54 protein-coding genes, 1 tRNA gene and 1 pseudogene (2 of these 56 running past the window's edge) are annotated in these 57,001 nt (G+C 59.9%); 27 read left to right on the top strand and 29 right to left on the bottom strand.

Features of this window, described 5'->3' with window-relative positions:
• From NQ490_RS08935 to NQ490_RS08925, 3 genes are all read right to left on the bottom strand, one after another.
• On the bottom strand, positions 1-1,063 hold the 5' portion of the coding sequence (locus NQ490_RS08935) for a ubiquitin-like protein (protein ID WP_242655015.1). The gene continues 965 nt to the left of window position 1, outside the view; the window shows 1,063 of its 2,028 coding nt (coding positions 1-1,063); it begins with the start codon at positions 1,061-1,063; its stop codon lies beyond the left edge, outside the window.
• Between the two features lie 249 nt (positions 1,064-1,312).
• Complete coding sequence (locus NQ490_RS08930; protein WP_007048183.1) at positions 1,313-2,428, bottom strand: 5-methyltetrahydropteroyltriglutamate--homocysteine S-methyltransferase; 1,116 nt, start codon at positions 2,426-2,428, stop codon at positions 1,313-1,315.
• 158 nt (positions 2,429-2,586) lie between these two features.
• Positions 2,587-3,504: a LysR family transcriptional regulator gene (locus tag NQ490_RS08925; RefSeq protein WP_007048185.1), complete on the bottom strand. Its 918-nt coding sequence runs from the start codon at positions 3,502-3,504 to the stop codon at positions 2,587-2,589.
• 248 nt (positions 3,505-3,752) lie between these two features.
• Between NQ490_RS08925 and NQ490_RS08920 the strand changes: the two genes are divergently transcribed.
• A complete protein-coding gene (locus tag NQ490_RS08920; protein ID WP_007048187.1) occupies positions 3,753-4,625 on the top strand; it encodes a phosphatase PAP2 family protein in 873 nt (290 codons plus the stop codon).
• Between the two features lie 58 nt (positions 4,626-4,683).
• Here NQ490_RS08920 and NQ490_RS08915 read toward each other — a convergent pair whose 3' ends face one another.
• The 7 genes and pseudogenes from NQ490_RS08915 to NQ490_RS08885 all read right to left on the bottom strand — a co-directional run bounded on the left by NQ490_RS08915 (position 4,684) and on the right by NQ490_RS08885 (position 10,962).
• Positions 4,684-4,902, bottom strand: a complete 219-nt coding sequence (locus NQ490_RS08915) for a heavy-metal-associated domain-containing protein (protein WP_040918463.1) — start codon at positions 4,900-4,902, stop codon at positions 4,684-4,686.
• Between the two features lie 81 nt (positions 4,903-4,983).
• On the bottom strand, positions 4,984-7,536 hold the full coding sequence (locus tag NQ490_RS08910) for a heavy metal translocating P-type ATPase (protein ID WP_040918466.1): 2,553 nt from the start codon (positions 7,534-7,536) through the stop codon (positions 4,984-4,986).
• A 42-nt stretch (positions 7,537-7,578) separates the two neighbouring features.
• Complete coding sequence (locus NQ490_RS08905) at positions 7,579-7,899, bottom strand: metal-sensing transcriptional repressor (RefSeq protein WP_040918468.1); 321 nt, start codon at positions 7,897-7,899, stop codon at positions 7,579-7,581.
• 181 nt (positions 7,900-8,080) lie between these two features.
• On the bottom strand, positions 8,081-8,899 hold the full coding sequence (locus NQ490_RS08900) for a DNA-3-methyladenine glycosylase family protein (RefSeq protein ID WP_007048192.1): 819 nt from the start codon (positions 8,897-8,899) through the stop codon (positions 8,081-8,083).
• An 84-nt stretch (positions 8,900-8,983) separates the two neighbouring features.
• Positions 8,984-9,502: pseudogene (locus NQ490_RS08895) on the bottom strand (O-acetyl-ADP-ribose deacetylase); the annotation flags it as partial.
• Between the two features lie 217 nt (positions 9,503-9,719).
• Positions 9,720-10,382: a hypothetical protein gene (locus NQ490_RS08890; protein ID WP_007048194.1), complete on the bottom strand. Its 663-nt coding sequence runs from the start codon at positions 10,380-10,382 to the stop codon at positions 9,720-9,722.
• 85 nt (positions 10,383-10,467) lie between these two features.
• Positions 10,468-10,962 (bottom strand): hypothetical protein, encoded by a 495-nt coding sequence (locus tag NQ490_RS08885; RefSeq protein ID WP_007048195.1) that lies wholly within the window; start codon positions 10,960-10,962, stop codon positions 10,468-10,470.
• A gap of 231 nt (positions 10,963-11,193) precedes the next feature.
• On the opposite strand from NQ490_RS08885, the gene NQ490_RS08880 reads away from it, so the two are divergent.
• The 9 genes from NQ490_RS08880 (at position 11,194) to NQ490_RS15495 (ending at position 16,888) form a co-directional block, all read left to right on the top strand.
• Positions 11,194-11,574, top strand: a complete 381-nt coding sequence (locus NQ490_RS08880) for a hypothetical protein (RefSeq protein WP_007048196.1) — start codon at positions 11,194-11,196, stop codon at positions 11,572-11,574.
• A 128-nt stretch (positions 11,575-11,702) separates the two neighbouring features.
• Positions 11,703-12,167: a hypothetical protein gene (locus tag NQ490_RS08875; RefSeq protein WP_007048197.1), complete on the top strand. Its 465-nt coding sequence runs from the start codon at positions 11,703-11,705 to the stop codon at positions 12,165-12,167.
• A gap of 146 nt (positions 12,168-12,313) precedes the next feature.
• Positions 12,314-12,802 carry a hypothetical protein gene (locus NQ490_RS08870; RefSeq protein WP_007048198.1) on the top strand — a complete coding sequence of 163 codons (489 nt, stop codon included), beginning with the start codon at positions 12,314-12,316 and terminating at the stop codon, positions 12,800-12,802.
• Between the two features lie 203 nt (positions 12,803-13,005).
• Positions 13,006-13,530 (top strand): hypothetical protein, encoded by a 525-nt coding sequence (locus NQ490_RS08865; protein ID WP_007048200.1) that lies wholly within the window; start codon positions 13,006-13,008, stop codon positions 13,528-13,530.
• 173 nt (positions 13,531-13,703) lie between these two features.
• Positions 13,704-14,864 (top strand): hypothetical protein, encoded by a 1,161-nt coding sequence (locus NQ490_RS08860; RefSeq protein ID WP_147644611.1) that lies wholly within the window; start codon positions 13,704-13,706, stop codon positions 14,862-14,864.
• A gap of 74 nt (positions 14,865-14,938) precedes the next feature.
• Entirely contained in the window at positions 14,939-15,520 is a 582-nt protein-coding gene (locus tag NQ490_RS08855; protein WP_007048202.1) for a hypothetical protein, read from the top strand.
• Between the two features lie 67 nt (positions 15,521-15,587).
• Positions 15,588-16,043: a hypothetical protein gene (locus tag NQ490_RS08850; protein WP_147644612.1), complete on the top strand. Its 456-nt coding sequence runs from the start codon at positions 15,588-15,590 to the stop codon at positions 16,041-16,043.
• Between the two features lie 107 nt (positions 16,044-16,150).
• Positions 16,151-16,552, top strand: coding sequence for a hypothetical protein (locus NQ490_RS08845; protein WP_007048204.1), 402 nt, complete (start codon positions 16,151-16,153; stop codon positions 16,550-16,552).
• A gap of 114 nt (positions 16,553-16,666) precedes the next feature.
• Positions 16,667-16,888: a DUF7336 domain-containing protein gene (locus NQ490_RS15495; RefSeq protein WP_007048205.1), complete on the top strand. Its 222-nt coding sequence runs from the start codon at positions 16,667-16,669 to the stop codon at positions 16,886-16,888.
• A gap of 113 nt (positions 16,889-17,001) precedes the next feature.
• Here NQ490_RS15495 and NQ490_RS08840 read toward each other — a convergent pair whose 3' ends face one another.
• Entirely contained in the window at positions 17,002-17,823 is an 822-nt protein-coding gene (locus NQ490_RS08840) for a hypothetical protein (protein ID WP_007048207.1), read from the bottom strand.
• Between the two features lie 337 nt (positions 17,824-18,160).
• On the opposite strand from NQ490_RS08840, the gene NQ490_RS08835 reads away from it, so the two are divergent.
• The 4 genes from NQ490_RS08835 (at position 18,161) to NQ490_RS08820 (ending at position 21,290) form a co-directional block, all read left to right on the top strand.
• The gene (locus NQ490_RS08835) at positions 18,161-18,805 is read left to right on the top strand and encodes a hypothetical protein (RefSeq protein WP_007048209.1); all 645 of its coding nucleotides are present in this window, start codon (positions 18,161-18,163) and stop codon (positions 18,803-18,805) included.
• Positions 18,806-18,951: 146 nt separating this feature from the next.
• A complete protein-coding gene (locus NQ490_RS08830) occupies positions 18,952-19,758 on the top strand; it encodes a hypothetical protein (RefSeq protein ID WP_007048210.1) in 807 nt (268 codons plus the stop codon).
• Positions 19,759-20,141: 383 nt separating this feature from the next.
• Positions 20,142-20,603, top strand: a complete 462-nt coding sequence (locus tag NQ490_RS08825) for a putative ABC transporter permease (protein ID WP_007048212.1) — start codon at positions 20,142-20,144, stop codon at positions 20,601-20,603.
• Between the two features lie 162 nt (positions 20,604-20,765).
• Positions 20,766-21,290 (top strand): hypothetical protein, encoded by a 525-nt coding sequence (locus tag NQ490_RS08820; RefSeq protein ID WP_007048214.1) that lies wholly within the window; start codon positions 20,766-20,768, stop codon positions 21,288-21,290.
• A gap of 203 nt (positions 21,291-21,493) precedes the next feature.
• On the opposite strand, the gene NQ490_RS08815 is transcribed toward NQ490_RS08820, so the two are convergent.
• The gene (locus tag NQ490_RS08815) at positions 21,494-21,835 is read right to left on the bottom strand and encodes a hypothetical protein (RefSeq protein WP_187118489.1); all 342 of its coding nucleotides are present in this window, start codon (positions 21,833-21,835) and stop codon (positions 21,494-21,496) included.
• Between the two features lie 52 nt (positions 21,836-21,887).
• On the opposite strand from NQ490_RS08815, the gene NQ490_RS08810 reads away from it, so the two are divergent.
• Entirely contained in the window at positions 21,888-22,565 is a 678-nt protein-coding gene (locus tag NQ490_RS08810; protein WP_050764741.1) for a helix-turn-helix domain-containing protein, read from the top strand.
• An 82-nt stretch (positions 22,566-22,647) separates the two neighbouring features.
• Here NQ490_RS08810 and NQ490_RS08805 read toward each other — a convergent pair whose 3' ends face one another.
• A complete protein-coding gene (locus NQ490_RS08805) occupies positions 22,648-23,316 on the bottom strand; it encodes a lysoplasmalogenase family protein (protein ID WP_147644613.1) in 669 nt (222 codons plus the stop codon).
• Between the two features lie 591 nt (positions 23,317-23,907).
• Between NQ490_RS08805 and NQ490_RS08800 the strand changes: the two genes are divergently transcribed.
• Positions 23,908-24,123, top strand: coding sequence for a hypothetical protein (locus NQ490_RS08800; protein ID WP_147644614.1), 216 nt, complete (start codon positions 23,908-23,910; stop codon positions 24,121-24,123).
• A gap of 85 nt (positions 24,124-24,208) precedes the next feature.
• On the opposite strand, the gene NQ490_RS08795 is transcribed toward NQ490_RS08800, so the two are convergent.
• Entirely contained in the window at positions 24,209-25,975 is a 1,767-nt protein-coding gene (locus NQ490_RS08795) for a hypothetical protein (RefSeq protein ID WP_147644615.1), read from the bottom strand.
• 13 nt (positions 25,976-25,988) lie between these two features.
• Complete coding sequence (locus NQ490_RS08790; RefSeq protein WP_007048221.1) at positions 25,989-26,741, bottom strand: hypothetical protein; 753 nt, start codon at positions 26,739-26,741, stop codon at positions 25,989-25,991.
• A gap of 185 nt (positions 26,742-26,926) precedes the next feature.
• Here NQ490_RS08790 and NQ490_RS08785 point away from each other — a divergent pair, with 185 nt between their 5' ends.
• Both NQ490_RS08785 and NQ490_RS08780 read left to right on the top strand, forming a co-directional pair.
• Positions 26,927-27,577 (top strand): IS3 family transposase, encoded by a 651-nt coding sequence (locus NQ490_RS08785; RefSeq protein WP_040918480.1) that lies wholly within the window; start codon positions 26,927-26,929, stop codon positions 27,575-27,577.
• The gene (locus NQ490_RS08780) at positions 27,561-28,745 is read left to right on the top strand and encodes an IS3 family transposase (RefSeq protein ID WP_007048223.1); all 1,185 of its coding nucleotides are present in this window, start codon (positions 27,561-27,563) and stop codon (positions 28,743-28,745) included. The genes NQ490_RS08785 and NQ490_RS08780 overlap by 17 nt, the downstream gene beginning before the upstream one ends.
• Positions 28,746-28,806: 61 nt before the next feature.
• Here the strand turns inward: NQ490_RS08780 and NQ490_RS08775 are convergent.
• The 8 genes from NQ490_RS08775 to NQ490_RS08740 form a co-directional block, all read right to left on the bottom strand.
• Positions 28,807-28,882, bottom strand: a tRNA-Met gene (locus tag NQ490_RS08775).
• An 80-nt stretch (positions 28,883-28,962) separates the two neighbouring features.
• Positions 28,963-30,825, bottom strand: coding sequence for an ABC transporter ATP-binding protein (locus NQ490_RS08770; protein ID WP_007048224.1), 1,863 nt, complete (start codon positions 30,823-30,825; stop codon positions 28,963-28,965).
• Positions 30,822-32,555 (bottom strand): ABC transporter ATP-binding protein, encoded by a 1,734-nt coding sequence (locus NQ490_RS08765; protein WP_007048225.1) that lies wholly within the window; start codon positions 32,553-32,555, stop codon positions 30,822-30,824. Before NQ490_RS08765 ends, NQ490_RS08770 begins: the two co-directional genes overlap by 4 nt.
• A gap of 49 nt (positions 32,556-32,604) precedes the next feature.
• A complete protein-coding gene (locus NQ490_RS08760; protein WP_007048226.1) occupies positions 32,605-33,510 on the bottom strand; it encodes a DMT family transporter in 906 nt (301 codons plus the stop codon).
• Positions 33,511-33,602: 92 nt separating this feature from the next.
• The gene (locus NQ490_RS08755) at positions 33,603-34,217 is read right to left on the bottom strand and encodes a hypothetical protein (protein WP_007048227.1); all 615 of its coding nucleotides are present in this window, start codon (positions 34,215-34,217) and stop codon (positions 33,603-33,605) included.
• A 138-nt stretch (positions 34,218-34,355) separates the two neighbouring features.
• Positions 34,356-35,444 carry a sugar kinase gene (locus tag NQ490_RS08750; protein ID WP_007048229.1) on the bottom strand — a complete coding sequence of 363 codons (1,089 nt, stop codon included), beginning with the start codon at positions 35,442-35,444 and terminating at the stop codon, positions 34,356-34,358.
• Between the two features lie 120 nt (positions 35,445-35,564).
• On the bottom strand, positions 35,565-36,236 hold the full coding sequence (locus NQ490_RS08745) for a potassium channel family protein (protein WP_007048230.1): 672 nt from the start codon (positions 36,234-36,236) through the stop codon (positions 35,565-35,567).
• Between the two features lie 22 nt (positions 36,237-36,258).
• Entirely contained in the window at positions 36,259-37,566 is a 1,308-nt protein-coding gene (locus NQ490_RS08740; RefSeq protein ID WP_007048231.1) for a TrkH family potassium uptake protein, read from the bottom strand.
• Positions 37,567-37,843: 277 nt separating this feature from the next.
• On the opposite strand from NQ490_RS08740, the gene NQ490_RS08735 reads away from it, so the two are divergent.
• From NQ490_RS08735 to gltX, 7 genes are all read left to right on the top strand, one after another.
• Positions 37,844-39,328: an MBOAT family O-acyltransferase gene (locus NQ490_RS08735; RefSeq protein WP_007048232.1), complete on the top strand. Its 1,485-nt coding sequence runs from the start codon at positions 37,844-37,846 to the stop codon at positions 39,326-39,328.
• 234 nt (positions 39,329-39,562) lie between these two features.
• Complete coding sequence (locus NQ490_RS08730; protein WP_007048233.1) at positions 39,563-40,507, top strand: hypothetical protein; 945 nt, start codon at positions 39,563-39,565, stop codon at positions 40,505-40,507.
• Between the two features lie 18 nt (positions 40,508-40,525).
• Positions 40,526-41,839 carry a surface carbohydrate biosynthesis protein gene (locus NQ490_RS08725; RefSeq protein WP_007048234.1) on the top strand — a complete coding sequence of 438 codons (1,314 nt, stop codon included), beginning with the start codon at positions 40,526-40,528 and terminating at the stop codon, positions 41,837-41,839.
• A 12-nt stretch (positions 41,840-41,851) separates the two neighbouring features.
• Positions 41,852-43,303: a lipopolysaccharide biosynthesis protein gene (locus NQ490_RS08720; protein ID WP_007048235.1), complete on the top strand. Its 1,452-nt coding sequence runs from the start codon at positions 41,852-41,854 to the stop codon at positions 43,301-43,303.
• 11 nt (positions 43,304-43,314) lie between these two features.
• Positions 43,315-43,893 (top strand): GNAT family N-acetyltransferase, encoded by a 579-nt coding sequence (locus NQ490_RS08715; RefSeq protein ID WP_040918483.1) that lies wholly within the window; start codon positions 43,315-43,317, stop codon positions 43,891-43,893.
• Positions 43,890-45,173 (top strand): GTPase HflX, encoded by a 1,284-nt coding sequence (gene hflX / locus NQ490_RS08710; protein WP_007048237.1) that lies wholly within the window; start codon positions 43,890-43,892, stop codon positions 45,171-45,173. The genes NQ490_RS08715 and hflX overlap by 4 nt, the downstream gene beginning before the upstream one ends.
• Before the next feature lie 112 nt (positions 45,174-45,285).
• Positions 45,286-46,683, top strand: coding sequence for a glutamate--tRNA ligase (gene gltX / locus NQ490_RS08705; protein ID WP_007048238.1), 1,398 nt, complete (start codon positions 45,286-45,288; stop codon positions 46,681-46,683).
• 177 nt (positions 46,684-46,860) lie between these two features.
• Here gltX and NQ490_RS08700 read toward each other — a convergent pair whose 3' ends face one another.
• The 3 genes from NQ490_RS08700 to NQ490_RS08690 form a co-directional block, all read right to left on the bottom strand.
• A complete protein-coding gene (locus NQ490_RS08700) occupies positions 46,861-48,936 on the bottom strand; it encodes an elongation factor G (protein ID WP_007048239.1) in 2,076 nt (691 codons plus the stop codon).
• Between the two features lie 243 nt (positions 48,937-49,179).
• Entirely contained in the window at positions 49,180-51,468 is a 2,289-nt protein-coding gene (locus tag NQ490_RS08695; protein ID WP_259951118.1) for a SpoIIE family protein phosphatase, read from the bottom strand.
• A 239-nt stretch (positions 51,469-51,707) separates the two neighbouring features.
• Positions 51,708-52,634 carry an N-acetylmuramoyl-L-alanine amidase family protein gene (locus NQ490_RS08690; RefSeq protein ID WP_007048243.1) on the bottom strand — a complete coding sequence of 309 codons (927 nt, stop codon included), beginning with the start codon at positions 52,632-52,634 and terminating at the stop codon, positions 51,708-51,710.
• A gap of 340 nt (positions 52,635-52,974) precedes the next feature.
• On the opposite strand from NQ490_RS08690, the gene NQ490_RS08685 reads away from it, so the two are divergent.
• A complete protein-coding gene (locus tag NQ490_RS08685; RefSeq protein WP_007048245.1) occupies positions 52,975-53,226 on the top strand; it encodes an AbrB/MazE/SpoVT family DNA-binding domain-containing protein in 252 nt (83 codons plus the stop codon).
• 41 nt (positions 53,227-53,267) lie between these two features.
• On the opposite strand, the gene NQ490_RS08680 is transcribed toward NQ490_RS08685, so the two are convergent.
• Positions 53,268-53,966, bottom strand: coding sequence for a helix-turn-helix domain-containing protein (locus NQ490_RS08680; RefSeq protein ID WP_007048246.1), 699 nt, complete (start codon positions 53,964-53,966; stop codon positions 53,268-53,270).
• 344 nt (positions 53,967-54,310) lie between these two features.
• Here NQ490_RS08680 and NQ490_RS08675 point away from each other — a divergent pair, with 344 nt between their 5' ends.
• Positions 54,311-54,952 carry a histidine phosphatase family protein gene (locus NQ490_RS08675; protein WP_007048248.1) on the top strand — a complete coding sequence of 214 codons (642 nt, stop codon included), beginning with the start codon at positions 54,311-54,313 and terminating at the stop codon, positions 54,950-54,952.
• Positions 54,953-55,011: 59 nt separating this feature from the next.
• On the opposite strand, the gene NQ490_RS08670 is transcribed toward NQ490_RS08675, so the two are convergent.
• Positions 55,012-56,451 (bottom strand): DUF3048 C-terminal domain-containing protein, encoded by a 1,440-nt coding sequence (locus NQ490_RS08670; RefSeq protein WP_007048249.1) that lies wholly within the window; start codon positions 56,449-56,451, stop codon positions 55,012-55,014.
• An 86-nt stretch (positions 56,452-56,537) separates the two neighbouring features.
• Positions 56,538-57,001, bottom strand: partial view of a DUF3048 domain-containing protein gene (locus NQ490_RS08665; RefSeq protein WP_007048250.1) — the 3' end only. It continues 955 nt past the right edge of the window; the window shows 464 of its 1,419 coding nt (coding positions 956-1,419); its start codon lies off the right edge, out of view; it ends in the stop codon at positions 56,538-56,540.

The raw sequence follows: 57,001 nt of genomic DNA, 5'->3' as shown, positions 1-57,001 counted from the left end.
GCACAGCGGTTTTTCCTCCCGCCTCGTCTTCCTGTTCCGCCAGGTAAAAGCAGCTGTCCGCCTGCACAACGGTATCATAACTGACATTGCCGGCACAGCATGCAATGCCGTGGACAGCATCCGGAGCGGAAAGGGCGCCGGTATTGTAGCAATCGGAAATCCGGACGGCATCCGCCGTAACGGAGCCGCAGATGCCGCCGGCCGTACCGGAGCCGGTGACGGTGACGGAGCCGGTGTTGTAGCAGTTTTTGAGGACCGCACTTCCCTCGGCCGTACCGCAGATACCGCCTGCGGAGCCGGTTTCTCCTGTGACGGTACAGGTGCTGTAGCAATTTTCAATGGTCCCGCTGCTGCGCCCGGCAATGGCGCCCACACAATTCCCGGCGCCGCCGGTAAAGGTTCCTTCGGTCAGGCCGAGATTCTTTACGGTGCCGTTCGCACCCACAGCCCAGAACAGGCCGCCCTCCTGCCCGGCGGTGACAAGGCCCCGAATCGTGTGTCCCTGCCCGTCAAAGGTGCCGGTGTAGGCCTTGTTTTTGCCGTCTTTCTCCAGTCCTATGGGCGTCCAGGTCCGGTCCGCCGGGATGGTGATGTCCTCTGTCAGCAAGACGTTGACTCCCTGGTTTTCCTCGCATTCGTTTACCCACTGTGCCAACCAGAAGAGGTTGCCGGCATTTTTGACCTGATAGACTCCGTCCACCAACTCCGGAGGCTGGTACCCGGCCCCCGTGATCTCAAACCCATTTTCGTCGTAGGTCCCCAGCGGCACAAGATAAATCGTGCTGTCTTTCCTAATGGAATAATCCTGCAGGGTGTTGCCATCCTCCAGGATTTTCCCCGCAAAAATCAACCTCTGCCGTTCGGGGGGGATGCCTTCTTTGTCCTGGATTTTTTGTTTCACGTCTTCAATGCGATCGGTAGGTTCCACTTCCAGGGTGATATGCTTCCCTGCCAGTCTTTTCACAAAGACCTGCATGGCAAACGCCGTTGTGGGCATGATAAAGGCTGCCAACATCAGCGAAATAAAAACCGTCAGCAGCCGTCCGATTCTTTTATGTTTCATTCTGTCGACCTCTCCCGTGCCTCTTGGATAATCCCGGATAGTTTCCTGTATGCAATCGGTTTTATCATAACACTTTTTTATGTTCGGCACAACCGGTTTCCGGAAGCGTTTCGGCCAAAAGAAAAGAACGGCCACCATACGGTGCACCGTTCTTGGGACAGGACAGATCCCCTGCGAGAGGGAACCGCCCGTATGGCGGGAGAAGTCTGCCGTTTTTGCGGGGGGCACTGTTTACAGCCTGCCCCGGACTCAGCCCCAGACTTCCTCGGCGATCTCCTTGACCAGGGCCAGCTTGGCCCACTGCTCTTCCTCGGTGAGTTTGTTGCCGATCTCGCAGGAGGCAAAACCGCACTGGGGGCTCAGGCAGAGGCGGTCCAGGGGAATATACTTTGCCGCCTCGCGGATCCGGGCGATGACGGTGGCCTTGTCCTCCAGCCGGGGGCTCTTGGTGGTGATGAGGCCCAGCACCACCTTCTTGTCCGGGGAGACCTTGGACAGGCACTCAAAGCTGCCGGAACGCTCATCGTCAAATTCCAGGTAGAGGGCGTTCACCTTTTCCCGTCCGAAGACCTGGCCGGCGATGCGGTCATACCCGCCGCTGCAGGCCCAGGTGGAGTGGAAGTTGCCCCGGCAGATGTGGGTGTTGACGACGAGGTCCTCCGGTTTGCCCTCCATGGCCAGATTGTTCACCAGCAGGAATTCCTCCTGCAGCTTTTCCAGCCCCGCCTCGTCGGTGCCAAAGAAGAGGGTGGCCTTGGGGTCCACAAAGCAGCCCCAGGTGCAGTCGTCAAACTGGAGATTCCGGCAGCCCGCCGCGTAGAGGTCGGCGATGACCTTCTTGTAGCCCGCCACCAGGTCGGCGATGAGTTCCTCATCGGTGGGATAGAACTTGCGGGTGTCCGGCAGGTTCATGGGCATGACAAGCTGCTCCAGGAACTGCGCGGGAGCCGGGATGGTCTGCTTGGCCACGGTGTTCCCGTCTTCCAGCGCCTTCACGAACTGGAAGTGCTCCACAAAGGGATGCACCCCCACCGACAGCTTGCCGGTGAGATAGGTATCGTCGATCTTGGCGGCCTCCCCGTGGAAGGGCAGGCCCGCCTCGGTGGCGCTGTGGCCGATGCCGTTGAACCCCCACATGAAATCCAGGTGCCAGGTGGCCCGGCGGAACTCGCCGTCGGTGATGACGTGGTAGCCCGCCGCTTTCTGTTTGGCCACCAGCTGGGTGATGCACTGGTCCTCCACCTCTTTCAGCTGCCAGGTGGTGATGGCGCCCGCTTCAAAATCGGCGCGGGCCTTTTTCAGCCGCTCGGGGCGCAGAAAGCTGCCCACATAGTCATACCGGAAAGGTGTAGCTGCCTTGTTCATCTTCACAATCTCCTTTATATACTGCGGGAGCCGCCGGGTACCGGCGGTGTTTTTCCTCTTTGCAAGAACTGTGTTTCAGTATACCGGCGGGAAGACGATCTGTAAAATACGGAAAAACAGCGGTTTGCCATAGACACAGCCTATAGCAAACCGCTGCTTTATTCCGGTTCATCCTGTCCGACGGCATACCGCTTCAGCGCCTCGATATAGCGCATTCCGAAGGGCCCCGGCCCCACCTTGCTGTGGGTGATGTACCCGATTTCCATATAGTCCTCCACCGCCAGGGGGACGGCCACGATGTTTTTGCCGTTCAGGTCCTCGTTGATCACACCGCTGCAGATGGTATAGCCGTTCAGCCCGATGAGCAGATTGAAGAGGGTGGCCCGGTCGGAGACGAGGATATCCTTTTTGCTCTCCCGGGTGCTGAGAATTTCCTCCGAGAAGTAGAAGGAGTTGTGTTCCCCCTGCTCATAGGAGAGCCGCGGATAGGGCGCCAGGTCGTCCAGCGTCACCACCTTCTTGCGGGCCAGCGGGCTGAAGGCGCTCACGAACACATGGGGCCTGGCAAGGAACAGCCGGTGGAATTTCAGGTGGTTTTCCCGCAGGGTCTTGCGCAGCACCGTTTCGTTGAAGGGGTTCAGATAGAGCACTCCCACCTCGCTGCGCAGCCTGGCCACGTCCTCGATGAGCTCGTAGGTCTGGGTTTCCCGGATGCGGAAGTCGTATTCCTCCCCGCCGTACTGTTTCAGCAGTTCCACAAAGGCCTCCACCGCGAAGGAATAGTGCTGGGTGGACACACAGAACTGGTGTTTGACCTGGGCGGTGCCCAGATACCGCTCCTCGATCAGATTGGTCTGCTCGATGACCTGGCGGGCATAGCCCAGGAACTCCTCCCCGTCCGCCGTGAGCAGGATGCCCTTGTTGGTGCGCTTGAAGATGGTGATGCCCAGCTCGTTTTCCAGCTCCCTGACGGCGGCGGTCAGGCTGGGCTGCGCGATGAACAGCCGCTTGGCCGCCTCGCTGATGGTGCCGGCTTCGGCCACCGTCACCGCATATTTCAGTTGTAGAAGGGTCATGGGGGTTCCTCCGGATCCGGGCAGGCGCTGCCAAAAGATATTGTTATCCTATCACGTTGCGGGGGCAAATGCAATCGGGGGCACTGCCCCGCCCCCACAAACGGCCGTTTCCCTATACCTTTTTCGTTTCTTGTGGTATACTTCTATAAAAACGACAAACGCTGTCTTGCGGGGGGAAGAAAGATTTTTCCCCCACCGCAACCCATCCGGACGAATTGTAAAGGCAAAGGAAACGAGGAAACCATTTCATGAGCGGACACACACCCTTTTTGCCCCGGCAAACGCTGTACGGGGCTATCGTCGTGGCGGCGGCATTGATCGCGCTGGGGTCTTTTGTGGATTATCCCCTTTCCAGCGCGCTGTACGATGCCTCCAATCCTTTTGCTCTGTTCTTCGCCGCCTACGGCGCCATCCCCGCCCCCCTGGGCTGCGTGGCGGCGGGCACCCTGTTGGTCTGCGGGCGCGACCGGAAGCATACAGTCCGGGGCATCGCACAAAGTGTGGGCGGTATCCTGCTGCTTTTGGTGGGGACCGGGCTGGTGTGCTTTTTGCCCGCTGTGTATCTGCCGGTATCCCCGGTTCTGCTGGCCGCGGCCGGGGTTGTTTTGTGCCTCGTCACGATTTTGCTCACCCGGCGTCTCGCCAAGGGAGCCGACCGCGCCGTGATCCTCCGGGTGGCCCTTGCCATCCTGCTGGTCATCCTCTGCGAGCTGGCGGTGGTCAACCTCATCAAGGTATGCTGGGGCCGTCCCCGCATGCGGCTGGTGGCCAGCCATCCCGAAGCCTACTTCTTCCCCTGGTGGCAGCGGGGCACCGCGCTGAAAGAGTCCCTTCTGGCCGCCGGAGTGGCCTCGGACGAATTCAAGTCCTTCCCTTCCGCCCATACTGCCAACGCCGCTACCATGCTGCTGCTGGGGCTGGTCCCCTGCCTCAAGCCCCGGCTGCTGCCGTACCGGAAGGCGCTGGTAGCCTTTGGCTTTGCGTGGACCGCCGTGGTGGCACTCTCCCGCATCCTGCTGGGCGCCCACTACCTGACGGACACGGCCGTGGGCTTTCTCATCGGCTTTCTGAGCGTGTACCTCATCTGCGGTGCCCTGTTCCGGCGGAACAGAGGGGTATAAGCTCACCATGCAAAAAGCGGCGCTGCTCCCAAGGGAACAGCGCCGCTTTGCTGCCGGATCAACCGGCGGATTCCACGCTGACGAGGGTGAACCCGGCCTTTTCCACCGTGGCCTTCAGCGCATCGGCCGAAAGGTCGCTCTTGAGGGTGACCTCGGCGGTGCCCGCCGCGTGATCGGCCGCGGCGCTCTCCACCGCAGGCAGGGCCTCCAGCAGTCTCTTGAGGCGGCCGGAGCAGCCGGCGCAGTGCATACCTTCCACTTTCATCATCTTTTTCATAAGAATACGATCCTCCTGGTTCTTGTTGGTTGTGGGGAACCGGCGGTGTTGCCGGCCCCCTGTATCGTCTGGCATGGGCCGTTACCTCATGCCGTGGGGCAGATATCCGGCCTCTTCCACCGCCCTGGACAGGGTTTCCTCGGGGGTGTCGGGCCGCATGCGGATGACCGCCGTGCCAGCCTTGGCGTCGGCGGTGACCCGCTCCACGCCGGGCACTGCCTCCAGCGCCTTCTGTACGGTGCGCTCGCAGTGTTCGCACATCATGCCCTCGATCTCCATGGTCTTTTCCACGGCGCCCTCCGTCGGGGCGGGCGGGACCGGGCACGGGACGGTGCGGGCCGTGTTCTGCGGCGCTTCCTTGCGGGGTGTATGCCGGATCTTCTTATCCTTGCGCCCGTCGTGCATGTTGAAGAGATTCAGCCGCAGGGCGTTGCCCACCACGCAGACGCTGGAAAGGCTCATGGCCGCGGCACCGAACATGGGATTCAGCGTCAGGCCCAGGGGCACAAAGACGCCGGCCGCCAGCGGAATGCCGATGCTGTTGTAGAAGAAGGCCCAGAACAGGTTCTCGTGGATGTCCCGCAGGGTGGCCCGGCTCAGCCGGATGGCGGCGGGCACGTCGCTGAGGCGGCTCTTCATCAGCACCACGTCGGCGGCGTCGATGGCCACATCGGTGCCGGCGCCGATGGCAATGCCGGTGTCGGCCCGGGTCAGAGCGGGGGCGTCGTTGATGCCGTCCCCCACCATGGCCACCCGGCCCTGGCGCATCAGGTCCCGGATGACGCTCTCCTTGCCGTCGGGCAGCACCCCGGCGATGACCTCATCCACACCGGCCTGCTTGCCGATGGCGTCGGCGGTGCGCTGGTTGTCGCCGGTGAGCATGACCACCCGGATGCCCATATTCTGCAGTTCCCGCACGGCCTGGGGGCTGTCCGCCTTGATGACGTCCGCCACCGCGAGGATGCCGGCCAGCCGGCCGTCCTGGCTGAAGAAGAGGGGCGTCTTGCCCTGGGCCGCCAGTTCCTCCGCTTTGGCGCGGATCTCCCCAGAGACCGCGGCATGGGTTTCCATAAATTTCAGGTTGCCGGTGCAGAGCGAAACGCCCTCCTGTTTGGCGGTCACGCCGTTGCCGGGCAGGGCCTCAAAATCGGTGACCGCCTCGGCCTGCATCTGCCGCCGGGCACCCTCCTCCAGGATGGCGCGGGCCAGCGGGTGTTCGCTCTTCTGTTCCAGGGCCAGCGCCAGGCGGAGCAGCTCCTCCTCGGTGGTGCCGTCGGCGGGCAGGATGTCGGTGACCCTGGGCTCGCCGCTGGTGATGGTGCCGGTCTTGTCCAGCGCCACGATGTCCACCGCGCCGGCCTGTTCCAGCGAGGCCGCCGTCTTGAACAGCACGCCGTTTTTGGCGCCCATGCCGTTGCCCACCATGATGGCCACCGGCGTGGCCAGGCCCAGCGAGCAGGGGCAGCTGATGACCAGCACCGAGATGCCCCGGGCCAGGGCGTAGCCGATGTCCCGGCCCAGCAGCAGCCAGACCAGGGTGGTGACCACCGCGATGGTGATGACGGTGGGCACGAAGACGCCGGAGACTTTGTCGGCGATCTTGGCGATGGGAGCCTTGGTGGCCGCCGCATCGCTGACCATCTGGATGATCTGGGAGAGGGTGGTGTCCTCCCCCACGCGGGTGGCCCGGCAGCGCAGGAAGCCCGACTGGTTGATGGTGGCCGCCGAGACGCTGTCCCCCTCGGCCTTGTCCACCGGGATGCTCTCACCGGTGAGGGCGGATTCATTCACGGCACTGTGGCCTTCCAGGACCACGCCGTCCACCGGGATGTTCTCGCCGGGGCGCACCACAAAGACGTCCCCCTGCTGCACCGCGTCGATGGAGACTTCCGTCTCCACGCCGTTTTTCACCACGGTGGCGGTCTTGGGGGCCAGCTTCATCAGGCTCTTCAGCGCGTCGGTGGTGCGGCCCTTGGAGTAGGCCTCCAGCGTCTTGCCGATGGTGATCAGCGTCAGGATGGTGGCCGCGGACTCAAAGTACATCTCGTCCATATAGACCATGACCTGGGCCATGTCCCCCCGCACCACCGCGTCCGCCATGAGGAACAGCATGACGGTGCTGTATCCGAAGGCCGCCGTGGCCCCCATGGCCACCAGCGTGTCCATGTTGGGCGCCCGGTGGACCAGCCCCTTGAAGCCGCTGACAAAGAATTTCTGGTTGATGACCATGACCACGATGGTGTCCAGCATCTCGAACATCATCAGCGCCAGATGGTTGTTTTCAAAGAAGGGCGGCAGCGGCCATCGCCAGAGCATCCAGCCCATGATGTACATGAGCGGCAGCCAGAAAATAAGGGAGGCAATGAGCCGGTGCACCATTTTGGGCGTTTCGGTGTCCTTCAGTTCATCGGCGGCAGGGGCTGCCTCCCGCCGGGCGCCCTTCTCCGAGGCGCCGTAGCCCGCGGCGTCCACCGCGGCGATGACGTCGGCGGACGATGCGCTGCCCTCCACAGTCATGGAGTTGGTCAGCAGGCTCACCGTGCAGGATGTGACCCCCGGCACCGCCGTGACGGCCTTCTCCACATGGGCGCTGCAGGCTGCACAACTCATACCGGTAACGTTGAATTGTTTCATGAATTCGATTTCCTCCCTACAATGAAGCTGGCATTGGGTCACTCACTTCATCAGCTTCTGGAGCACCCGGAGCAGCTCGTCGATGCTGGCGTCGGCGGTCTCCTTGTCCCCCTCCCGGATGTCGTGGGCCACACAGGTGCGGATATGATCGGACAGCAGCTCCTTGTTGAAGGCGTTCATCGCCGCCGTCACCGCCGCGCTCTGCACAAGAATGTCGGGGCAGTACATGTTGCTCTCCACCATCTTGCGGATGCCTCGGATCTGCCCTTCGATCCGGCTCAGCCGGTTGATGAGGCTTTTGTACTCCTCCGGCGTGCGCTCCTTGGTGCGGTGGGTGCAGCAGCAATTCTTTTCCTGTTCCATGGGGTGCTTCCTTTCCATCGGTTTTTGTTTTGTATACCCCCTTGGGGTATCTACATCATATACCCCCAGTGGGTATCTGTCAATGCCTTGGGCAGCATTTTTCCAAAAAATTCCCGCCCCCAAAAAGGGCGGGTGTGGTTCATTCCGGCGGGAAGGCCAACGAAGAGCCTTCCCGGTCTGCTTAAGTGAACCGTTCTTTGTGGGCGATGGCATAGTAAAAGGCAAACTGCTGCAGGATCCCGGCGTGCTCGCCGTAGGCCGGGAAGGGGTTGTGCCCGCCATATTCCCGGGCAATGATCTTATGGATCCAGGTATCGATGGGCGCCGCCCCCATTCTGCCATAGGCAAACAGGCAGATACAGTTGGCCACCTTGTCCCCCACTCCGCGGATGGTTTTGAGTTTCTCAAACAGTTCCGCGTCGGGCAGGGTGGCCAGAGCGGCCAGATCCATCTGCCCCGACAGGACCTTGGCAACGGCGTCCTGAATGTAGGGCACCCGGTATCCCAGCTTGCAGGCGGCCAGCTCCCCCGCCTGCGCCCCCGCCAGCTGTTCCGCCGTGGGGAAGGTGTACAGTGTTTCGTAGGGAGTGGTGACCGCCTCGCCGAACCGTTCAGCCAGCAGCTCCACCGCCTGCTGGATGGCCGGGATGCTTTTCCGCTGAGAAATGATAAATGTCACCAGCATTTCCCAGGGGTCCTGCCGCAGAATCCGGATGCCGCGGCCTTCCTGTGCCGCCAGCTGCATATAGGTGTCCGACTCCGGGATGATTTTTTGTACAGCGGAATACGTTCGCCCCAAATCAAAATAGGGCCCCCATACCCGCTGCCAGGTTTCCTCGGGGCAGCTCACTGCAAAGCCCCCGGCAGACTGCCGGAGGTACAGCACCTCCCGCCCCGTGACGAAGCGGAAGGATCCATCCTCAAATTCTTTTACCCGGAAACACTGTCCGCTGCGGGCGATTTTGGCAAGGTCAAAGTCGTCGGTAATGGAGATATGCATGGTCGAAACTCCCTTGTTTTTCTGTGGGGCGATGCCGCTTCCTTTCCCCCTTGGAAATCCTGCTCGGCGGCGTTACTCCCCGCCGTCCGTCTGTTCCGGGGTATAGCGGTCGGCGAAAAGCCTGCTGCCGATGGCGCAGGAAGCCTGGTCAAAGAGCACCAGATACACCGTCATCTCGTGGTCCCGCAGGAAATCCCCGATGGTCTCCACCGCCACCTGCAGGGCCTGCTCTTTGGGGTAGCCGTACACCCCCGAGGAAATCAGCGGGAAGGCAACGGTCTCACAGTGATACGCCAGGGCCAGTTCCAGCGAGGAACGATAAGCCGAGACCAGCAGCGCCCGCTCCCCGTGGCCGCCGCCTCTCCAGACGGGGCCCACCGTGTGGATCACAAACCTGGCCGGCAGGCGGTAGCCTTTTGTGATCTTGGCCTGCCCGGTCTGGCAGCCGCCCAGGGTGCGGCACTCCTGCAGCAGTCCGGGGCCTGCCGCCCGGTGGATGGCGCCGTCCACGCCCCCGCCGCCCAACAGGCTCTCGTTGGCGGCGTTGACAATGGCGTCCACCTTCATGGTGGTGATGTCGTTTTGTACAATCTGCAAGGGCATAACAGTACCTCCTCTCCTGTGGTATCATCATACCATAAGCGGACGCCCCGGGGCAATCGGGACAAGACAGAAGGCTCGCCCGGTGAAAACAGTGCGGCCCCGCGTAATTATACGGTCAGTATAAATTATGCATTTTTATCATTTTGTATAAACAGCAACGCTTCTCTGGTTTTGGGTGACGATCCAGGCCGCCTTCACGGTTCCGGGCGCCAGTCCTTCATGGGGTGGTATCCCCTCCCTGTATCCGTTTCTTCTGGTACTGTTGCGCCCGGCGCAGCAGGCCTGTGATGACCACCACCGCGAGCACCACGGCATACCCGGCCACCACAAGTTCCTTGCCCCAGGTGCCCCACCAGGTACACCGCAGCACCAGCTGCCCGTTGCGGCGCAGGCAGTAAACGCCCTGCTCCCAACTCTGCGCCAGCGTATAGTCTCCTGCGGAAACCGTGTCCGCTTTCCGCAGGGCGTCCACTATTTCCCGGCCGTCCGTCTGTGTGCCTTGCTGCAGGGATGCATCGGACAGCTTCAATTCATATGCTGTGCCATCCTTTGTGGTGTAATAAGTAACACTGTCGGTGTGTAGTACAATCTCCAGGTCACTGTTAACGACCAGCGCGTAGACGGTCTGTACCCCCTCCGGCGTGAACAGGACCAGCTTGGTGTGCCCGGCCTCCTGAAAGCCCACCATCATGGTGCCTTCCTCATTGATGGAAAAGCAGGCAGGCCGCGCCGGAAAATGCTGCAGATCAAACGCATCTTCCTCCCAGATGCCGCACTGGAATTGTTCGTTGAGGGAGGGTTCCTCCGCCACGGCACCGGTGCAGAGCAGCACCGCCAGAACCGCCCACACAAGGAATACCGCCGTGACTTTTCTTCGCATTTTGCCTTTCCTCCGTTCTCCCCATCGCAGCGCTGCCGGGCAGGGCCCCTTGTCCACCAGGTGGCAGCACTTGCGCAAGCTCTTCTCAGCCTGGGACCGCGCCGCTGGCGGCCACCCCTTCCCGCAGCTGCGGATCGGTGCTGTCCGCCGTGAGGACGTACCAGCTCAGCACCCAGCGGTTTGCACTTTCGGCAGATTCCGCCGTGGCATTTTGGGAAAACCAGTCTGCCTGGCGATAGGTTTCCCAGGCAAGCACTTTCAAGGGTGTGGCCCCTTCCGAAGGATAACGGGGCGGTGTTTCCAGCTGTGCTTTCAGTTCTTCATAAGAGGCATTCGACCGGACTGTGACAAACACATAGGTTTCCCACGTCCGGTCCGTCACCGGCAGGTGGCAAATTTCCACAGTTTCCGGTTCCATGTCTGGGGGCAAGTCCAGACTTTTTGCCGCCTCCATCAGCTCCTGCACCTGCCGGGCATTGGCGTCGGCGGCGGCAGCCCGCCGCCGTGCTGTCCACGCACCCCAAAGGGCCAGCAAAGCCACCAGGAGCACTACCGTCGCGGCCAGCCTTGCCTTTCGCATCTCACCGTCCACCTACCCTTTCCGTCCCGTCAGGGGTTGCTATCGGATCCATCTATAGTGTACTGTTTCCAAAGCAGACGAGGCAAGCAGCAGATTACCCAAAAACGCTATGACTTTTTTGGCAGTTGTGCAGTTGTAAAAAATGACAAACGGACGGCTTTTTTCTTGAAAGGATGGCCGGCCCCCGTGTACAATAGAAGTAACGATCCACCGGGCGATCAGGAGGGGCCTATGCGTTACCCGAAAGAGTTCTGGCTGCTGTTTCTTCTGCTGGAATATTGTTACACACACTGCCAGGAGGACGACCTGGGTGCCCTGCTTGGTGCCCTGAACCCCGGCATCTTCGCGGACGGACTTCCCGCTGACAAGGCCGACCTGGCGGAATGGGAAGATACCCATCGTGACGATGACCTGGGCCGCGATGCTTTTATAAACCGGGTCATTTCCTTCTTGCAGGATTTCGGCCGGCGGTACGGCTTTGATTTTTCTAGGACCCTTGTCCTGCTGGAAACTGTGGATGAGGAGGAATACGCAAAACAGCTGGCAGCCGCCGAGAAAGAAGCAGCTGCATGGTGTGACGCCCATCCGGGTTGGCAATCTTCAACCCCATAAAAGCGTCGACGCGGCTCCCTGAAGTCCGGCCAGCCGGAAACCATCGTGCTCACCGCGGAGCTGTGCCCTTTTATGGATTGGCTGCAGACTGCAAACCCGATGCAGCCCTTTGGAAAGGATGTGGTTCTGTGAACTGGAAAGAGATCATAACCGCAGAAGACCGGGAACAATTTCTGGAAGCTGTGCAGGACTTGCACGACAGTTGTATCGTCCAGGCGGTGTACACCCCCAGCACCTATGTGGAGGAGAACGGCGCGATGCAGCCCATCAACACCCACAGCCAGCTGGTTATTACCCTGCAGCAGCAAATTCTGGGCGGCGGACGCAACACCATCGACCTGCGCTTTGAGGAGATCGTCCTGTTCCGGCTGTTTCCCCGGCCGCCGCGCTATGATTCCATCATCTACGACTGTACCCTCCTGCGCCGGGACGGACTTTTCTATTGGGCAGATTTTCATACTTCCCGGATCGATGCGTCCTTTGGCAGCATCGACCTTTCTGACCCGGGAAAGGGCGCAGGCACCTGGGTCGTAGCCAAAAAGATGTTTTGGAAGATGGAACAGACGGGCTGGAAGCGGACGCCCGAGGGGTGAGGAAGACGGGTTCAACCTGTGGGATTTTTGGCCCGATCCCTTCGGCGTATCCGATCAAAGCGTCCCGGATGCGGCGGCCAGCGATTCCTGAAGTCTGCCATAGGTCCCTTTTTCAATGGAAAATCCAACCATCACAGGTAAATGCCATGAACTGGATCGCAAACGAAAGCATGAAAAAGCTGCTCCGCCAGTGCGGTGACGGGCAGCTGAATATCCCGTCCGTAAAGGTATCCGCGCTGCGGAAGCTGTTGTTTCCCCCGTTCAAAGCGGTGCGGGATTGTGTCATCCTGTCGGAAATGCCGGCTGAAGAACTGGATGCCGCCTTCGATCGAGCCATGGAGATATGTTTCGACAAGACCGATTATGAAGCCTGCAACACCGAAACGCGGATCGACTGTTTTTTTGAGGAAGCGCTGTCCCAGAAGCAGGGATTTGAAATCGCGTTATTGGCCCTGAAAACGTGGGCACTCCAACTCAAGTGCATGCAGCCGGAGGCCCGGTTTTGCATGATTCTCGCCTGCGATGAGGATCACACAGAAATCCGCTTTCACAAACTCCGGGAGAGCGAAAGCCGGTGGGTGGGCGGCGACATAAACCAGTACACCGATGGCGCCATCGGGTATTTCATTCTGTGATCGGGACGGACGCCGGCGCTGCGTACCGGGTCTTCTCCCTGTGGCAAATGGTTGCGGAGCGTGATGTATATGAACTTCAGAAAGCATTGTACCGTTTGCTCAGCGTCGCTTTTGCAAACTCCGGGAGCTCCCTACACCCACGCCAGACAGAAGGCGCAGCTGGCATTTTGTGAAGAGCCCGCGCCCTGTGACGGAGGAAAAGCATGTGTGAACAAAAGACAGGAATTTGCCGAATCAGCCGTCTGATCGGGCAGCCGGTGTATTACATCGGCCGGGCGTCGAATATGCTGGATCTTCATTTCGGGGAAGATGTAGTGGTGCCCGACAGAATCAGCGGCGAAAAACACGTGGGGACTTATTCCCTGCATGTGCAATGTCCCTGGCGGATCATAAACCTGGAAAAAGGGAAAATGCTTTTGGGAAGCCTGGACTTTTATGCGCCATCCACCGGCAGTCTCGCCGCGGCAGATTTCGACTACAATCATTTTGACTGGGATGTCCCGGGCGGCAATCTGTTTGATGAAAAGGCGCAGAAATGGTTTGCGGGACTGGAACATGTGACCGTCGTTGCCGCCAGAATGAACCGTTTCGGGGACGCCAGAATCGATCTTTCCAATGGCGACCGCATTGAAATCTTTGTGACGGCGACGGACGACGGGGAATGCTGGCGGCTGTTTCTGTCAGCAGAATCCACCATACAGCTGGTAGTATACGGTGATGCAGATTGAGAAGGTTGTCCCCGCAGGACATCCTGCCGCGGTGCAAATACCCGGCACCATGGCAGCACATAAAACAGATTTTTTCTCATGAGATGGCAGATATGCTCCTGACAAAGGCATCCGACGCTCTTTCCACCCATTGTCTGTTGCGGGAACTACACGCAGAGAGGAAGTGATCCCCCGTGAGGCACATACGAACCGCTGTGATAATCATTGCGCTGCTGGCCTGCGCGGTCATCACGGGCATCCTGCTGCTTCAGCCCAGAACGCTGAAGGTCACCACAGGAACACCGCTCACCCAAGCCGGCGCATACGAAGGACCCGGTGGAGGCACGCTCTATGTCACCCCGAGCCACCGGTTGGTGGGGGCAGTCACCCTGCCGGAGACTCCCTATGGGTCTTCCTTTATCGTGGTGCCGCTGGATAGTTTGCAGCCGGACTTCGAGGAGATGCAGAGCTTTTTTCTGGGAGATTCGATGGTCTGCGACTACCTGGAGCAGGAAGACGGATACTTTCTGCTGGTGAATGAACGGGAAAAGGTAGTCTACCGGAACGCGGATATCCTGGATTGGTGCACCCTGTTCTGGCTGGACTGTTCCGACGGGACCATGACCACCCTGGACAAAATGGAGGCCGCCGGGATCCCCTCCTTCCTGGAATCCGCCGACGGTGAGGTCCTGCTCGGCTGGCAAGGGCGGGATTCCGCTTACATAAACCATTATGACAGCACTACCCGGCAGCGGACAGCCATCCAGCCGGTGGAAGTACGCCTGACTTTTTCCACGCCGCTGGGCGGCGGACAGTACCTGGGGTTCTGGCGTGACTATGGCGGGAATTTTCAGGAATCGTCGCTGGATGTCAAGAAACAGCTCGCCTGGGTCGACGAGGAAGGCAACCTGCTGGACAGCTATCCCTGTGACAAAGACTATCACGTGACGGGGACCTGCGTGGTCGGTGACCGCGGATACGCGCTACTCCACCATGATCACAGACAAAGATGCCGGCTCCTGACCATGAATCTGGACCGAGAAAATAGGAAGCTGGTGAATGTTCGCTACTACACGCTGCCCAGAATCGGTAATTCCAAGTTTACCGATTACGATGACCTTGTATGGAATGAGGATGCCGGTCTGCAGCTTTTGTTTTTAAGTCCCTACACCTGGGATTCCGGGGCCAGTATTCTTGGCACGGCAACCATCCTGGACGATGGCACCAACCCGCCGGAATTGGAACTTCATACCTACTGGGCACCCCAGCGATACTTGCCAAATGGTGCCTTCCAACAAAACGGAGAGACTTTCTATCAGTTTTCGACAGGGAGCAAGCGGGTCTTCTTTCAATGACCATCCCTCATACGCAGCCCCGGCCTTCGGGCAGCATCGCCGCCCGCGCATTCTGACAGGAAGAAGGAGACTCTATGAACAATAGTATAAATTCCCTGGGTTGGCTCACGCTGATCATCGGCGCTGTTATTGTTTACAAGTGGGCCAAAAGGAAAGCTCTTGGCGTTGTAGTATTGATCTTGGCTGTCATTGCGGTCGGAGCGGTATCGCTGAAAGTGAGAACCTCCCTTTGGTTTGAAACGCCAGCGGAGGCGGCGCTGTTTCCCGCAGACGGTACAATGATTGCCGCCATTGAGGGACAGGATTCCTGCTGCCTGATCACCGAGCAGAGCCGCACAGAACACCAAATCCATCTTTTGGGGAAAGAAAACAACCGGTACAGACTCCTTGCCGCGTCGGAATGGAACAGCGAGAACATCCAGGCCGACGACGGAATGGCAGTGACCATCCTTTCTGTAAACGGGACCCCCGACTGTTACGCTTATGGAACATTTTTTGAACCGGCCGGCAGAAAAATTCAGATCACGGATACAAACGGGACTGTGTTCCAGACCATTTCTCTCCTGCCCGCCGGGTCAGAGACCGCCGTGCTGGCTTATGCCTGTGTCGGCCCGGTCAATGACGGGTATGGGGTGCAGGTGGCCTATACGTCTTAAACGGTCTGTTTCCTGTACCCACAGGCGGCGGGGCGCAAATCGACACGAAGGATGGTGAGATATATTGTTGAATCGTATAAAGAAGCATCAGGGGAAATTTCTTGGCATCTTCGTGATTCTCATCTTACTGGAAGGGGTCTTCCTATTGGTGCAAACCGGCCTTTTCGATGCTGTCATCTGGCGCTTCAAAGTCTGGCAGGCGGCAGAAAGCGGCATGCCTTTCCAGATGAAAGATATGTTTCCGTTTTCATGGGATTCGCTTTATCTCTTGCACGAGCCGTACAGCGACGGCTATGAACTGAAGGAAAAATACGGGCTGGATTTTACGATTCCCTCCGGTGACATGGATACACAGATACGGCTGTTGTTTTTTGAGGGCGGCCAATTGGTGAAAGTTGTCAAATTGGATAAATTTGCAAATGACTTTGCTTTATCTGTGGAGCAAATCTTTCCGGATGATACCTTTGTTGCAGAAAAGAAAAATGGTCTGGATTTTGTGTATATCATAGATAAACAGGAATAGGGATTTGCTTTCTTCTGAGGCGGGTACCGAGGCACATAAGGCTGGCCCGAACGATATCCGGGCCCCGCAGACCGACGACGAAAATTCCACCGGGAGGCGTGATTTCAATGGAAAGATGGGAAAGATGGAACAGCCCAGAATTGGTGGCAGACGACTACGAATTGAAGAGTCTGGTGCAGGACTGGGAGGGGCTTACCCTCGTTTTCCTTGGCCGGAAAACCGAGGTGACCCTTGTGTATCGTGAGCAGCTGCTGTCTTTCCGCAGCTGTGACGAAGGTGACCGATGGAAAACCGTTGATACCGTATTGGCCGATCACGGCAAGCACTTTTTCCGGGGCTGGCTGGCCTACAAGGTTTCCGAATCCGATTATGCAAGCTGGTTTTCCCGGGAAAGCTTCGGCAGCACAACAGTCGATGAGATCCTCCATCTGGCGTTTGTAACCGCCAATGATATCGTTGATGTCTTATCCTTAAGGGAGCCCACTGTGACCATTTCCTGTATCTCATAGCGCCGATCGGTCAGAGCATCCTGGCGCTGAGGACTGTTTCCGCAGCGCCGGACCGCTAGCATGGGGCGGATGGTTCGTCTTCCCTGACAGCAATGCAAGGGGGGAAAAAGAAGTATGAGGCAGGAAGTCTACGTACTACAACACAGCTATGCGTTACAGAACGGATGCGATGAGACAAAACTGTTGGGTGTGTTCTCCTCGGAAGATAAGGCACAACAGGCAATAGAAATGTACCGAACACTTCCGGGGTTTTGTGAACATTCCCAGGACTTCCACCTTGACAAATACCTCCTGGATGAGCGGTACTGGACAGAAGGATTTTTCACCATTCCCTGAACGGGAGGGCGCCAGAGTGTTTTCTACAATAAGTAAAAATCGCAGCAAGTATTCCGTTTCGTACAAAAAGCAAAAGCGTTGCCGCAGGGCAAAGCTTTTCTTGTTTTCCGTTTCTATTCATCATAGCGCCGCCGGGCATAGGCCGCCGGATAGGGGCCTTTGTCCTCCACGTGGTAGCGCTTGAGCAGGGCCAGTGCCCCGGCGCTTTTTTCGGCCAGGAATTGTTCGGCGGGGCCCCAGTCGCCGGATTCTGCGGACCCGAGAATCTGCAGGGCTTGCTGGTACTTATTTTCATGCGTATCCAGATAAAACCCGTATTGCTGCAGGCATTCATTCCGGAATTTCTGCTCCATCTTTACATCCGCCTGCAAATCCGGCAGGTTTTTCTCATACATATAGAAATTGCGGGCTACAAATCTATGCGTGGTTTCCCTTACAAATTCTTTGTGGGCTTTTTCCCCTTCATAGGTTGCACGATAATCCAAAGGTGCCAAAAGGGTACAGTCCAGAACTTCCTGGATATCTTCCCAGCAGAAGTCCTTCGCATCCACCCCGAAACGGCGGCGCAAACCTTCCGGTGTGAATCTTCGCAAATAGTGTTCCAGAAACGGGTAGGGAATTCTGGTCACCGGGCGGAACGGACTTTCCGGCGTGGGGGAAGGAGTGGTCCCCATTGCCATGCGCCCGACAATGGTTGCCCATCTTGTGCCGTCGCCATCGCGCAGCCAATCGATTTTGTCAGGGCAAAACCATATCGGCTGCGTTCCTATGAGGTAATCTTCCAGCTCGCCGCACACCCAGCACGGATAGACCGTCGCCACGATGGGCCCGCTGCGCCGGATAAACAGCTTGCCGCGCTGATCAAACCCGCGCAGAAGAAGCTGCTCTTCCACATACTCAATTCCTTCCTGGCAAAGCGGCCTGAGTGTAAGCATAGACAACCTCCTTTTTCCCGGGCTTGCATCAAACAGCGGAACCGTTTTGCCTCCGCCGGGGGTCGGCTTCGGCTCCCTCTATAGTGTACCCGTTCGGGGGCAACGCAGGCAAGCAGCAGGTTGCCCAAAAACGCCATGATATTTTTGGCAGGTATGCGGTTGTAAAAAATGGCGACCGGGCAGCTTTTCCCTTGATACGATAGCCCACCGGCGTGTACAATACAAGTAATGTGGTGTTTCCTGCAAGCTGCGGTTGTCGGATAAACCGCAAACCCGCGGCACAGCCGGCCCACGCCGCGCCCGCATTACCAATTGCTTTGTCGTCACGAAGGAATCCATGATGGAAAACAAAAGTTTTTGCCCGGCCATCCGCCGGGCCGCAAAAGAACTGCTGCACGGGAGGAGCCTGCATGCCGCGCTGCGCTACAAAAAGGATTTCCTGCTGAAGCCGTCGTTTGCCCCCGCCTATAATGCAGCACTGCTGTATTACCAGGCAGGCAGATACCCATCGGCCTGTCTGTGGGCCCGACGGGCAGAAACACAGGGGTGCGGAGAAGAAAAGACGGAGGCCCTGATCCTGGGCCTGTTTGCGCTGCAGGCCGCCGGGTCGCCGCGCTTGGGGCAGGAAGTGAAAAAAATACAGGCTGTTACTGACCCATGGTATGCGGTGGATAAATTTGTATTAACCTTTTTGTCCGGCGACAGGGAAGCTGCCCGGGCGCAGATCCCCTACCTGCTGGATACCTGGTATCTGAACGTGCCGGAACTCGCCATGGTGATGAGCTGTCTGCTGGCACAAGGGAACACCCGGGCGGCGGACGAAGCCCTGCACGGGCATCTCGCTCTGCTGCACGAAAGTCCTTACAAACAGTATGCAAGGGCAGAAGCACGGAAAATGATAAGAGCCCGTATCAGTAAACGGTATCGGGAGAAGCTCATCAAAGCCTATCGTTATGGGCATCCGCTGATTGAGGAAAAATAAACTTCGGGGCGATCACTCGGGGCCATTGGATGCCCGCCACCATCTGGCGAACGATGCCGCCGTTACAGAGATGGGGATGCCCTTTTCTGCCGTCAATGATCGCCTGGGCAAAGATGAGTATGTAGAACTGAGAAAGGGAATGCACCATGACATCGCTGTTCTTTTCACTTTTCTGCGCTCTGATCGTGTTTTTTGCTTTTCCCCTCGGTGCTTTGACGCTCTGCCGGGAACAATTGCTGCATACCGGCACCCAGCTGCAGACGGACAAGGCGGTTTTCCTGGTGACCGCCGCCTTGTCCCTGGGAACGCTTATCTCCATCTTATCCATCACAGAAGTATGGGAAGGTTTTCCCGCTGCATGGAGCGGCACCTGGCAGGAACAAAGCGGTGTGTTCCAGGAGTGGGTGGAATACCGCAAGCCTGATCCCCAGCAGGCGGCCATTCTGGTGGATGGGGCCCCGCAGTGGTTCGGTATCCGCAATATAAAGCGCGGCGAACTGCAAAGCGGCGATGAGCTGCGTTTTTTGGTAAAGCCCGCCGGGGACAGCGACATCTACGTCATCGCCTGGCGGCGTCCCCCGCAGGAAGAATGGCATCTTCTGACGGTATCCTTCGGCACACAGCAGGAGCGCAGCGCTGCCTTTGTGCAGGGCCTGTTTGTACTGGCAGTCATCCTGCTGACCATGCTCACCTGTCTGTTTTTCAGGATCCGCTTCTGGAAAGAGCCGCCCGGCTATCTGGCCATAACCGTTGCCGTGGCCGCGGCTGTCCTCGCCGCCACCGGACACCTGGTGTACCGGATTTACCAGGGACCAACCGGGGAGGATCAGGTCATTCTCTCTGCGCTTCAGTTGCTGTTGTGGTGCAGCTACGGCGCCATGCTGTGGACGCTGTATGCCTATGGCCGGGCCATCTTCACCTACAACCAGCGCTATCTGGAAAAGCGGAAATAAAGATGCCCTTACAGGGCGAACAAACAAACTGCGGTGGAATTCTTTGCAAGGAATTCCACCGCAATTTTTTCTTATTCCTGGCACAGCTTGCGGACAATCCCGATGAATTCCGGCTACAGGCCGCAAGGGTGCTCCGAACCTGCAGCACTTCCGCCGGCAAAAATTTTCTGAACCGGGAATTCCGTTGTCTGGAGTACCGCTTTTGCAGCGCGCAAATGGTACGATAAGCGTACAGAACAAGGAAGGCGCGGCCCGCCGCCCTTCCCGACCAAACACATCCGGCACCACACCCCGTGCGGCCTGCACGGGCTGCGGTGCACCGGATTTCCCCCCAAAAAAGAGCGCATAACCATTGCGCATTTCACACAGAAAGAAGGATCGCTATGCCTTGGACCGGCTATGTCCCCGCACAGTGGGCGCTGTTTTACTATCTCTATTCGTTCCTGGGATGGGTCTGGGAGTCGTTCTACGTCTCCGCGCGGAAGCACCGCTGGGTGAACCGCGGGTTCCTCAACGGGCCGCTGCTGCCCATCTATGGCTTCGGCGCCCTGTCGGTCCTCGTATTCACTCTCCCCGTGGCACAGAACCCGGCACTCGTCTTTTTCTCCGGCATGGCTGTGGCAACGCTCCTTGAGTACACCACCGGCACCGTCCTTCGCAGCTATTCCGTACCCGCGTCCTCCGCGGCGCAGCGGCAGCCTCGCCACCGCCGTAAGAATCCCACGGCAGAGACACGAGGCAGCATGGGAAGAACATTCCGGCAGGACCTGCTTATGAAAGTGCTCTGGATTTTTGCGGATAAAGGCAACCGATGTGTTCCGAATCCAGAATACTCCGCGTCATAGCATTTGACGACCTCACAACCAACCTACTATAATAGAGTAAAATTGCTCGGCACCGATGCGTTGTATCCGATCCGGGATGAAGATGGTGACTGCCGCACCATAAAAACCTTCAACGACAGCGATCTCAGTTTCTGTATAGTTTGAATTACGGGAGAACCAGCTATGACAATTCAGCAAATCATCGACGACAAATCCATCAAGCGCCTGGAAAAGCGGAAGGCCCTCATCGAGGGGATCATCAACGGGAGTTTTGATTTTTCTGCAATATCCGCGGCCTGCTCGTTTTTGCCCGAAAAAAACATTTCCCTTTTACTGGAAGCCTTGGAAGAGGTCAGCCGTTCCAAAGAGTTCTCCCTGGAAGAAGATTATCTGAATCTGTCAGAAAGATATATTCTGTCTTCCGATCCTTCATGCAAAAGGGAATCTTCCCGGATCGTTGGAAACCTGGCGGCTGCTTTTCCGGCGAATCTTGACCATGCCATAGACGCATTATTGCAAAATGCAGAACACGAGGGAACGGTGATCCGATGGGCAAGTGCCTATGCCTTAGCCCGCATCGTCTTGATCCCGCAATACGCAAGAGGGCCTCTGTTTGAACAAATCTCCCGTTTGTGCGAAAAAGAACAGGAAAACGGTGTCAAGAACCAATATAAGAAAGCGTTAAAAAAAGCGGAAAAACTCCGATAAGCTCACAGACCGTTCCGTGATGAAACGCCGTTTTATGCAGCAAAGGAAGCATCCGCGATCCCATGAATATCTGAGGAAAGAAACGCAGACCTATGAATGACACAGAGAAAATCGGCTGCCGCGGCGCATACTGCAAGACCTGCCGTGAATTCCAAAAAAACTGCAGGGGTTGCAAGCCGGGATATCTGGATGGATCCCGGGACTTAAGCCGCGCAAAATGCAAAATGAAAAGATGTTGTCTGACCAAAGGTCATGTTACCTGCGCCGATTGCACAGACTATGACGCCTGCGAAATCATTCAGGCCTTTATGCATCATCCCGGCTACAAATACTCCAAGTACAGACAGGCGTTGGAGTTTATCCGCAGCCATGATTATGCCACCTTCCTGAAAACAGCCGAACCCTGGAAAAATGCTTATGGACAATACCCCAAACCGGAATCTTAGATCAATCTGCCGCTCACTGGAATCGGAAAGATTCCGCGGGCGGTATTTTTTGTGTAACATAGTGCAAAAAGCGGCCCGCAACGGAACATTGCGTGACAAATACGTTCCCTCCTGGTATGATGGAATCAGAAAACACGGGAGGCGAAGCAGTATGATCGGACGGAATTGCAAGCGGCTGCGCCAGCGCGCTGGAATGACCCAGGAAGATTTGGCGGAGCGGCTCCACGTGACCCGGCAGGCGGTGTCCGCCTGGGAGACCGAGAAGAACCGTCTGGACGCTGAGACACTGGTCGCCCTGGCGGAGGCGCTGGGCGCCGATGTCCAGGAGCTGCTCTACGGCCCCGGGGCGGTGCAGGCCCCCTTCGCCCGTTACCAGCGGCGGTATCGGGTGTGCACGGTGCTCTCTGCTGTGGTGGTGATCGCCTGGCTGGTTATGGAGGTAACCCTGAAACCCTATCTGGCCCGTCAGGCGGCCCAGACCCTCATTCCCTATCCCGGTATGGCCTATTTTCTGGCCGTGCCGCCCCTGGGGGTTCTGGGGCTGGGCTGTCTGATTCCGTCCCTGGCCTCCCTCTGGGTGGACATCCGGGTCCGCAGCATACCGGTACGCCGTGTACTGCTGGCGCTGGGACTTGTGGGCCTGTGTTACTATCTTGTATGGCTGACCCTCTATCTGGGCCTGTGGCCCGCTTTTCTCTATGACTTGAAACCCGTGCAGTTTCTCGTGCAGTATTGGTTTATCCCCCTGTTCACGCGAGACCATGAACTGTTACGGCTGGGCCCCCTCTTTGTATCCGGCGGGTTCCTGTTCCTGGCCCTGAACCGCTGATGCCGTCACAGGCAAACGAACAGGCCGGTCAACCGAATGGTTGTCCGGCCTGTTTGTTTATCTTACTAGAGTACCCCCGTTCTCAGAACGCGAGACTGACGGCAATCAGAAACATGGCATAGTAGTAGGTCAAAAGATTGGCCACGTGCACGGCGGGATGCCTGGAAGGGTAAAAATACAAAAACAGGATCAGCAGATCGGAAATCCAGAACAGCGCCGCCCCTGCCAGCACCAGAAAGCACCAAGTCTGGCCCACGCCAAAGGCCAGCTGCAGTCCCTTGCCCAGCAGCGCCGAGACAAAGGCCGCGTAAAGCACCACCCAGGGGCGCATCCGCCCGGTCTGCATGCCCGGCAGGTTGGACAGCACCGCCACGCCGACGGCCCCCAGCACCGCGGCCAGCGGCACCGGCCAGCCCATGGGCTGCAGCCGGCACAGGCCCCACACAAACAGGGCGTGTCCAGCCAGAAAGGCCCCCAGTCCCGCCAGAAACAGCCCCGGACGGCGCAGGTGGTTGTAGAGCGCCAGCACCACATCCCCCACCACACAACACAGCAGCGCCGGCAGTAAATGCCAAAAAGCCTCGGGACGGCTGCCCAGGGCGGCGCACACCGCCGCCACGACCACAAAGCAGAGGCTGCACAGTACTTTTTCGGGCAGATAGCCACGCCCCGGCAGGCGCAGCCGCCGCATCAGCAGACCCATGGCGGCGGTGTAGACCGCGCCCATTCCCACGATATACGGTATGCTCACAGGCCGCGCCCCCTTTGCATTGCTTCCCCTTCAGTATAGACAAAAAACGCCTGGCCGTCAATTTGTGCCCTGCCCAAAAATCCGGCAGCGCCTTTGGAACCCCTGCGAGGCCCCGGCCTCAGGCCCTGCCGATGGGGACTGCTGTGCCAGAAAAACCGCCCTGCTTCTATCGCGGACGGCAGTCGGACTTTCTGCCCTGCAAGCACGCCCGCCGGGCTCATAGCCCGAAGAACACAACGAAAAAGCCGGTCAACCATTCGGTTAACCGGCTTGGTGGTTGCGGGGACAGGACTTGAACCTGCGACCTCCGGGTTATGAGAATTTTACGATATATCGTTATTTATGATATTTTGTGCCATTTGGTAGGCAATCGTCCCATAACGCAAGGTCTATTTTGTGTAAATCAAACTACATTGTCCCCCTGTGTGTCAATCGTTATTTTCCGTTTTGGGGGCAGTTTTGGGGGCAACCAAAATTCCAGTCGTACCAGTACCCTCAAAAATATTTTTCAAAAGTTCTTGACAAATGCGAGTGTAGCGCATATACTAGAACAGTATAGTTAGTTTTTATAAATAGAAATGAGGGCTTTATATGTATCAAACCTCGAAACGGTCTGATTTAAAGGAAATGCTAAGGTCCTCGAAAAAAGGGCGCTCCACTGCTCATATTGTATCTATTCCTATTACTGCTCGTTATATCCGTTCTTTGAACGATGAGATTTCTTTCAGGGTTTCTAAGCAGTTAGGTGATAGCGATAATCAGATTATTTCTCCTGCTAAAGCTGTTACATTTAAAGGGGAAAGATAATAATATCGTTTCTATTTTGTTTTGTTTATAATCAGTAAGCCCGTGCTTATGCACGGGCTTACTTTTTTCCATGAGAATATTACGTTCATACTTCTCGCAAATTTCCACCAAAGCCTCTATACCCCGTCCAATCCATAAAGACATTAAAATTCGACAATGCATTTATAGATTCGTCTGGTTGCCTCCTTGCCAGCAGATGTGGATAATGAATGAGCAAAAGGCTATTCAATCCGTTTTCCGCAGTCGCATCCAATAAAATTTCCCCTACGATTTGATTTCTGAAATATCCTTCAATCGAGTATAATTCGCATACCCAAACAAATCTTGGCATTGCTGTGTTCGAATAGAACTCGCGAATCGCTCTAAGGCTTTTCCTTGTTCCACTATTCACAGCATTTTTAATTGCTTCTGTAAATGCCTTGAGTCGTTCTTTACTATATGTTCTAGATGATGCCAAAAATATTCTTCTAATTAATGGTTGGTCTTGACTTTTACCTGGAATCTTATCCATGATTTTCTTCTGCAGAACTGTATCTGCAACACGGGATGCAACATTATATATTCCCCATTCACTTAGCAATAACGACGAAAATATCTCTTCTGCTTGAATTGCATCTAAAAAAACCCGCTTGTACAGCGGCACGCACAGAACATTTATACGTTTATACGGCGTTACTCGTTGTGTCTCTGAATCAAACTTTGTCACCGTAGTGCCAATACTTTTAGACTCTTCTGTCTGGAAACCTAAAATCGCATAGGGCATACGGTTGTCATCCATTGTAACAATACCCTTACAAGCATCTGCAGTATCTACTAGCCAACAATATGTATTTTTATCTAAATCAATAAATTTTCTACATGATGCTTCTAGCAGATCCTCTTTCATAATCTGAGTATGTCCAACACAAACTAATGCGTGAGTGGCTTGATTTTCATTCCCATCTAATATAGCAATAAAAGGAACCGCCGACTCCACATAGTAATACATATATCTCTTGATGATAGTTTGTCCTAGCGTATTAGTTTTATATTGCTGTGGCGCAAATCCCTTTTTGACCATTGCATGAAGAATATCCCGCGCGTTCATTCCACCAGACGGATAAGCTCGGATTGAAGTGAATCTTTCTTCCCTTTCAATATCAGCAGGCAATGTTATATTATATTCTTTATATTCGGTAGCATAGTAATCTAAAAGATTCAATAAAGAAACCTCCGCACAAGTCGTTGCTTCTTCATCTTGCATCATGTATTGAAAAGCATTGACGCTCAATTTCATACCATTTAGCAAAAACTCATACGGTGCAGTCCTTACAGCGGTCCCATTCGGCAAAAAATATTTAGGATTAAAAAGTGTCCTACCTAGGACCTTGTTTGGCTGTATAACAGTCAATCCAATCCACTTTTTTCTAAGTTTTTCCTCGCAGTAATTTTTTACTTCTTTTACACAATCTCCTTCAAAAAAGAAAATTCGCAATGGTGTACGGCGCATATTTAAATGCTTACTTGAAAAATGATGATAGTATATATCTCTATATACATAATCAACATAGTATGTATCTATCACCGCTGTAAATTTACGAGGAAAGCAAGGGTTTTTAATTAATATCTCTTTTAGTCGTTCCGCAAATTTTTCGTAAAAAAGTTTTTCACCTAGTAATGGCTCGCTTTTATCCTGACTAAAAAACATGTCATCACAAATACTATAATATTCATCAGGATATAACACTAGGTATATGTAATCCAAAAGCATAAGTATTATGCTATCTCCATCAGCATCTGATGCATCCCGATCACATAACAACGATATAGTATTTTTTCCATTAAAATTTATGATTTCATTTTCTCGATTCATATAGTCTTATCACCTACATTACAAACGAGTAATATCCATATTCATATTTTAAAACCCCTTTATCGACGAGCCCATCGAGAATTTGCTCTACCTTTCTATTTGTCAATGTACAACAATTATCCTGTGGGTTAGTATAATGAGGGCATTGCCAATTTATATACAAACCATCATGCATATGACTAATACTATTATAGCAATCACAAACCTTGCTTGTAGATCCAAGCGTACCACACTGCCCATATTCGGAAGCAATATCAGCAACCTTAAATTGGGCCTTATGGCTAAATTTTGTAACCATTCCCGCTCTTGTATAAACGCAGCATTCTGCATCATCTATTCTTTCCAAGAATTTTGTTAATGAAGATAGCCACACACTAAAGTCTATCAATATCTTATCAGACATATCGGCGTCAGACTTCAGCAAAACAAGAATCACATACTTAACGACAATTTGTGGCACCTTTTTAAAAAAATCCTCAAGGCATGAAGTCATATTAATGTCATACCTTGTAAAAGGTATGTGCATTTGTGCTGGTTTGTCACATTCCAATTCCGTATCATCATCGTTCTCTGCACTGCCCTTATCGGCATTTTGTCCTGTCAGGGTCACTTCTGCCGTAGAATAGCTTCCATCTGCGCGGTTAGTAAGCAGCGATAATACAATTAACAATTGAGTTGCATCCTCAACTCTATCTTCTTGTATATTATAGGCATTTTTCAAAAATGTCTGGATTTCTTTTCTCGTTCCTCGAAAATGATCTCTCACAAGTAAACACCTCCTAGATCGGAATAAATTATAGCAGCTTCTAAGAATCACTTCAACATTATAACGGGGCTAGGTTAATAAAATATATTCAAAACAATCATAATCAGATTGATTTTGTTGGTTTTGCCAACAAAAATGTGCTATACTCTCTCCTGCATGTCAAAAAAAAGGAGGTTTATAGCAACATGCGATATTCTGAAACCGTACATCAGGAGGCTTATCAGCTCTTCCTGCAAGGGTACGCCTGCCGGCAGATCAGTGAAACCTGCCACGTTCCCTTGCCGACCATCTACCTGTGGCAACGCCGCTGGCGGGAAAAGCTTTCCGGGCAAACACTGAAGGATTTGCCTCTGGAGGACGCCGGAACTCTTCTGCTGACCACCCAGGCGCTCCGCCGGGAACTGGAGGAGGCCCAGCGAGATCTGCAGATCCTGCATGAGAGCGGCATCCTGCGCATCATCCCCATCCGGGACCGTTCTCTCTTTGCGCGCAAATACGCCGACCAGGTCCCCTACATTTACAAAGTGTTCGAGCTCAGTCCCAGCGCCTTCTTCCGTTACCGGAAGGAATCTGCCACGCCCTCTGAGCGAGCCAAACAACAAGCGCTGTACCGGAAAGAGGTACAGCGCATCTTTTTGGAAAGCGGCGGGCGGTTCGGTGCGGAGCAGATCCGCCAGAAGCTGCGGCGAAAAGGCATCCGCTTAGGCAAAAAGCGCATCCGGCAGATGATGGACGCCATGGGGCTGATCAGCTGTGAACCGCTGCAGACCGAGTATCTGCCCCGGCAGCCGGAGGTTCCTTTCGTGGCTGAGGGCAGCCATGTCGAAATTCTATGACGATGCCCAGAAGTGGCAGCTCTACGTCCGGCACCGGCGGGGCCGGACACTGACGCAGCTGCAGGATGAAACCGGCATCACCGACAAGCCCTTGCGCGCATGGTTCCGTGCTTTCGACGCCCAGCTGTCCTGTCCCGACAACCAGGACCTGCTGCGGCTGCAGGAAGAACTCCGTGCGCTGCGGGAGCAGCACCGGCAAACCATCGCGGAACTGGAGGCAGTGCGCACCATCGTGCAGCAGGCTCTGCCGGAGTTCACCCGCTTTCAGGCTGCTTGCCGCTGGATTCCCGTCTACGGTCCCAACCTGACCTGCCGGCTTTTCGGCATCCGCAAATCCAACTTCTACTACCGCACCCAGCGGCGTCCCGCCAAAACCCAGAACCAGCAGCGGGACGAAGTGCTGCGCCCGCTGGTGGAAAAGATTTACCTGCGCTCCGGCAAGCGGATTTCCTCCGAGGCAATCCGGCAGAAACTGCTGGACCAGGGCATCTCCATCAGCAAGCGGAAGGTTCTTTCCTTCCTGCAGGAATGGAAGGCAGACAAAGGAACTACTTCTGCCCGTATGTCTGCGGCGGCGGCCCAGCGCCGCTTCTGCCATCTCAACCTGCTGGACCGCCAGTTCAATCCGGAGGCCCCGAACAAGGCCTGGGTCAGCGACATCACCGAGCTGCACTATGCCGGCGGCAAGCTCTACCTGTGCGTTGTGCTGGACTTATTTTCCCGCAAAGTCCTGGCAGCCAGGGCCTCCTGCCAGAATGACACCGCCCTGGTGGCCCGGACCTTTGAGACCGCCTTTCTCCGGAGAGGACGGCCTCGCGGGCTGCTCTTTCACAGCGACCAGGGCCGGCAATACACCTCGGATTACTTCCGGGAATTGCTGGAGGAGTTCAGTGTCCGGCAGTCCTTTTCGACGCCCGGCGTTCCCTATGACAACGCCGTCATGGAATCTTTTTTTGCCAGCCTGAAGAAAGAAGAATACCACCGGTATTGCTATAAAAGTATCGGCGCACTGTTGGATTCCGTGCAGCAGTACCTGCTCTTTTACAACCGGCAGCGCCCCCACAGCCGGTTGGGATACCGAACACCGGAGGAGATGGAACAGCTATATAAAACGAAACAGGCGGCCAGTACATTGACTGACCGCCTGCTTCCTGCCGACAACCTATAAAACTACAAAATCCGTAGTTGGTTTATAGAGTGAAAACTCTTAAAATCCAACTACGGATCAGTGGTTGCGGGGACAGGACTTGAACCTGCGACCTCCGGGTTATGAGCCCGACGAGCTACCATCTGCTCTACCCCGCGATATTCAGGCGCCCTTCGTTAGGGTGCTAGATTATAATAGCACAACGCAGGGCGCCTGTCAAGTATTTTTTTGCAAAAACTCAGGAGAGCTCAAACATGCCGTTGTACAGCTGGTAGTACTCGCCCTTGTGGGCCAACAGTTCCTCGTGGGTGCCGCGCTCCACAATGTGGCCGTGCTCCAGCACGATGATGGCGTCGGCGTTGCGCACCGTGGAGAGCCGGTGGGCGATCACGAACACCGTGCGGCCTTCCATCAGGCGGTCCATGCCTTTTTCGATCAGGGCCTCGGTGCGGGTGTCGATGCTGGAGGTAGCCTCGTCCAGGATCAGCACCGGCGGGTCCGCCACCGCTGCCCGGGCGATGGCCAGCAGCTGGCGCTGGCCCTGGCTGAGGTTGGCGCCGTCGGCGGTGACCATGGTGTCGTACCCCTTGGGCAGGCGGCGGATGAAAGAGTCGGCGTTGGCGATCTTCGCAGCCTCCTCGATCTCCTGCTGGGTGGCGTCCAGCTTGCCGAAGCGGATGTTATCCGCCACGGTTCCGGTGAACAGGTGGGTGTCCTGCAGCACGATGCCCAGGCTGCGGCGCAGCGCGTCCTTGCGGATGAGCCGCACGTCGATGCCGTCGTAGGTGATGGACCCTGCCGTCACATCATAGAACCGGTTGATCAGGTTGGTGATGGTGGTCTTGCCCGCGCCGGTGGAACCCACAAAGGCAATCTTCTGGCCGGGCTTGGCGTAGAGGGACAGTCCCTGCAGGATCAGGTGGCCTTTCACATAGCCGAAGTCCACGTTGTGGAACCGCACATCCCCTTCCAGGGGCTGGAAGGGCACGTTGGGACGGCTGCGGTCACACCAGGCCCAGCGGCCGGTGGTCTCGCCATCGGCACATTCTGTGAGGGTGCCGTCGGGCTGTTCGCGCACCGTGACCAGATCCACGGTACCCTGGTCTACCTCGGGATCCTCCTCCATGGCGGTGAAGATCCGCTCGGCACCGGCCAGGGCGGCAAGCAGGAAGTTGCCCTGCTGGGTGAACTGGTTGATGGGCATGGTGGTCTGGCGCACAAAGACCAGATAGCTGGCCAGGCTGCCCAGATCGGTCCAGCCCTTCATGACCATGAGGCCGCCCAGCACCGCGATGACCGCATAGTTGATATATCCGATACTCACCACCGCCGGGATCATGGTGGCGGCGTAGCTCTGGGCGCCGGTGCCGGCCTGGCGCAGCTTTTCGTTGCGGGCAGCGAACCCGGCCAGGTCGGCCTGCTGGTGGTTGAAGACCTTGACCACCTTCTGGCCGGCGATCATCTCCTCGATGTAGGCGTCCAGTTCGCCCAGACAGCCCTGCTGTTTGGCGTAGAACGCCCGGCTGTGTTTGGTGCTGAAATCAATATACCAGAACATGGCGGCGTAGCCCACCACCACCAGCAGCGACAGCCGCCAGTTCAGCACGAACAGCATGATCAGGGTGCCCGCCACCTGGACGAAGGTCTGGATGACCAGGGCAAAGCTGTTGTTCAGGGCGTCCGAGACGGTATCCACATCGTTGGTGAAAAGGCTCATCAGGTCGCCCTTGCGGTTGGTGTCGAAGAACTGGAGGGGCAGCGTCTGCAGGTGGGCAAAAAGGTCGCGGCGGATCTCCCGCAGGACCTTCTGGGCGGCGCGGACCATGATCTGACTGTAGCCCAGGGTGCAGAGGGCGCCGATGATATAGACCACCGCCGTCAGGCCCACACCGGAGGCCAGGTAGGTCAGGCTGCCGTTTTCCAGCAGGCCGTTGACCACGGGGCGGATCATGTAGGTGCCGATGAGGGCGGCGATGGCGCTGAGGGAGGCCAGTACCGCCACCAGGGTGAGCATGATGCTGTGATGTTTCAGGTAGACCCACAGGCAGCTGAGGGTATGGCCCAGGTTTTGCGGGCGGCGCCCGCCGGTGACTCGCATCATTGTGGGTCGCCCCCTTTCTTCTGGGACTGGTAGATTTCCTGATAGATGGTATCGTGGGCCAGCAGTTCGGCGTGGGTGCCCACGGCGTGGAGGCGGCCGTCGTCCAGGATGACGATGAGGTCGGCGCTCTGCACCGAACTGATGCGCTGGGCAATGATGAGTTTGGTCACGTCGGTGAGCTGGGCCAGGGCGTGGCGGATACCCGACTCGGTGGCGGTATCCACGGCGCTGGTGGAGTCGTCAAAGATCAGCACCTTGGGGTGCTTGAGCAGGGTGCGGGCGATGCAGAGGCGCTGCTTCTGGCCCCCCGACACATTCACGCCTCCCTGCCCCAGATCGGTGTCCAGGCCGTCAGGCATGCGGTCCAGGAATTCGTCGGCGCGGGCAGCGCGGCAGGCAGCCCAGATCTGGTCGTCGGTGGCGTCGGGGCTGCCCCATTTCAGGTTGTCCCGGATGGTGCCGGAGAAGAGCAGATTCTTCTGCAGCACGATGCCCACGGCGTCCCGCAGGGCGGCGAGGTCGTAGTCCCGCACGTCCCGGCCGCCCACCCTGACGGTGCCGGCGGTGGCGTCATACAGGCGGGGGATCAGCTGGACCAGGGTGGTCTTGGCGGAACCGGTGCCGCCGATGATGCCCACGGTGGCCCCTGCCGGAATGTGCAGCGTGATGTCCGACAGGGCGTTCTTTTCCGCTCCGGCGTTGTACTTGAAGCTGACGTTCTCGAAGTCGATGGCGCCGTTTTCGATCTCGGTGACGGGCTGGTCGGCGTTGGCCAGATCGGGCTGTTCGGTGAGCACCTCCCGGATGCGGCGGGCGCTGGCCAGGGAGCGGGTCATCTGGAGGAAGACGCCGGAGAACATCATCACCGAGTTGAGCACCTGGAGCACATAGCTGAGGAAGGCCGTGAGCTGGCCTACGCTCATATTGCCGGTGAGGATGAAGTTGCCGCCGAACCACATGATGCAGACGATGCAGGTGTACATGACCGTCTGGAAGGAGGGCATGTTCAGCACGGCAAAGCGGAAGGTCTCGGTGCTGGCATCGCTGAGTTCGGTGTTGACCTCGTCAAACTGCTGGTTTTCCCAGTCCCCCCGCACGAAAGCCTTGATGACCCGGATGGCGGTGAGGCCCTCCTGGATGCGGCTGTTCAGATGGTCCACAGCGCTCTGCTGGCGGCCGTAGAGGGGCGCCACCTTGCTGACGATCCAGGCCAGCATGGCGGCCAGGATGGGGGTGGCCACCAGGAAGATGATGGTCAGCCGGGGGCTGAGGATGAACGCCATGCCCAGGCCCATAAAGAGCATGACCGGGCTGCGCACCAGCGGCCGCAGGCCGGTGTTCACGGCGTTGAGCAGCACGGTGGCGTCGGTGGTCATGCGGGTGACCAGCGACGCGGTGGAGAAATGGTCCAGGTTGGCGAAGTCGAATTTCTGCACGGCGGCGTACTCGGCCAGGCGCAGTTCGGCGGCGAAGCCGTTGGCGTAGCGGGCGGCGAACCGGGCGTAGAGCAGACCGGTGACGAGGGCCAGCACCGCGCAGACCACCATCAGGCCGCCCTGGCGCAGAATGACGGGCATATCGTGGGCGGGCACGCCCTCGTCGATGAGGGTGGACATGAGCACCGGGATGATCATCTCAAAGGCGCACTCGATGATGAGCAGACCCACCGCGATGATCAGGTCCCGCAGATAGGGTTTGCTGTAGCGGAAGATCAGCCGAAGATCCTTCATGGACGTACCTCCTGTCACAAAGAAATTTTCCTGTACCAACCAAGCGGTGTCAGCGGCGCTTGGGATCGGGCAGCTGGCTGGCCACGATGGCCGCGAACATCAGCCCGCAGCCGGCCAGCTCGGTGCCGGTGAGGGTCTCGCCCAGGATGATCCAGCCGGCCAGGGCGCTGAAGACGCTCTCCAGGCACATGGCCAGGCTGGCGATGGTGGGATCCAGTTCCTGCTGGCCCACGATCTGCAGGGTGTAGGCCACGCCGCTGGACATGATGCCGCAGTAGAGCACCGACACCGCCGCCCCGGCAAACTGTTCGGGGGTGGGCTGCTCAAAAACAAACATGAAGACGGTGGAGAGCACCGACACGGTGAAGAACTGGGCAAAGCTGAGCTGGATGCCGTCCAGCTGAGGGCTGAAATGGTTGACCAGCAGAATCTGCAGCGTAAACAGGAAGGCGCAGAGCAGCAGCTGCCATTCGCCGCCGGTGAGGGAGAGGGAGTCCCGTCCGGCCAGGCAGAGCAGGTAGAGGCCCACCACGCTGACGACCACGCAGGCCCAGAGTTTGACCCCCGGACGGCTGCCCAGGAAAATGCCGCACACCGGCACCAGCACCACATAGAGGGCGGTCATGAAGCCGGCTTTGGCGGTGCTGGTGGTGCCGATGCCCATCTGCTGGGCGGCGGAAGCCGCAAAGAGGGCGATGCCGCAGAGTCCGCCGCCGATGGCCAGGGTCTTGCCGTGGAGCCAGAAGGGCAGCCGTTTGCCCTGGCGGCGCTGTCCGGCCCGGCGCACCCCCATGAGCCCCAGCAGAAAGGCGCAGGCCAGCCAGCTGCGGCTGGCCAGGAAGGTGTAGGGTCCCATGTAGCCGCTGCCCACGCTCTGGGCCACAAAGGCGGTGCCCCAGATCAACGCGGCCACCACCAGCATCAGGGTGTTGCGCAGTTGTTTTTTGTTTTCCATCTCGATTTACTTCCCCTCTTGCAGCCACAAAACCGCCCGCACCGTCAGCAGGGACGGCACGGGCGGTATGGCTTTTTTGTTCGTCAGGCGGTTTATTCTTCCCCTTCGATGGTGGTCAGTTCCTCACTGCCCAGGCCCTGGATCTTCAGCCCGCCGGTCACATAGTAGATACTGGAGTCATAGCTGATGTTGATCTTGTACTGCTTGCCAGGGGTCAGGCCGGTGATGGTGTAGGTGTAGCAGGTGCCGTCGGTGGTGTAGTAGACGGTGGAACCCTGCACATAGCTGGTGGTCGCCTTGTCGTCGGAGAGCTGCCACACCGCCACCTTGAAGGTCTGGTAGTTTTCACTGGTGGATTCGGTGGTGGCGTAACCGGTGACGGTCAGGCTGTCCCCCGCCGCCACGAAATACTCGGTGCTGCGGTTGGCAATGCCGTTGAAGGCCACATACAGCGTGTCCCCCGACGCCTGGGTGACCAGCTTGCCCGAGGTGGAGTCAAACCCTTCGGGGAAGGCGACCTCGCCCCCCGAGGTGGCCATGACCTTGGTGGCCTCCTCCTCGTCGCTGGCGCTCTCATCCCGGAAGCCCAGCACCGTCACCGCCTTGACGACGGCGTCCTTCAGCGCCTGTTTGGGTGAACAGGCGGACAGCGACAAAGCCAGGCAGAGAGCCAGGGCCAGAGCGATCCAGGTGCGGGTGCGTTTCATATCGTTAAACCTCCATGGGTGGAAATAGTCGGTGACATATAAAGGTATTATACCGCATTTGTCTGCCCGGCACAAGGTTTTTACAAAAAAACCACAAAAAGGCCCCGCCGGGCTGCCGGCGGGGCCATACCCAAGCGTTTACCGCTTGATGTCGTAGTTCATATTCATGAGGTTGCGGATGCTGTCCACGTCGTCGGTGATGTTGGCGTCGCCGTGGATGGTATGCTTGATGGCGCTGGAGGCCACCGCAAAGTTCACCATGTCCATGGGGCGGTAGTCGTGCATCATGGCGTAGATCAGGCCGCTGGCAAAGGCGTCGCCGCCGCCCACGCGGTCCAGAATATTAAAGGTAAAGAGCTTGCTCTCGAAGGTGTGACCCTCGTACCACATGAAGGCCTTGAGGCTGTTCTCGCTGCCCGAATGTACATACCGCACATGGCGGCCGATGCACTTGAGGTTGGGATACCGCTCGATGAAATGCTGGAAGATCTCGTCCTGCTGCTCATAGCTGGGCTGCAGGGGCACGCCGTCCTTCCAGTCCCCCTTGGAATGGTCGTTTTCGTCCTTCCACAGATGGTAGGGCTCGATGCCGAACAGCACATCCACATAGGGCAGGCAGCGGGTGCAGTAGTCCCGGGCCTCCTCCCAGCTCCACAGCGTGCTGCGGAAGTTGCCGTCAAAGCTGACGGTGAGGCCCTTCTCCTTGGCCACCTGCAGGCAGCGCAGGATGAAATCCGCGCAGTTCCGGTTCAGCGCCGGCGTGATGCCCGACAGGTGCAGCCAGTCGAAGCCGTCAAACAGGGCGTCCAGGTCCACCTTGCTCAGGTCGTACTCGGTGAGGGCGCTGTGCATCCGGTCATAGATGACCTTGCTGGGACGGATGCCGTACCCCGTCTCCAGATAGTAGGTGCCCAGCCGCTGGGTGGGGGTCTCCTCCTTGGTGGAGAGGATCATCGGCGTGCAGTGCACGTCGTTGGAGCGCAGCCACCGGATGGCGCTTTTGCCCAGGGAATTGTTGGGCACCACGCTGAAAAAGGTGGAATCCACCCCCAGATTGGCCAGCGCCAGGGCGATGTTCGCCTCGCTGCCGCCGTAGCTGGCCTCAAAGCTGGAGGCCATACGGATCTTCTCGTAGTTGGGCGGGGTCAGGCGCAGCATGACCTCGCCGATGGTAATGAATTTCTGCGGGCTCTGCTGGCCCTGCAGGATGGGGTTGCAGTGTTCCATATAAAGGGGCACCTCCTGAGTGCTGTGTGCATTCCTTTGCACGGGAAATACACGGTTTCTGTCCCTTTTATTCTACGGCATTCCCCCCGGGATTGCAAGCACCACCCGCCGCCTGAGGCTTCAGTCCTGCAGTTCCTTCTCGAAGCGGTCGATCTTGTCGATCTTGCCGATGACCGCGATGGTATCCCCCTGGGAGAACCGGTAATTGGCCGTGAATTCCACGTCGGTACGTCCATCCCGCTCCACCGCGATGATGTTGATGCCGTACACCCGGCGCACATCCAGTTCCTGGATGCTGCGGCCCACCACGTGGCCGCCCACGGCGATGCGCCGCACCTCCACGCCGTCTGCCAGGGCTACATAGTCCAGCAGATTGCCAAAGATCAGCCGCCGCCCGATGCGCACCGCCATGTCCGCCTCGGGGTAGACCACCGTGGCCCCCATCCGCTTGAGCACCTCGCCGTGGACCTCGCTGGTGGCTTTGGCGATGACGTTGGGCACCCCCAGTTTGATCACCAGCATGGTGGTCAGGATGCTCATGTCGATCTGCTCGCCGATGCAGATGGTCACCGTGCCGCAGTTCTGCATGCCGGTCTCCTTGAGGGCGGTCTCGCTGAGGTTGTCCACCACAAAGGCGTAGTCGGTGTAGGACCGGACTTCCCGGACCTTCTCCTCGTTCTTGTCGATGGCAATGACTTCCTTGCCGGCTTCGGTGAGGGTCTTGACCAGAGCCGTGCCGAACCGGCCCAGCCCGATGACGCCGTACAGGGTGGAAGGGTCTTGTTTTTTCATAATTGCACCTGCCTGTGTAAAATCATCCGATGGTGATGGCTTCCTCGGTGTAGCGCGCCACGGGGGTCGGGCGCTCCACCCAGATGGAAAGCAGCGTGAAGGCGCCCACGCGCCCGGTGTACATGGTCAGGATCAGCACGAACTTGCTGGCGTTCCGCAGTCCCGACGTGATGCCGGTGGAAAGGCCCACCGTGCCGAAGGCCGACACATCCTCAAACAGCAGCTGGACAAAGGTGGCTTCCGGTTCCAGCACGCAGAGCAGGAAGGTCCCGGTGCAGACCACGATGACGCCCAGCAGCAGGATGGTGGCCGCCTTGGCCAGGGAGCCCGCGGGCAGCCGCCGGTGGAAGGCCCCGGGCCGCCGCTTGGTGAAGATACACCACACCTCCTGCATGAGCACGAAGAAGGTGGTGGTCTTGATGCCGCCGCCGGTAGATCCCGGCGAGGCGCCGATGAACATGAGGATGATGAGCACAAAGAGGCCGGCGTCGCTCAAGGTTCCGATGTTGACGGTGGAAAAGCCCGCCGTTCGGGCGGACACGCTGTGGAAGAAGGCAGCCATCCAGCCCATGTGGTCGGTGAACTGGAGCAGCAGGGTGCCCGCCGCCAGCAGCACGGCGGTGGTGGTGAGTACCACCTTGGTGTGCAGGGTGTATTTGTGGAAGCGGAACCGGCATTTGACCACATCCATCATGACCAGGAACCCGATGCCGCCGAAGATGATGAGGGCGCAGGTCACCAGGTTGAGCCAGATGCTGTCGTGGTAGGGGATCAGGTTGCGCAGCCCGCCCAAAATGTCAAATCCCGAGTTGTTGAAGGCCGCCACCGAGTGGAAAATGCTGATCCACAGCGCGTGGAGCGGCGGGAAATCCTGCACGAAGACCGGGAAGCTGCACACCACGCCGGCCACCTCGAAGCAGATCGTCAGGAAGAAGACCGCCCGCACCAGGCGGATCATCCCCTCGAAGCTGTCCACGTTGAGGGCCTCCCGCACCAGGGACCGCCCCTTGAGGCTGATGCGCCGCCCTGCCGCCAGGGCCAGTCCCATGCCGATGGAGGTCACCCCCAGGCCGCCCATCTGGATGAGGGCCGCCAGGATGACCTGGCCGAAGGGGGTGAAGGACTCGGCGGAATCCACCGCGATGAGGCCGGTGACGCAGACCGCGCTGGTGGAGGTGAAGAGGGCGTCGGTCCAGGAGACGGTGGCGGTGTCCCGCACCGAGACGGGCAGTTTGAGCAGCACCGCACCCAGCAGGATGGCCAGGGCAAAGCCCAGGGCGATGATCCGCGCCGGGGGCTGTTTTTTGAGATAACGGGTGATCGTTTTCATAGAAAATCCTCTTGCGATACAGAAAAGGCGGGACCTCCCGCCGTATTCGGGGGAAGTCCCGCCGGGCCGGGTGCACCGTTGCCCCGGCCGACCCCGGATAAATAGGACGCGCCGCGCCCTATGACAGACTCCACCACTTATCCCGGTCGTAGATGTCTTTACCATAGCACGAACCGGCAGCCCCGTCAAGAGGGCAAATCCGCCCACCCTTGCGTGGCATCGTAAAATCGTGTATAATGAATTGTTACTTCTATAAGTATAGTCAGGAGGTGCGCCGTTGAGCCTGCAAAGTTTTGGCTTTTTCGGCTTTTTGCTGGTGGTGGCCGCGGTGTATCTGCATCTGCCCCGGCGCGTCCAGAGTCCTTTTCTGCTGGCGGCCAGCTGGGTGTTCTACGCCCTGGCCATGCCGTCCATGCTGGGGGTGACCATCGCCATCGCGGTGTTCACCTGGCTGTGCGGCCGGGCCCTGGCCGGTCCCCACAAGACCGCTGCACTGCGGGTGGGGGTCGTCGGGCTGCTGGGCATCCTTGCCTTTTTCAAATACAACGGCGCCTTTGCGGGACTGGCCGGCTGGCAGGCTGTGGCCATGCCCCTGGGCATCAGCTTCTACAGCTTCGCGGCCATCGCCTATCTCATCGACGCCGCCCGGGGCGACTGCGAGGTGGAGCCCAGCTTTATCCGCTGCGCTTTGTTCCTGAACTTTTTTGCCACCGTCACCCAGGGTCCCATCTGCCGGGCCGGGGCGCTGCTGCCCCAGTTCCGGCAGGAACACCGCTTTGACGCCGCCCGCACCGTGCGGGGACTGCGGCTGATGGCCCTGGGGCTGTTCAAGCTGGTGGCGGTGAGCGACGTGCTGGGGGTGCTGGTGGACGAGGTCTTCCCCCACTACCAGAATTACGGCGGCCCCATGCTGCTGCTGGGCGCCGTGGCCTACACCCTGCAGCTCTACTTCAACTTTTCGGGCTACTCCGAGGTAGCCCGGGCCGTGGGCCTGTTCCTGGGCCTGGAACTGCCGGAGAACTTCAAGACCCCCTTCTTTGCCACCAACTTTTCGGGCTTCTGGAGCCGGTGGCACATCAGCTTCTCCTCCTGGCTGCAGGACTACCTCTTCATGCCCCTGGCCTGGGCGGACCTGTCCGGCGTGACCCGGGGCAGGCTCCAGCGGCTGCCCGCCGAGGTCTGCGTCTTCACGGTGTTTTTCGTGTCGGGCTTCTGGCACGGCAACACCCTGCCCTTTGTGGTGTGGGGGCTTCTGCAGGCCTGCTACCGGCTGGGGGAGGAACTGCTCCACCGCCGGTTCGGCAAACCCAAAAAGAAAGCCCCCGCCCGGGTGGTGCGCGCCAAACGGGCGGTGGTCTTTGCCCTGTGGACGGTGAGCATGGTCTTCTTCCGGGTGGGGTCCGCCCCCGCCGGCACCCTCACCGTGGGGGATGCCTTCGGGTATCTGGCGGGCTGGTTCCGGGGCTGGGCCCCCGCCCGCTTTGCCGGGGAGCTGTACAGCGCCGTCTACACCGCCTTCTACGCCAACACCCTCATGGTGGCGGCCTACTATGTCTTCCTGGCCGCGGTGCTGGTGCTGGCCTTTTATCTGGACACCCGCCGGGCTTTCACCTACAAAAACAAACCCTCTGAGATCGCCCTGGCCGGGGAAAAGCACCGCTGGGCGGTCTACTATCTGCTGGTGATCTTCCTGCTGGCGGGCTACATCATGCAGAGCGGCGGCTTCGGCAACGCGGGATTCGGGATGTACGCGGGATTCTGAGCTTTGCTGCCTCAAAGGGGGCAACAGCCGCGCACGGCAATTGCCTGCCGCGGCTATTTCCCCCTTTGGATTCCCCTTCGACAAAATCCACCCCAAAACCGCGCACTCGTCGCGGGCTCCTCGCACACAATTTTGAGGTGGATTTCCCTGTAGGTGTCTTCATCGTCGGCACATGTCCGCCGATGAAGACGGTTTTGAAAACATCCCTGCCATCACAACAGAAAGGAGTGGCCTGTGAAACATATTCTGAAAAAGCTGGCGCTGCTGGCCATCCCGGTGCTGGTGTGGCTGGCGGTGTTCATCGCCTTTGAACCCAACAACTATTTCGGACTCAAAGCCTCTGCCGGGTCCAGCCAGCCGGTGGCCCGGGTGCGGGCCTACCAGCAGCATCCCGGCACCCACCTGATCCTGGGGGACAGCCGTCTGGCCCACTTTGACATGGACCTGGTGGACGAGCTCACCGGCGAAGAATGGCAGAACCTTTCCTTCGGCGGGGCGTCCTTAAAAGAGACGCTGGACCTGGCGGACTATGTGCTGGACAGCGGCCACGAGGTGGACAGCCTGCTGGTGGGGCTGTCCTTCTACACCCTCAACGAGGGCTACAACACCGACCGGTTCGCCCAGCTGGAGGAAACCCTGAACAATCCCCTGGCCTACTGCCTGAACCTGGAATACAACGTGAACGCCCTGACCGTGATGATGGATACCATCCGGGGCACGTCGGACACCATCGAGTCGGGGGACTGGGTGGAGAGCGATTACCTGGCCGACGACGGCACCGTGCTGCCGCTCCACCGCAAGCTCTACGACTACCCGGCCACCATCACGCCGAAATGCCGCAACTGGACGCTGAACACCGAACAGCTGGAGCGGCTGCACGATCTAGGCCAGCGGTGCGCCGAGGCGGGTGTGCGGCTCATTGTGGTGCTGCCCCCCATGGCGGAGAATGTGCGCACCCAGGTGTGCGACGTCTTCGGCATCACCGAGGCCATGCAAAAGGAGGTGCTGCCCACCCTGCGCAGCTGGGCTGAGGAAGGCGCCTTCACCCTGCTGGACTACGAGTGGGCGGGCAGCTGCATCACCGATGACGACACCCAATTTTACGACGGATTCCACCTGGACGAACGGTACGGCCTGCCCGACTGGACGGCCCAGCTGTTCGGCGACCTGAGCGACTGAGGGCAAGGAGAAGTTTCTGTGGCACTGGATTTTTTGATTTTGTATGAGCACACGGTCCGGGAATACGAGAGCGACCTGCTGCTCAAATTAGAGTTGGAGCGCCGGGGGTACAAGGTGGAGATCCGCCAGCTGCTGGATCCCAAGTACCGGCGGCTCTTCCGGGAGGACAAGCCCGAGGTGCTGGTGGCCAGCTGCATGTACGACAACGAGGCCATCAACAGCCATGTATACAACAACATCGGCCGCTGCAACAAGATCGTCAACCTCCACTGGGAGCAGATGCTCTCCGACACCCAGGAGGAGGGCGACTGGTTCAACATGAATGGCAACGCCAAGAAGTGCATCCAGACCTGCTGGGGCAAGCGCACCGCCGCCCGGCTGCAGGCCCACGGCATGGAGGCGAAGAACACCCCCGTCACCGGCGCCGTGATGATGGACTTCCTGCGCCCCGAGTTCCAGGGGTATTTCCTGGGCAAAGAGGAACTGTGCCGCAAGTTCGGCCTGGACCCCGCCAAGAAGCTGCACCTGTATATCTCCAGCTTCGGCTACGCCAGCATGTCGGACGACGAGGTGGCGGAGCTTTCCAGAATGGCGGGCACCGACTTCACCGGCTTTGCCCGCACCAACCGGGTCTCCATGGCCGAGACCCTCTCCTGGTTTGACCGGTACCTGGCCGACCACCCCGAGGTGGAGCTGGTCTACCGCCGCCATCCCAGCGAGTGGAACAGCCCCGCCCTGGAGGCCCTCGAGAAAAAGCGGCCCAACTTCCATGTGATCTTTGCGGATTCCGTCAAGCAGTGGATCGTGGCGGCGGATTCCATCTCCATCTGGATGAGCACTGCCATCGCCGAGGTGTACATGGCGGGCAAGAGCTGCCACATCCTGCGCCCGGTGCCCATCGAGCACGAGTACGACCCCGTCATCTACAAGGGCGCCCGTTATGTGACCACCTACGACGAATTCTGCGCCGCCATGGCCGATCCCTTCCCGCCCTTCCCCATTCAGCGGGAGGTCATCGAGGGCTACTTTGACCCCTCCCCGGTGCCGGCCTACCGCCGGATGGCCGACCTGCTGGAGGAGGTCTACAAGAACCCGCCCCGGGACGAACCCATGGGCGAGGGCTTCACCCCCCACTTCAACCTGCTCAAATACTGCGCCCTGGCCGGGGTGCATTTTCTCTACCGCCGGGGCTGGGAGCCCCGCCGGGTCTTTGCCTTCTGCCCGCCGCTGGCCAGCTTTGCCCAGCGCATCTATGGCTACGTGGACAAGGCCCACGTGACCCCCGAACAGGTCGCCGCCATGACCGAACGCATCCGGCCCTACGTGCGGTAAAAGGAGAGCGCTATGCCAGAAAAAAAATCCGCCGCCCAGAGCTTTGCCGGCAACGTGATGAAATATTCGGTGGCCACCTACCTGGGCTTTGCCATCACCGGCCTGGCCCTGGTGGTGAAAGGCCTGCTGCCCAGCGCCGTGCTGGGCGCGCCGGTCACCTTCATGACCTACACCGCCACCTTCATGAACCTGGGCATCCTGGGGCTGGACCAGGCGCTGCTGCGCTTCTACCATGAGCCCCCCGCCGGAGCCCTGCCCCGTCAGCTCTTTGCCGCCTGCACCCGGTTCTCGGTGGCCTTCATGGTGGTGCTGGGGGTCATCTGCAGCTTCTTCTTCGCCAAACCCCTGGCCGCCGCCCTGGGCCTCGGCTCCGCCGGGCCGGGCATCATCCCCCTGCTCTTTGTGAACGCCGGACTCTACATGCTGGTGCGGTATCTGAACGTGCTGCTCCGGCTGGAAAACGACCTGCGCGCCTACACCGCCGAGACTCTCTGGATGCAGTGCTGCTACAACCTCGTCTATCTGCTGCCCGGCTTCTTCACCTCCAGCGTCACCATCCTGGCCCTCACCGCCATCCTCAGCTTCGGCGTGGTGGCCATCGCCTTCGGCTTCAAGTACCGGGCTGCCGTCCTCAGCGATCTGCCCGCCCCCATGGCCGCCGGCATCGGCCGCACCGTGCTGCCCTACGGCATCGCCCTGGCCCCCGCCCAGATCCTCTTCAGCCTGTCCAGCGGCGTCTGCCTCTCCTTTGTGAGCAACTACTGCGGCGATACCGCCCAGGGCCTCTTCGCCTTCGGCTACAGCCTGGCCCAGCTGGTCACCGCCATCCAGGCGGGCTTCTCCACCTACTGGGGGCCCTACGTCTACGCCCATTACCGGGAACAGCAGGAACGCATCGCCCGGGTCCACGACGTGCTGAACCTTTTGATCTTCGGCTTCTTCTGCGTCCTCGTCATGTTCGAGGATGTGGTGTTCTGGATCTTTTCCAACAAGCGGGACTGCCTTTCCATCTTCCCGCTGCTCATGCTGGCGGTGGTCTTCAACATCCTGTGCGAGGGCACCGTCTACGGCAACTCCATCGCCCGCAAACCCTGGCACGATACCATCGGCATCGCCATCGGCGCCGGATCCAACTTCCTGCTCTGCACCCTGCTGGTGCCGGACTTCGGTCTGGCGGGCGCCGCCCTGGCCCTGGCCGCCAGCAACGGGCTTGCCTTTTTGTACCGCACCGTCACCGGCCAGATGTACTACCGCACCATCCCCAGCTTCGCCAAGACCATCTCGGGTTTCCTGCTGGCTTTCGCGGTGACGGCCATCGGCACGGTGCTGTGGCAGCATTTTGTGCTTAAATTCCTGCTGGTGGGCACCATCCTGTTTATCTACTGCACACTCTACCGCACCCAGCTCCTGAAATTGTGGCAGATGGGCCTGGGCATCCTGCGGCGGGTTCTGATCAAAAAGTGAGGGAGATCTCCATGAAACATTGCGGCACCCAGCAGTTGGAGACCGGCCGCCTTGTGCTGCGCCGGCTTTCCATCGACGACTGCGAAATGATGTACAACAACTGGTCCAGCGACCCCGAAGTGACCCGATATCTGCGGTGGAACGCCCACCGCACCTGGGGCGAGACCGCCGAGCTGCTCAACGAGTGGGAGAAGCACTACCCCGACCCCAGCTACTACCAGTGGGGCATCACCGACAAACACAGCGGGGTGCTGTTCGGCACCATCAGCCTGTTTGCGGCGGTGGACATGAAGACCGGCTGGCACCTGAACACCGAGCGGCTGGGCCCCACCTGGGAGGTGGGCTTTGCCCTGGGCCGCAAGTGGTGGGACAAGGGCTACGCCACCGAAGCGCTCTGCGCCGTGCGGGATTACTGGTTCGGCACGGTGGGGGCACTGTGGCTGGCGGCCTGCCATGCCAACGAGAACATCGCCAGCAGCGCCGTGCTGCAGAAGGCGGGGTTCGTCTACGACCACGACGTCACCGACCACAAATTTGACGGCACGCCGGTGCCCTGCCGGGCGTACCATCTGATCAAAGAGGAATTATGAGCGAGATTACCTTGGATTTCGGCACCACGGCCCAGAAGCAGACCCAGGGGGAGGCCATCCCCGTGGTGCTGCTGGCGCTGGACCAGGGCCGGTATGATATGGCCCGCAGCCTGGATGAGCTGCGGGCGCTGGCCGACGCCAACGGCATGGAGGCGGTGGCCGAAGTGGTGCAGAAGCGTTCTGTGCCGGAAGCCGCCACCATGCTGGGCGAGGGCAAGGTGGCCGAAGCGCGGCTGGTCTGCCAGAACCTGGACGCCCGGGCGGCCATCTTTGACGGCGAGCTGACGGGCAGTCAGATCCGCAACCTGTCGGCGGCGCTGCAGGTGGAGGTGCTGGACCGGACCATGCTGATCCTGGAGATCTTCCGGGCCAGAGCCACCACCAACGAGGGCAAGCTCCAGACCGAGCTGGCCACCCTGCGGTACCAGCTGCCCCGGCTCCAGGGCCTGGGCGAGAGCCTGAGCCGCCAGGGCGGCGGTGGCGGCGGCGGGGCCGGTGCCCGCCGCGGCGCCGGTGAGACCAAACTGGAACTGGACCGCCGCCACCTGCACCAGCGCATCGAGCACCTGGAAGGCAAGCTGCGGGAGATGGAAAAGCGCCGGGGCGAGACCCGCCGCGCCCGCCAGAAGAACAACGTGCCGGTGGTGGCTCTGGTGGGCTACACCAACGTGGGCAAGTCCAGCCTGCTGAACGCCCTGTGCGGGGAGCAGATCTTTGAGGCGGACATGCTGTTCGCCACCCTGGACCCCACGGCCCGCAAGCTGACCTTACCCAGCGGGCTGCAGGTCATTCTGGTGGACACCGTGGGCTTTGTGAGCCGGCTGCCCCACCATCTGGTGGAAGCCTTCAAGAGTACCCTGGAGGAAGCGGCCTTTGCGGACGTCATCCTCAAGGTGGCCGACGCCTCCGACCCCCAGGCTGCCGAGCAGCTGGCGGTCACCGACGAGGTGCTGGGCACGCTGGACTGCGGCGATATCCCCCAGCTGGTGGTCTACAACAAATGCGACGCCGCCAACCTGACGGCCTTTGACCCGGCCATGCTGCTGACCAGCGCCAAGACCGGCCGCGGCCTGCCGGAACTGCTGGCCCGGCTGGACGAGGAGCTGGCCCACCGGGTGCGCACCATCGAGGTGGTGCTGCCCTACGACAAGCTGGCGCTGGCGGACATCCTGCGCAGCCGGGGCAGCGTGGCCGAGGAGGAGTACCGGGAGGACGGGGTCTATTACCGGGGCACCGTGAAGATCGACGATCTGCACCGGTTCGAGCCCTATCTGGTTTAAGTTGACAGGGCCCGCCGGGGCCGCTATACTTTCGATAGAAACAAACATAAAAGGGGTTTTGTTTATGGCATCCAATGTACGCACCCGCTTTGCGCCGTCCCCCACGGGGTATATGCACGTGGGCAACCTGCGCACCGCGCTGTACACCTATCTGCAGGCCCGCCACAACGGCGGCACCTTCATTCTGCGCATCGAGGACACCGACCAGGGCCGTCTGGTGGAGGGCGCCACCGACATCATCTACGGCACCCTGAAAGCCACCGGTCTGACCTGGGACGAAGGCCCCGACATCGGCGGCCCGGTGGGTCCCTACGTCCAGAGCGAGCGGATGGGGATGTTCAAGCAGTACGCCGAGCAGCTGGTGAAATCGGGCAAGGCCTACTACTGCTTCTGCACCGAGGAGCGGCTCAACGAGCTGCACGAGGCCCAGCGGGCGGCGGGCGAGATGACCCACTACGACGGCCACTGCCGCAACCTCAGCGAGGAGGAAGTGGCGGCGAAGCTGGCGGCGGGCGAGCCCTACGTCATCCGCCAGAAGATCCCCGAGAGCGGCGTGGCGGGCTTTGACGATGTGGTCTACGGCCACATCGAGGTCAACGTCAGCGAGCTGGACGACCAGATCCTCATCAAGACGGACGGCATGCCCACCTACAACTTCGCCAACGTGGTGGACGACCATCTCATGGGCATCACCCACGTCATCCGGGGCAGCGAGTATCTCTCCTCCACCCCGAAATACAACCTGCTGTACGACGCTTTCGGCTGGGAGAAGCCGGTCTACATCCACTGCCCGCCCGTCATGAAGGACGCCCAGAACAAGCTGTCCAAGCGCAACGGTGACGCCAGCTACCAGGACCTGGTGGCGAAAGGCTATCTGCCCCAGGCGGTGCTGAATTACCTGCTGCTGCTGGGCTGGGCGCCGGAAGGCGAGCAGGAGATCTTCACCCTCGATGAGATGATCAAGATCTGGGATCCCTCCCGCATCTCCAAGTCCCCGGCCATCTTTGACCCGCTGAAACTGCGGGCCATCAATGCGGCCTACATCCGCGCCCTGCCCCCCGAGGAGTTCCGCCGTCTGGCCGATCCCTTCATCGACAGCGCCGTGCACCGGGAGATTGACCGGGACCTGCTCTGCGCCAATCTGCAGCCCCGCTGCGAGGTGCTCGAGGATATTCCGCCCCAGCTGGATTTCTTCGACGCCGTGCTGCCCTATGATGCGGAGCTCTACCGCAACAAGAAGCAGAAGACCACCCCGGAAAGTGCAAAAGAGGCCCTGACCGCCCTGCTGCCGGTGCTGGAAGGGGTCACTGACTGGAACCGGGACGCCATCTTTGACGCCTGCAAGGCCCAGGCCGAGGCCATGGAAAAGAAGAACGGCTGGCTGCTCTATCCCCTGGGCATCGCCCTCTCGGGCAAATCCCGTACCCCGGGCGGCGGCACCGATCTCGCCGCCATGCTGGGCAAGGACGAGACCCTTGCCCGTCTGCGCACCGCCCTGGCGGCGCTGTAACCCGCGCAAGGGGTGCTTGTTCCTGTTCTTTCTTTGCAAAGAAAGAACCAAAGAAACTCCAAACAAAAAGCAGAGGTCCGTGGCATACGCCACGGGCCTCTGCTTTTTAATTGAAAGTTCTTTTGGTCCTTTTCTTACAAGAAAAGGACAAGAGCAGGACAGTACCCTTTCCGTGGGTTACTCGTCGTCCGAGAAGTTGCCCAGCGCCTTGGCCTGGTCGATGACCTTGGCTTCCAGCATCTGGGGCAGGACCTCATACCGGACGAAATCGAAGGTAAACCAGCCGCGGCCCTGGGTCAGCTGCCGCAGGAAGGTAGTGAAATCCTGCATTTCGGCCATGGGGACTTCCGCCTCCACCACCTGCATGCCGTCCTCGTCGGGGTTCATGCCCAGCACGCGGCCGCGCCGCTTGGTGACCTCACCCATGATATCGCCGGTATTGTCCGCCGGCACATGCGCCTGCAGGGCGCCGATGGGTTCCAGCAGCACGGGGCCTGCCTCGGGAATGGCCGCCTTGTAGGCCAGCTTGGCCGCCATGATGAACGCCATTTCACTGGAGTCCACCGGATGGTAGCTGCCGTCCAGCAGGGTGGCTTTCATGCCTACCATGGGATACCCGGCCAGCACGCCGTGCTCGGCGGCCTGGCGGACACCCTTTTCCACCGCCGGGAAGAAGTTCTTCGGCACACTGCCGCCGAAGACGTTCTCGGCAAATTCAATGGCTTCGCCCTCGATGGGCTCGAACTGGATCCACACATCACCGAACTGGCCGTGACCGCCGGTCTGCTTCTTGTGGCGGCCCTGGGCCTTGCAGCTCTTGCGGATGGATTCGCGGTAGGGTACGCGGGGCGTTTCCAGCGTGATCTCGACGCCGAATTTGTTCTTGAGTTTGGCCACCGCCACCTCGAGATGCTGGGTGCCCAATCCGCCGATGATCTGCTGCTTGGTTTCGGGATCCACCTGGAAGGTGATGGCGGGATCTTCCTCGATCAGGCGGGCCAGCGCGCCGGAGACCTTGCCCTCGTCGCCCTTCTTGGCCACCTTCACCGCCATACGATAGCTTGCAATGGGATAGCTGGGCGCCGGCAGGGCTACCACGCGGGCGGGATCGCACAGCGTGTCGCCGGTCTTGGCCGTCGCCAGTTTGGCCACCGCGCCGATGTCACCAGTGGTGATGGCCGCGGTGTCGGTCTGCTTCTTGCCGCAGACCGTCAGCGTCTTGCCCAGCCGCTCGGGCTGACCAGTACGGGCATTCACCACGTTGCTGGTCGCCGTCAGCTTGCCGGACAATACCTTGATGAAGCTCAGCTTGCCCACGAACGGGTCCGCCACCGTCTTGAACACGTAGGCGCAGACCGGGGCATCCGGGTCGGCGGTGACTTCCACCGGCTCGCCGTCCTTCGTCTCGCCCACCGCCGCGGCGGTGTCCGCCCCGGGCAGCAGCACGTTCATGTTGTACAGCAGCATATCCAGCGCCTGGTTGTTCACGGCACTGCCGCAGAACACCGGCGTGATCTGGCCGGTACGCACTCCGGCCGCCATGCCCTGGACGATCTCCTCCGTGGTGAAAGGTTCCCCTTCAAAGAATTTTTCCATCAGGGCCTCGTCGGTCTCGGCGATGGCCTCACTCATGGCCTGGATCAAACCTTCAAAACGGTGGCCGATGTCCGGCAGGTCGATCTGGATCTGCTTGCCGCCTTCGTATTTGAATGCCTTCTGGCTGAACAGGTTGATGTACGCAACGGTGCCGTCGTCCAAACGCACCGGCACGACGCAGGGACAGACGCTGGGACCGAATTCGATCTTCATCTGTTCCAGGATCTTGAAATAGTCGGCGTTTTCGAGGTCGGTCTTGGTCACAAAGATCATCCGTGCCTTGTTCTGCTTGCAGGCCAGACGATAGGCTTTCTCCGCCCCTACGCTGACGCCCGAACGGCCCGACACGCAGATCAGCACACTCTCCGCTGCCATGACGCCCTCGGCCGCGCCCGTCTCAAAGTCGAAAAGACCCGGGGTATCGATCAGATTGTACTTGATGCCCTGATACTCCACCGGGATCACGCTGGAATTCAGCGAGGCTTTGCGGCGCACTTCCTCGGGATCAAAGTCACTGGCGGTGGTACCATCTTCCACACGGCCCATGCGCTCGGTGGCACCGCTCAGATACAGCAGCGCCTCGATCAGCGTCGTCTTGCCGCAGCCGGCATGACCGGCCACCAGAATGTTGCGGATGTCTTTGCTTGCATAGTCCATGAATCGTCAAACCTCTTTTCGCGCCGGGGCCTTACGCTTGCGCCCTGCGGCGTAGAATTATGGTGAATTTGAACATTTCTCACCGATTGATACTACTTTACCACATATTTGTGGAATTTTAAACAGTTTTTTCGGATTTTCTGGAAATATTTTTAGGCAAGTGACAAATCACACCCCTTTTTGCGGCAGGGCACGGCCCGTTAGGCGGCAACCTGCGGGCCTGTTCCCCCTTTTGAGCATTCCTCAGGGCTGTGCCAGCCGCACCACCGCCACCGTGATGTCGTCCTGCTTGTCGCCGGCACGGCGCACCGCCGCGTCGGCCAGGGTCTGGGCCGCCTGCTGGGGGGTATGCCCCAGTTTGGCGCTGAGCTGCAGCTGTTCCAGCAGCCATTGGGTGCCGTCGGTGAGCACCCCGTCGCTGACCAGCACCACCCAGTCCCCGGCGTCCAGGCCGAAGGTGGTGGAACGGCCCACCAGGCTGTCCATCACCCCCATGGGCAGGCTGGCGCCCTCCAGCATGTGGGGCACCCCGCCCCGTACCAGAAAGCTGGGCGCTGCCCCTGCCTTGAAAAGCCCTGCCCGGCCGGTGTAAAGGTCCACCGTCAGCAGGTCCAGGGTGGCGCCGGATTCCTGCTCGGCGCTCTTCAGCCCCAGTGCCACGTTGACGAGCCGGGCGGCGCTCTCCGCCGCAAAGCCCGCCCGCAGCAGCTGGCTGGTCAGCCGCGCCGCCATCTGACCGTCCACCGCCGCCGGACGCCCGGTGCCCATGCCGTCGCACAGCAGCATCTGGGCCCGGCCGGCGGCATCACAGAATTGTTCCAGAGCATCCCCGCTCACCGTCTGTCCCTTGGCCGGGTGGGCCGCTGCGCCGAACTCCGCCCGGAACACCGGGCGCTCGCCAAAATGCAGCATGGTGACGGTACGGCAGTGGGTGATCTCCGGGAGGTCCAGGTCACGGCGGCAGATACGGCTCACCTCCCCGGTCAGCGCCGTGACTTCCTCCTCGGCAAAACGGGTGCGGGCAATGGTCACCGACACCGACAGGCGGCCCGCGAGGTCGGAGGTCACGCTGCATTCCAGCGCGTCCAGCCCCAGCCCCCCGAAGAGCTGGGCCACCTTGGCCTCCCGCCGGGGATCGGGCAGTCCCGCCTGGCCCAGTTTGCCCGCCAGCTGGGCCAGTGCCCCCGCCAGCGCGCTGTACTGCTCGGTGAGGGCCGTGCGCAGCATGGTAGCCCGGGCCCGGGTCTGGCGGCGGCTGCGCCACAGCCGGTAGCCGTGGTTGGCCGCCGTGCACAGGTCCCCCGGATGGATACAGACCGAGAGCTGTCCCGGCAGGTCCTCCACCTCCACGTGGCCGGTGCTCTCCAGGGTGGGTTTGAGCTGATACAGCCCGTCCATCGCCGTGGCATACCCCCGCACCCAGCAGCGGCTGCGCCGGGTACAGGTCTGGCAGGTGGTGCGGGCGATGTGCTCCACCACGAAGTCGAAGTTTTCCCCTTTGGGGGGCATCTGCCGGGCACAGACAGCGTTGACGGTATCGGCAATATCGCTTAATGTATCGGCCACGTTGGCCAGACGGCGGGCAGCCCCCGTAAGGCCCTGGGCCTGCACCGGCGGCGCGGGGGGCGGAAACACCGTGCGCAGCCATTCCCCCGGCATGGCCACCGCCACGCAGAGTCCCAGCCCGCCGCCGGCGGCCAGAGGCAGGACCCCCGCCGCGTCGGGGGCGGCCAGCGCCCCCACCGTGCAGCCCACCACGAAGACCCCCGCGCAGCGCCACCGCTCGCCGGGGAAGAGGCAGGACGCCCCCAGGCTGCCCAGCGCCACACTCAGCGCCGCATAGCACAGATCGGGGCTGGCCGCCGTCAGGGCGGCCGCCAGGGCGATGCTGAGCACCGCCGTCTGTTCCAGCGTCCCCGCGATGGCCGCACAGAGTCCCGCCGCCGCGGCCAGTGCCAGGCCCGGATCCAGCGGTCCTAGGGTACAGCGCTGGAGACAGGCCGTCCCCACCGCCAGCCAGAGGCAGGCCCCGCCCGGCTGCTGTACCGGAAAATGGACGAACGCCCAGCCAAGTCCCGCCGCCAGCAGGGCCGTGCATCCCGTGGCGACGGTCTGCCCGGGGTCCAGGATGCCGCCCGCAAAAAAAATGCCCAGGGCCTGGATGGCCAGCAGGGTGATGCCCCCGGCCCAGGCCGCCGTGCGGGATTTGCCTCCGCTGAGCCACCGCCCCGCCACGGCAGCCGCCAGTGCCCCCGCCAGGCGGAGTCCCATGGCCACCGGCTGGAAGAGCAGACTGCCGGCCAGCGCCCCCACGCCGGAAGCCAGCAGATAGGCCGGCGGACAGCCGATGACCAGCGCCAGGCCGAAGGGTGCGGCGCCGCCGTAGATCTGCCCGGCGCCCAGCACCGCGCCGGTGACGGCCGCGGCCCCCTGCCAGGCCAGCGCCGACCACCGTGCCCCCGCGGGCAGCAGCGCGCCCACGTCCAGGGCGGGCGTATGTACCTTTTCGTTTGTATTGGTAAAGACAGCCATAAGATCGGTTCCCCCTTTATGTTGTATGCCGTACGGTAGCTGCACTATACCACGGGGCAAACGGTGGTTTTTGCCGCAGGCCGGGGAAACCCAAAAACTAGTGGGAAACTGTGCCAATGCCCCCCGGCCGGACAAACCCTGCCGAAAATCCCGGCAAAAGTCCGGCGTCCCCGGCCGGAGGCCGCAAAACAACAAAAAAGACGGTCCCCGGGGGCGAAGTTCGCCCGGAGACCGCCCGTTCAGGTCAGATCAAAGTAGGCAAGGATGCAGTCGTAGTACCGCCGGGCCGCCGCCTGGCAGCCGTCGCCGGCCAGCAGGGCCATATCGCCGCCGTTGCTGATGAAGCCCTCCTCGCAGAGTACCGCCGGACATCCGCAGGAGGACAGCACCGTGAAGGTGGGATCCCAGCGGATGGTGGTGTCGGTGGATTCATAGATCTGCTTGTTGTCGTTGGCATCATAATATAAGTAGCGCACCCCGGTGGTGCCCCGCAGCCGCAGCCCCATCTGGCCGAAGGAGGCCGCCAGCAGCTCCCCGAAGCGGACGCTCTCGGCGTTGGTGTCCAGGTAGGGAGGGGCAGCGTAGCACTCAAAGCCGCTGGCCGAGCCGCTGGTGTCGTAGTTCAGGTGGATGGAGAGGAACAGCTGCGCCCCCGCCGCCTGGGCCGCGGCGCCCCGCTCACTGGGCTTCAGGTATTCGGTGCCGTCCGCCGTGAGCATCGGCGCGAACCGGTCGTCCGCCGCCAGCAGGTCGTAGAGGGCCCGGGCGGTGGCCAGGGTGACTTCACTCTCCCGCAGGCCGTTTGCCTCGCTGCCATAGTCCTCGGCGCCGATGTTGGGATTTACCCCGCCGTGCCCCGGATCGATGGCCACCACGATGGCCCCGTCCGCCGCCGTCACCCCGCCCGCAGCCCCGGTCTGCCCGCCTGCCAGGGGAAGGTCCTCCTCCACCTGGCTGCGCTCAGGGTCCTCCAGGGTGCTCTGGTGGGCCGGGTGGGTGTACCACAGCACATACCCCACCGCCGACGCCAGCACCAGGGCCGCCAGGGCAAACAGCAGCCGCCGCCCCCGCCGACGCCTGCGCCGCCGTGCCCGCCCTGTGTAGACGGACCGCGGCGGCGTACGGGTGGGGGGATCCTCGTAAAATACCACACGTCCTTTTGCCATTTTCCGCTCCTTTTGCTCCCGGGGGCGGGAGTCCTGATTTTATGCTACCGCAGAGTTGTGTCGAAGTTGTTTCAGACTTGTAACGGTCTTGGGAAAATTGGGGTCTTACGGCGGCAATTTCCATTTCCCCGGCAGCGGGCGGAAGAGAGATTTTTGATTTTTTCTCGCTGCTTCGTGTTCGGTCGGATTTTGTCGAACGGTTTGTGGTTTCCAAATATTGACAATATTACCAAACTCTCGTATAATATCTACAAGAAGTTGCGTCAGGGGACAAAAATCCCCCCAATATTTTGCATGATTCACCGCCATTCGACCGTTGCGGAAACAGGAGGTTCATCCCATGATTTCAACCGGGATCGTCCGTCATATCGATTCTCTGGGCCGCGTGGTCCTGCCCAAAGAGCTGCGCCGCACCTTCGGCATCACCGCCGATACGCCGCTGGAAATCCTCACCGAGGGGGACGCCATCCTGCTGCGGAAATACCGCCCCGCCGACGCCTGCGCCCTCTGCGGCGAGGTGGTGCCCGGCTCGGTCCAGCTCCATGGAAAATTCGTCTGCCCCGCCTGCCGCCAGGCCCTGACCGGAAAATAAAAAAAGCCCGCAGCCTTTCAGACTGCGGGTTTTGATTTGTCTTACTCGGAACGCTGGAAGCCGCGCATGGATTCCTCGGCGTTCTTCACCAGGTTCAGCAGGCTGGTGGCGTGGCGGGGATAATCGTGGGTCAGCCGCTCGGTGGTCAGTGCCATGGTGGCGGGGTCCACACTGTCCCGGGTGCCGTCCTCCCCCTTGAGCACCTCGGCCAGGTCCGCCTCGGTAAGCCGCATGGCAGCGTCGGCGCTGGCCTGCCACCGGGCCCCGCCGATGCGGAACATCCCCTTCACGTTGCGGGGGCAGGCATCGTACATCTGGCGGAACACCTTGTAGACCGCCAGCATCAGATACCGGCTGATGGCCGTGACCAGCTCCTTGTCGCCGCTCTCCTGGAGTTTGTCGTAGAGGATGTCCAGGGAGTTCTCGATGAGCTTTTTGTACATGGTGGGCAGCACGCTGCCCCGGTAAACGCTGCCGCTGGTGGCGGCGTTGGCATCGGGCAGGTCCTCCACCCGGATGGTCTGACCGCTGCGCTCCGCACTGCGGCCCAGCAGATAGTCACAGCTGACGCCGTAATAGTCCGCCACCTGAACCACAAAGGCCAGTCCGCATTCCCGGATGCCCTTTTCGTAATGGGAAAGCTGGGCCTGGCTGATGCCCAGGTCCTGCGCCGCCTGTTTCTGTGTGATACCCCGTTCCTTGCGCAGCAGCGTCAGGATCCGGTTGAACTCCATGGCCATAGTTGTCCTCTTCCGGGGCGGGTCCCACCGGCGCGCCGCGCCGGGCCGCAGGGGCCGCCCATGTTTCTACGTGTTGTATATTATATCTGTCAAAAAACAATTTGTAAACCCGGATTCCGACACCCTTCGCCCCCGATTCTGGCACTATACCGCCCAAAGCGCCGGGCACCGCCTACATTTGGGGACCCTGTGCCCTGCCGGGGTATAAATATTGTGGGCAAATTTTGGCAAAGCGGGTCGGCGGCCGGTTTTTGTAACCAAATTGTAACTATTTTTCGTTGCAGAAACGCCGGTTTTGGGGTATGCTGATAGCGATACTCTCTTAAGGAAAGTGAGAAACCATCGTGAAATATTACAAACTGCATCTGATCCGCCACGGCCTGACGGCCGGCAACCTGCAGGGGCTGTACATAGGCAGCGGCACCGACCTGCCGCTCTGCGACGAGGGCCGCGCCCAGCTGGAGGAGCTGAAGCACCGGTTCCGTTACCCCGATGTGCCGCTGGTCTTCACCAGCCCGCTGCTGCGGGCCACCCAGACGGCGGAGCTGCTCTTTCCCGGCGTGCGGCAGATCGAGCTGCAGGACCTGCGGGAGATGGCCTTCGGCAAGTTTGAGGGCCAGCCGCTGCAGCAGCTGGTGAAGGACCCCGAGTTTGCCCAGTGGATGGACCCCACCAGCCGCACGGTGCCGGCGGGGGCGGAGGACCGGCAGGCCTTCTTCAACCGGACGTCCGGCATGCTGATGAAGATGTTCGAGTACATGCTGCGCACCCACACCGAGGAGGCCGCCTGTGTGACCCACGGCGGCGTCATCATGAACATGCTGGCCCAGCACGCCCTGCCCTTCCGCAAACCGGAGGAGTGGATGACCGATCCCGGCGCGGGCTACAGCGTGCGGCTGGATGCCGAGATGTGGATGCGGGACCATCTGGCCGAGGCCTACGACGTGGTGCCCGCAGGCTACCTGGACGATATGGAACAGGAATAAAAGCATAACAAAACCGCCCCGGCAGGCTCTGCCGGGGCGGTTTGCTGTTTGTTATCGGGTCATTCGCCGGATTCCGAGGAGGAAGCGGCTTCCTCGGGGGCCGGGGTGGGCGTGGCGGTGACCCCCGCCTCGTCCAGGATGGCCTGGTTGTCGGCAATGGTCTGGTTCAGGCTGTCCACCAGGGCCTGGGCCTCGTCCCGCTTGGCGATGAGGTCGGCATTCTCGCTGTCCTCGTCCAGGGCGGCCTGGGCTTCCTCCAGGGCGGTCTGGGCGTCGGGCAGCTGGGCGTTGGCCTGCTCCACCGCCGCCTGGGCGTTGATGATCCGCTGCTGGGCGTCAAACTCCGCCTGGGCCGCCGCGGCATCCTCGTCGCTGACGCCGCTTTCCAGCAGGGCGGGCTTTTCGGGCAGGGTCTGGGCCGTGCCGTCGGCACCGGTGAGGGCCAGGCTCTGGCCGTAGTAGCCGCCCCAGATAGCGATGAAGCTCTTGCCCGGGTTCACCACCAGGGGATTGCCGTCCGCCGCCGTCAGCTGCAGGGGGCCGGTGGCGTCCTCCTTGGTCCACTGGATCTGCTCCCAGGCGCCCCCCGTCAGGTAGAGGCCGGTGCCGCCCGTCAGGTCGTAGTCCCGGGTGTAGCCGTCGTCCTTGATGCCGCTGGAGGCGTAGAGCACCAGCACGTTGGTGAAGGCCACCTGCTGGCCGTTGTCGGCGTCCACCGTGGGGGAACCGTCGGCGTTGGTCTTGACGTAAAGGCCGGTATCCGCCGCGTAGTTCAGCTGCTCGCTGTCGCTGGGGGAGAAGGTGATGGTCAGCGAGGTGCCGTTGCGGGCCCCCTCCTCCACCGCCGGACGCTCCCCGAAGACAAAGAGCGGCGTGTTGGCCCCCTCCAGGGAGGTGCCGTAGGTGTTCAGGCCGTTTTTGATCAGTTCGCCGGTGGTGTACCAGCAGTTTTCCTCCCGGTAGCCCGCGTTCTGGCGGTCCTGGTCAAAGGCGAAGGCCGCCTTGCCGATGTGGTAGCCGTCCAGGTCCTGGTAGGTCAGGGCGTTGAGCAGGTTGGAGGCGTAGATGTTCTTGTCGATGTGCACCGGCAGGGCGTTGAGGGGCAGCGCCATCTGAAGCAGCAGGTCCCGCCCCGGGCCCACCGGACCCGCCTTGGAGATGTTGTCCACGTTGGAATACAGGGCCATCAGGCTGGCGGTGGTGCCTTCGCTGACCCCCTCCACCAGCACGTCGGCGCTGGACAGCCCCCACTGGGGCGCGGCCCCGTCCAGGGTGCGCAGCGTCACCGCCACCGGACGGCGGTTGGTGTAGTCGGCGTCGGCCACACCGGTGAGCGGGTTGGCCATCGGCTCCGCCTGGGGGGTGGGTTCCGCCGTGGGCGCCGCCGATTCCGGCGTTGCCTCCGGCGCAGTGCCGCCCAACAGCGACGAACAGCCGCTGAGCAGCAGCGCCGCCAGCAGGGCCGCCGTCATACCGACGGCCTGGATGCTTCGTTTCATAGAAAGGTCCTTTCCAAAAAATCAGCGCAGCCCGCACCGGGCGGACCGCGCTGATCGTTTTCTCGTTCAGGAGTTCCGGCGCCGGATCAGCCCACTGCTTCGGGGTCGTCCGCAACCGGTTGTTCGGCTGCCGTGTCGGCGGGCACTTCCTCGGTGGTGCTCTCCGCCGGGGACTCGGTGACGGTCTCGGCCTCGCCGCTGCCGGTGGCGCTGGTGGTCAGATCGTCGGTGCTCATGCCCAAGGTCTCGCCTTCCTCGGCGTCGTCCTCCACATAGCTGCTCTCATAGGTCACGGTGGTGGCACTGGACAGATCCACCCCGTCCAGCGTGCTGTGGACGAAGTTCTCGGCGTAGTCCACGTCGGTCACCGCCACGTAGCTCTTGCCGATGTTGATCTCCACCGGCGTGTCGCTGCACTGGCCGTCCTCGGTGAGGTAGTACAGCCGCAGGGCCTCCAGCGGGGTGCCCTTCTGCCAGTAGATCTTCTCGCACTTGCCGCCGTAGCAGTAGTAGCCTACACCGCCCCAGGCGTACTCGGCGTACTGCAGGT

The organism is Subdoligranulum variabile (genome assembly GCF_025152575.1).
Classification (GTDB): Bacteria; Bacillota; Clostridia; order Oscillospirales; family Ruminococcaceae; genus Gemmiger; species Gemmiger variabilis.
Note: the sequence above shows the minus strand (reverse complement) of the source record. Positions and strands in the feature narration are given on the sequence as shown.

Excerpts from the sequence above, each read along its gene's own strand:
- hflX (WP_007048237.1), top strand. The coding sequence starts at position 43,890 with ATGAGCGAGATTACCTTGGATTTCGGCACCACGGCCCAGAAGCAGACC.
- NQ490_RS15495 (WP_007048205.1), top strand. The coding sequence starts at position 16,667 with ATGAGGCAGGAAGTCTACGTACTACAACACAGCTATGCGTTACAGAAC.
- NQ490_RS08695 (WP_259951118.1), bottom strand. The coding sequence starts at position 51,468 with ATGGCTGTCTTTACCAATACAAACGAAAAGGTACATACGCCCGCCCTG.
- NQ490_RS08910 (WP_040918466.1), bottom strand. The coding sequence starts at position 7,536 with ATGAAACAATTCAACGTTACCGGTATGAGTTGTGCAGCCTGCAGCGCC.
- NQ490_RS08900 (WP_007048192.1), bottom strand. The coding sequence starts at position 8,899 with ATGCATATCTCCATTACCGACGACTTTGACCTTGCCAAAATCGCCCGC.
- NQ490_RS08925 (WP_007048185.1), bottom strand. The coding sequence starts at position 3,504 with ATGACCCTTCTACAACTGAAATATGCGGTGACGGTGGCCGAAGCCGGC.
- NQ490_RS08690 (WP_007048243.1), bottom strand. The coding sequence starts at position 52,634 with ATGGCAAAAGGACGTGTGGTATTTTACGAGGATCCCCCCACCCGTACG.
- NQ490_RS08930 (WP_007048183.1), bottom strand. The coding sequence starts at position 2,428 with ATGAACAAGGCAGCTACACCTTTCCGGTATGACTATGTGGGCAGCTTT.
- NQ490_RS08765 (WP_007048225.1), bottom strand. The coding sequence starts at position 32,555 with ATGAAGGATCTTCGGCTGATCTTCCGCTACAGCAAACCCTATCTGCGG.
- NQ490_RS08740 (WP_007048231.1), bottom strand. The coding sequence starts at position 37,566 with ATGAAAACGATCACCCGTTATCTCAAAAAACAGCCCCCGGCGCGGATC.
- NQ490_RS08880 (WP_007048196.1), top strand. The coding sequence starts at position 11,194 with ATGCGTTACCCGAAAGAGTTCTGGCTGCTGTTTCTTCTGCTGGAATAT.
- NQ490_RS08685 (WP_007048245.1), top strand. The coding sequence starts at position 52,975 with ATGATTTCAACCGGGATCGTCCGTCATATCGATTCTCTGGGCCGCGTG.
- NQ490_RS08870 (WP_007048198.1), top strand. The coding sequence starts at position 12,314 with ATGAACTGGATCGCAAACGAAAGCATGAAAAAGCTGCTCCGCCAGTGC.
- NQ490_RS08720 (WP_007048235.1), top strand. The coding sequence starts at position 41,852 with ATGCCAGAAAAAAAATCCGCCGCCCAGAGCTTTGCCGGCAACGTGATG.
- NQ490_RS08885 (WP_007048195.1), bottom strand. The coding sequence starts at position 10,962 with ATGCGAAAGGCAAGGCTGGCCGCGACGGTAGTGCTCCTGGTGGCTTTG.
- NQ490_RS08745 (WP_007048230.1), bottom strand. The coding sequence starts at position 36,236 with ATGAAAAAACAAGACCCTTCCACCCTGTACGGCGTCATCGGGCTGGGC.
- NQ490_RS08755 (WP_007048227.1), bottom strand. The coding sequence starts at position 34,217 with ATGAAACGCACCCGCACCTGGATCGCTCTGGCCCTGGCTCTCTGCCTG.
- NQ490_RS08780 (WP_007048223.1), top strand. The coding sequence starts at position 27,561 with ATGTCGAAATTCTATGACGATGCCCAGAAGTGGCAGCTCTACGTCCGG.
- NQ490_RS08830 (WP_007048210.1), top strand. The coding sequence starts at position 18,952 with ATGACATCGCTGTTCTTTTCACTTTTCTGCGCTCTGATCGTGTTTTTT.
- NQ490_RS08680 (WP_007048246.1), bottom strand. The coding sequence starts at position 53,966 with ATGGCCATGGAGTTCAACCGGATCCTGACGCTGCTGCGCAAGGAACGG.
- NQ490_RS08855 (WP_007048202.1), top strand. The coding sequence starts at position 14,939 with ATGAACAATAGTATAAATTCCCTGGGTTGGCTCACGCTGATCATCGGC.
- NQ490_RS08670 (WP_007048249.1), bottom strand. The coding sequence starts at position 56,451 with ATGAAACGAAGCATCCAGGCCGTCGGTATGACGGCGGCCCTGCTGGCG.
- NQ490_RS08785 (WP_040918480.1), top strand. The coding sequence starts at position 26,927 with ATGCGATATTCTGAAACCGTACATCAGGAGGCTTATCAGCTCTTCCTG.
- NQ490_RS08715 (WP_040918483.1), top strand. The coding sequence starts at position 43,315 with ATGAAACATTGCGGCACCCAGCAGTTGGAGACCGGCCGCCTTGTGCTG.
- NQ490_RS08800 (WP_147644614.1), top strand. The coding sequence starts at position 23,908 with ATGTATCAAACCTCGAAACGGTCTGATTTAAAGGAAATGCTAAGGTCC.
- NQ490_RS08795 (WP_147644615.1), bottom strand. The coding sequence starts at position 25,975 with ATGAATCGAGAAAATGAAATCATAAATTTTAATGGAAAAAATACTATA.
- NQ490_RS08865 (WP_007048200.1), top strand. The coding sequence starts at position 13,006 with ATGTGTGAACAAAAGACAGGAATTTGCCGAATCAGCCGTCTGATCGGG.
- NQ490_RS08825 (WP_007048212.1), top strand. The coding sequence starts at position 20,142 with ATGCCTTGGACCGGCTATGTCCCCGCACAGTGGGCGCTGTTTTACTAT.
- gltX (WP_007048238.1), top strand. The coding sequence starts at position 45,286 with ATGCACGTGGGCAACCTGCGCACCGCGCTGTACACCTATCTGCAGGCC.
- NQ490_RS08840 (WP_007048207.1), bottom strand. The coding sequence starts at position 17,823 with ATGCTTACACTCAGGCCGCTTTGCCAGGAAGGAATTGAGTATGTGGAA.
- NQ490_RS08915 (WP_040918463.1), bottom strand. The coding sequence starts at position 4,902 with ATGAAAAAGATGATGAAAGTGGAAGGTATGCACTGCGCCGGCTGCTCC.
- NQ490_RS08750 (WP_007048229.1), bottom strand. The coding sequence starts at position 35,444 with ATGGAACACTGCAACCCCATCCTGCAGGGCCAGCAGAGCCCGCAGAAA.
- NQ490_RS08700 (WP_007048239.1), bottom strand. The coding sequence starts at position 48,936 with ATGGACTATGCAAGCAAAGACATCCGCAACATTCTGGTGGCCGGTCAT.
- NQ490_RS08835 (WP_007048209.1), top strand. The coding sequence starts at position 18,161 with ATGATGGAAAACAAAAGTTTTTGCCCGGCCATCCGCCGGGCCGCAAAA.
- NQ490_RS08920 (WP_007048187.1), top strand. The coding sequence starts at position 3,753 with ATGAGCGGACACACACCCTTTTTGCCCCGGCAAACGCTGTACGGGGCT.
- NQ490_RS08810 (WP_050764741.1), top strand. The coding sequence starts at position 21,888 with ATGATCGGACGGAATTGCAAGCGGCTGCGCCAGCGCGCTGGAATGACC.
- NQ490_RS08770 (WP_007048224.1), bottom strand. The coding sequence starts at position 30,825 with ATGATGCGAGTCACCGGCGGGCGCCGCCCGCAAAACCTGGGCCATACC.
- NQ490_RS08890 (WP_007048194.1), bottom strand. The coding sequence starts at position 10,382 with ATGCGAAGAAAAGTCACGGCGGTATTCCTTGTGTGGGCGGTTCTGGCG.
- NQ490_RS08760 (WP_007048226.1), bottom strand. The coding sequence starts at position 33,510 with ATGGAAAACAAAAAACAACTGCGCAACACCCTGATGCTGGTGGTGGCC.
- NQ490_RS08820 (WP_007048214.1), top strand. The coding sequence starts at position 20,766 with ATGACAATTCAGCAAATCATCGACGACAAATCCATCAAGCGCCTGGAA.
- NQ490_RS08845 (WP_007048204.1), top strand. The coding sequence starts at position 16,151 with ATGGAAAGATGGGAAAGATGGAACAGCCCAGAATTGGTGGCAGACGAC.
- NQ490_RS08905 (WP_040918468.1), bottom strand. The coding sequence starts at position 7,899 with ATGGAACAGGAAAAGAATTGCTGCTGCACCCACCGCACCAAGGAGCGC.